Raw genomic sequence first — 50,646 nt, 5'->3', positions numbered from 1 at the left:
CCCTTCTCGTTATCGGTAAGATAATTTAGTACGATATCTCTTAGATTCATGCCCTGTTCCTCTTTGTTTGCAATTCACTGTTGGATACAGGGCATCTTCACTTTTACAGCACTTCGTGTACACTACCGTATTTTGGGTTTATGAATTTTTTATCACTGGAGTTTTGAGCGATTGAACGTGAAAAAGAGACCCGGAAAATTCCGCGGGCATGATTCTGATTTTTATTCCTCCATACTTATGACAGTTTCACCCCGCTCACGCTAAACCTTCATAACCGATCCGGGAAGATTACGGTTCACCGGTATTTGGCGGAATCTCTGGGTTGCCGGTGAGGTTTACCATAGCGAAGATCAATGTGCTCGACCGGGAAGTGGGAGTAGTTGTTGAGAATGATGAAGATTATATCTGCATTACCAATATTGCACGGTACAAGGATCCAGAAAGAACCGACTACCTGATCCAAAACTGGCTTCGGAACCGGAACACTATCGAATTCCTTGGGATATGGGAGCAACTCAATAATCCGGATTTTAATTCCATCGAATTCGATGGGATTAGAAAACAGGCAGGACTCGGGCAGTTTCATACTAACCGCCCGACAATGGATTGGAAAGACGAACGCCCGTGGAATCAAGGCAAAACCCGGACGGTTTGGCGGTACCTTTGCTCTCAAGGATATCGCGTTTGAATTCGCTTCCTGGATCCCGGTGGAGTTCAAACTCTGCCTCATCAGGGAATTCCAGCGGCTCAAGGACGAGGAACACGAAACAGCCGGGCTGGGATGTCCGGCGTAACCCTGCAAAGATCAACTACCCTATTCAGACGTACGTAAATCAAATACTATATCAGGATGTCCTCCTTATTTTCAATCTGTTTTTATGAGGCTAAGATCATGAAACCACTCTCCGTTACCATCGCCTTTGTCATCATCGCCTGCCTTCTTCTCTCGGCAGGCTGCACGAACGCACCAGCGAATTCGGCCATCACTCCGACGACGGCCAACACGGCCCACCCAGTGACGGTCTCGATCGCCAATACCCCGGTCCAGTACAAGGACGTGAATGGCGTCCGGCTGGCGTACCGGGAATGGGGATCCGGCGAACCCATCCTCCTCATCGAGGGATTCGGCGGCACGATCGGGAACTATACATCCACGCAGGATGCGTGGAACGAAACGTTCCTTACGATCCTGTCCTCGAAATACCATGTCTATGCCTACGATTCCCGGGGAATGGGGTACAGCAGCATGAACAATGTCACTCCCACGATCCCCATCTATGCCGATGATGCCGCCGGGATGATCAAAGCACTCGGGTACGACAGCATGCATGTGTACGGGGAGTCCATGGGCTCGTCCACCGCACAGCAGCTGGTCATCACTCATCCGGAGCTCGTACGGAAACTGATCCTCGATTCAAACTCGTACAGCGCAAACATCCCCGAATGCCAGACACTGCACTCGACCCTGGTACAAGTCGTCAACGACACGAGCCTGCCCGCGGGCCTCCGTGCTGAGGCACATGCGAACCTTGTATTCAACGGGACCTGGAACGGGCTCTCCGGCATCAACAAGAGCGTAATGTTTGTCGTCGGCACTGCTGATGTGATCACGCCCCAGGCGGTCACCGTCAAGATGGCCGGGCAGATCAACGGCTCCTGGGTCGTACGGTGGGTGGGGCTCCCCCATGTAGGGAACAAGGAAGCACCGGTCCAGTACGGCGAGACCGCGGTGTACTTCCTCAGCTCGAACGAGTCGCCGCTCGGACCCTCATAATTTTTCACCCACTTTTATCGGCAGACAAATTCCGGATCTGCGGGCCGGATCCTGCCCGCATCCACTGGACCGGGGATTCAGGCGAATCGTCGTCACGCCGGGTCAGGCGGTTCTTTGAGCGTGTTGCTATTACCGGATTTCCGGATTCTTCCGGCACTCCTGCTTCTGTGTTCGTGCCCACGGGAGATACCAGTAGCCGGAAAATAAAATCCATCATTGGATTCCGGTAATCCGGACCATGGCCGTTGAGAGTTTTTTGGATTTGGAAACCGGCCCGACCCGGTGGTAAGGAAGATTTTCACAAGTTCTGCGACGAAAGACCCCCTGCCAAAACAGGGGTTTTTTTCATTTTCCCGCACCATAACCCGTTTGGAAAAAGAACTGCCAGCCAAACGCGTCTATGAGCGTTTTTTAAATCTCCGACGGAGAAAAATCAATCGGAGCCCGAATCGCCCGCTAAAATCTCCTCATTCTGCCATTTTCCGGGAATTACGCACATCCGGGCGGGGCCGGGGGGCTTCCCGGCCGGGCTCTCCGTCGGAGAATGGAGTTCGCGGGAGGGTATCGTTCCCGGGGATTTCGCAGGGATGGCCTCCGACGTGAAATCCCCTTCTCCGACGTAAATGATCATCCGGACCCCCTGTTTGTGAAAAACCGCCAGGTGGATCGTACGAAACAGGGGGTCGGCGGATCCGAATCCGGGCGCGTATAGGGTTCCGTTCCGGAAAAATGGGGAATCGGGGGGGCGTATCGGGGCCGGATTGGGAAGGGTGTGAACTCGGGAAAAAAGGGGGTCCGGAAGGGGGGTTTACCGTGTGAGTGGCGGGAATCCCGGTGTCGGGTTTTTTGTAACCGTACCGGGATTTTTTTTTAAAATTTCTGAAATGTTTTTGGAAATTTTTTTATTATGGAGAAAAACGATGGGAGTTTGACAATTTTTTTACTGATTGAGTAGGGAATCCCGATACAACTCTGATGGGTATGCTCACCCACCGGGGGCGATCAGCCCCCAAAGAGCGTCCTACAAAACACACACCTTACAATCCTGGCACCCGCACGGAATATTATCAATCTTCCACTTCAGCGCCCACATCTTGATGCCCCGGATCACATCCACCAGCTCCAGCCCGCTCTTCGTCAGCGTGTACTCGCTCTTGACCGGAAACGAAGTAGCATCCACCCGCCGGGTAAGAATCCCCTCCTCCTCAAGCTCCTTCAAACGCTCCGACAAAATCTTCTGGGTAATATCACTCAGAGAATCCTTGAGCTCCGAGAACCGGCGCGTGTGGCCCGGGCCCTTGTAGAGTTCGAGGATGATTAAAAGCGTCCACTTCTTGGTCAGATATTTCACGGTCAGGTTGACCGTGCAGGCTTCGTCCATGGTATAGTTTCTGAAACTCTCTTCTATTTAACCTTGGTATACTAAAGAAACCTTGTAGCAAATAGATACACAATGGAGTTGGAAGATGTTCTGTTACCAGTGCGAGGAAACCGCAAAAGGAACCGGGTGTACCGTAAAAGGAGTCTGCGGCAAGGAAGCCGTAACCGCCGGGCTGATGGATGTGCTGATCTGGCTCTGCAAGGGAATTGCCGAGCGGAATATTGCCGCAGCAGGAAGCGGGAAGGAGAACAACGAGGCCGGGATGTTCATCACCGAAGCCCTGTTTGCCACGCTGACCAACACGAACTTCGATGACGCCCGGCTCCGGGCACTCATCGCGAAGGCCGTTGCCATCCGGGACGCCCTGCCCTCAGCGGGCGCCGCAGAGCCGGAGGCCTGCACCTGGAAATTCAGAAATGATGCAGAGCTTGCAGCAAAGGCCGGGCAGATCGCAGCAGAGGCAGCTGCAAACGATGATGTCCATTCCCTCCGGGCCCTCCTTCTCTTCGGGCTCAAGGGCGTTGCAGCCTATTACCATCACGCGGCCGTGCTCGGGTTCACCGACAAAACAATCACGGACTTCATGCAGAAGGGGCTCGCCTCAACGCTGCACGATCTCTCCGCAGGCGAGATGACCGCGCTCGTGCTCGAATGCGGCGGGGTGGGGGTCAGCACGCTTGCGCTGCTCGACACCGCGAACACAAAAGTCTACGGCAACCCGGAGATCACGAGCGTGAAGACCTCGGTAGGCACACGCCCGGGCATCCTCATCACCGGCCATGATTTGAACGATCTCCAGCAGCTGCTGGAGCAGTCGAAGGACCGCGGCGTGGACATCTATACGCATGGCGAGATGCTGCCCGCAAATGCTTACCCGGCGCTCAAAAAATATTCGCACCTCTACGGTAACTACGGCGGCTCGTGGTGGCACCAGAAAGAGGAGTTCGAACAGTTCAACGGCCCCGTGCTCGTGACCACGAACTGTATCGTGCCCCCGAAGGATTCCTATAAGGGCCGTATCTACACCACCGGCCCCGCCGGGTTTTCGGGCGTTACGCACATCGTTGCCGGGAAGGACGGGAAGAAAGATTTCTCAGCGGTTATCGCCCATGCAAAAATGAGCCGGGCCCCGCAGGACCTCCACGCGCCGGGCCGAAACCTCACCACCGGCTGCGCCCACGAAGCAGTTCTCAAGATCGCCGGCACGGTCATCGAGGCCGTGAAGAAAGGCGATATCAAACGGTTCGTGGTCATGGCCGGGTGTGATGGCCGGCAGAGCGAGCGGTCGTATTACACGGACTTTGCCAAGGCACTCCCGATGAACACGGTCATCCTCACCGCGGGTTGCGCCAAGTACCGGTACAATGGCCTCGACCTTGGCACAATCGGCGGTATCCCCCGCGTCATCGATGCCGGCCAGTGCAATGACTGCTACTCGCTTGTCGTGATCGCCCAGGCACTTGCAAAAGCGTTCGGGGTCGGGATCAACGAGCTGCCGGTCTCCTACAACATTGCGTGGTACGAGCAGAAGGCAGCACTCGTCCTCCTCGCGCTCTTAAATCTCGGGGTTAAGGACATCACGCTCGGGCCAAAACTCCCGGCCTTCGTCTCGCCGGGCGTGCTCGATGTGCTGGTCAACAATTTCCAGGTAAAGAAGAACAGCACGGTTGAAGCCGACCTTGCCCGCATGGTTCCCTCAGCATAAGCGGGACCCCACAGGGGGATACCCATAATATCCCCATGCACGTACTCATCAGAAGGGAATTCTTATGGCAGACCTCACAGAAAAATCAACTGCAGAGAAAAAACGCGAGGACCTTGTGGCAAAAGTCCTCGCGGTCAGCGATCTTGTCCAGTACCAGGACGGGACCGTGGCAAGCCGGATGATCGTCTTCAAGACGGCCGGCACCATCACCCTCTTTGCATTCGATGCCGGGGAAGGGCTCTCGGAGCATTCCGCACCCTATGACGCAATCCTGACGGTTACGGACGGCGAGGCCGATGTTACGATCGAAGGCGCCCCGTTCACGGTCAGGACCGGGGAGATGATCATCCTCCCAGCCAATAAACCGCACGCAGTGCAGGCCCGGCAGCGGTTCAAGATGACCTTAACCATGATCCGGGAGTGAGACCCGTGGCCGAATTCCAGCTGGAACAGAGTGAAAAGCCGGATAAGAAACGCGATGAGCTCAAGGGAAAGGTCCTCACTCTTAAGGATCTCGTGGAGTACGCGGATGGTACAGTTGCAAGCCGGATGGTCATCAACCGCAAAAGCGGCAGCATCACCATCTTCTCGTTCGACGAGAATGAAGGGCTCTCGGAGCACACGGCGCCGTTCGATGCCATTGTTACGATCCTTGACGGGGAATGCGAGGTCTGGGTGGCCGGTAAAACGGAGCGGATGAAGACCGGCGAGACGATCATCTTCCCGGCAAACGTTCCCCACGCCCTCTCGGCGATAACAAAATTCAAGATGAGCCTTGTGATGATCAGGGAATAGGGGTTCTCGCAGGTGCGATCCAGGCAGCTCGCAGGATCGTTAAAACGCCGGGTATTCCAGGACAAAAAAACACCCGCGGGGCCGGCATTACACCGGAAAAGCTTACCAAAAAAGAATTATTTTTTTCCCGGTTTTGCGTTCTTTGCAAGATCCTCTTTTGCCTTGCGGAGGATTTCATCAAAGGATTTCTCGAGCTGCGACTGCACATCCTTCATGGTCTTTTCAATGTACTGTTTGCCCTCTTCCGTTGTCACGAGATCGTGGACAACCTTGATCGCATCGTCAACAGATGTCTTGACGGAGGTTGTCGCATCCGCAAGCCTCTTGTCCATGACCGCTTCGGCTGCCGGTACAACCACCGGTTCTTTCTCCTCAACCCAGACCCCTTTCTCGAAATGCCCTTTTGTTTCAGCCATGACTATCACTCGTTACTGTTCATTGACATTGTTTTCCTCATAATTAAAATAACGGCATGGATTATCAATCGGATACCAGGCCCAATTGAAGGCGTGGCCGATATCAGATCCGGTGAAATAAATGAGGGAAATGATCTCGTATTCATGGCAACACCCCGGTCGGGCACGGGACCGGGCCGGTATTACCACCAGCATTTTTTGCTGGCAGGACAAATCAGGATTATCCACAGAGCGGGGCAGCCATGAGCGACAAGGACGGGACCTATTGTTCGATCTGCGGGGGAATTCCCCCGGACCAGATCAAGATCAAGAAGATTGCCGTTGAGGGCAAGGACACCGGCATTGACCGGCTGGACTGGATTATGCAGGACGTTGCATCCCTGCACCTGACGAGTGACGAGGCGGTAACAGACGAGCTGGTCAAACGGGTCCAGCAGTTCAATTACATTCCTTCAAAAAAGATGCCCGAATACCGGGAGGCCCTGCTCCGGGAGTATCGTATGCTCGACACGCCTCAGAAGCACGGCTGGAAAAACTGAATTTCTCTTTTCAAATGTCCGGTCTACCGGTTCCTTGAGGCAAAGAGGATACTGGCAATCACAAGGGCAAGACCGATGATGATGATGAACGGGAGCAGGGGGTCGCTTGTCCACGGGGTATTTGACGTAGTATTGCTGCCCGAAGCCGTTGTCATGACGGCCGGGGGCAGTACGGTGAGGAGTGCGGATTCTGAACAGTTCACAAATGCATTCGGCCGCCAGACCGTGACCCGGTAGGAACCGGGTAACAGTTTCGGGTTATCTAAAATCCAGGCCCACCGGTTCACGGTCAGGCCGGGCTCGACAGTTATCGTGGTCTCGGCAACGAGAGATCCGCTGGTACTGTCGCGGATCTCCGCCTGGAGCATGTCGCGGGGGTTGATGTTGGTCGAGCCGGCCAGAACAATCCTATCCCCCGTGATCACGCCGGACAACTGGGATTTAGCCGGATCAGCAATGTGATCGAAAGAGATCGATGGATCTTCAACAAAGAAGTAATACGGTATGAATATATCGTCGGAATTCGGGTTTGCCGCAGTGGAAGAAAAAGCACTGATGAGGGGAACTAAACTTGCCTTGAGGTTCTCCCGTGCGCCGATATCGGCAAACGTCTTTCCCCGGTTCTGGAGGATGATATCGTCGTTATCCTCAATCCGGTACTCGATATCCAGTCGACGGTCCGGGCCGGGGTCCTGGATCACGAACGCATACTGGCCGCGGGAATACTGGCGCGTATCAACTGAGTTGATGGTAGTGGTGTAATTTCCCTTGATGTCGGGGATGAGAACCTGCCGGTCAATGTAACTCTTGCCCACGACCCAGAGCGCAACCGTCCCGTTCGTGGCGCCGATACCGTTTAAGGACAGGGTATCCCCTTTGGTGATGATCTGCGGGGTGCTCGACGAGAAGGTCACCGATGCCGTGCAGGGAATTACCATGAGAAGGAGAAGGCCGACTAAAAATATGGGGATTACAGTTCTCGCGTCCACAGTTACCATCCGGATTATTGTTAATGATGGGTATGCGGCGGTCTCTTAAACGTTTTCCGGCTCGGACCGGCTGGACGTGAGGGGGATTTTACAATTATACTTTTTTTGTGGCAGGACAGGATTCATAGAAAAAATTTCCCCGGGAAAATACGGTCCTGCCTGCCCGGTGCCATTCGTAACCGCAGAGGACTCATCCCTGCCATAAAGATCCCATATGTCGGCGGCAGGGATTCAGGGGTCGCGGGGAATGGTGAAGACTTTATTGATCCAAAAAAAATATTTGAAAAAAATGCAGTGACAAGGTATAATTAGAATCTCAAACAATATCGGGCAACCAGACAATGGTCACGCTATATCGCATTCTCTATGTTGATGATGAGCCCGGCCTGCTTGAGATTGGTAAAATCTTTCTTGAGCAGAGCGGTCAGTTCAGCATCGATATCATTACCTCAGCTTCAGATGCACTTACGTTACTTACCTCAGGCAACTACGATGCCATTATCTCTGATTACCAGATGCCAGGTATGGATGGTATTGAATTTTTAAAGAAGGTACGAGCAGCGGGAAATACCATACCGTTCATCCTTTTTACGGGAAGAGGACGCGAAGAGATTGTAATAGAAGCCATTAACAACGGAGCTGACTTTTATCTCCAGAAAGGCGGTGACCCGTGCTCGCAATTTGCCGAACTTGAGCATAAGATCCATCAGGCTGTCCATCAGCGGAGAGCAGAGGACGAGCTCCAGGCAGCGTACGAGCAGATCACCGCAAGCGAGGAGGAGCTTCGGGCGCAGTATGATGAGATGGTCATCCTGCAGAGACTGACCGATGAATCTCAGCAGATGCTCCAGCAGGTGCTCAACACCGTCCCGGTCCGGGTCTTCTGGAAGGATTTGGAGTTGCGGTACCTTGGCTGCAACAGGTCATTCGCCCTTGACGCCGGTTTCCCGAGTCCTGCGGATCTGATTGGGAAGACCGATTTCGACATGGGGTGGAAGGAGCAGGCAGATCTCTACCGGGCAGACGACCGCGCCGTGATCGAAACGGGCATCCCGAAAATTGGGTACGAGGAGCCCCAGACCGCCCCGGATGGCAACCGGATCTGGCTCCGGACAAGTAAAATACCCTTGCAGGCCCCTCTGGGAAATATTATCGGAATTCTGGGAACCTATGAGGATATCACGATTACCAAGGAGGCGGAGGAACGACTCCGGCTCTTCAAGATCTCAGTTGATCGGGCCTATGACGAAATTTTCTGGCTTGACTTTGATGCAAATATCACCTATGTCAATGACTCGGCCTGCCGGGTAACCGGATACACCCGGGAAGAACTGCTTGGTATGAAGATCTATTCGCTGGACCCGGATTTATGTCCGGATGTCTGGAACCAGATCATTGTTGATCTCCGGCGGCAGGGGACCCTCTTTTTTACCACGCGCCACCGGAAGAAGGACGGAAACATCCTCAATGTCGAGATCATGGCCAGTTACGCAAAAGAGGGAACACAGGAGTTCAGCTTTGCCTTTGTCCGGGATATTACAAAACGAAATCAGGACCCGTAGATCGTTGTTAAAATGATACGGATGCGGTATCCTTCATAAAAAAACCGGAATCCGGACATAATCTTCCGGGTGAATCACTGCCACATCCGATACAACAATATGATCCAGGGAAGATACTTCCCAACAGGAACTTAAGAGCCGGAGGAGTGAGAACGGATGGCGGAACCGGAAACAAAAAAAGCAGAGATACGAATTTCGGGTATGCACTGTGCCACCTGTGCGGTATCCATCGAGGAATCGCTTATGCAGATTCCGGATGTGGTAAAAGCGCAGGTGAATTTCGGCACCGATACCGCTCACGTTGAATTCAACCCGGGAAACGTTTCTCTTGGCACGCTTGAAAAGGCCGTGAACGATGCCGGGTACACAGTAGTTAACCGGGAAGTGACCCTCAAAGTCGGCGGCATGATGTGCGCCACCTGTGTCGAGACAATAGAGACCGTGCTGCGGGCACTCCCCGGGGTTGTCGCCGCCTCCGTCAACCTTGGCACGGAAAATGCCTATGTCACCTACAATCCAACGGTCTCGGACATTTCGGATTTCAAAGCGGCCATTGAAGATGCCGGCTACCAGTTCCTCGGCATTGCCGGGGAAGTGAGCGAGGAGGCCGAGCACGCGGCAAGGGCTTCTGATCTGCATGAAAAATTCCTCCGGTTCGTCATCGGGTTTGCCGTCAGCATTCCCTTGATGATCGCAATGTACGTGCCGCTTTCGCTCTCCATGCAGGGCCTCGCATACCTGGAGTTCATCATTGCAACGCCGGTCTTTGCGTACGTTGCCTACCCCATCTTCCGCGCTGCATATACCGCTCTTCGCAATCGCTCACTGTCGATGGATGTCATGTACGCTATGGGCACCGGCGTTGCGTACGGTGCGAGCGTGCTCGGGACGTTCGGGCTCGTCCTCACCCACGAGTTCCTGTTCTATGACACGGCGATCATGCTCGCCGCATTCCTGATGCTGGGCAGGTTTTTAGAAACGCGGGCCAAGGGCCGGACCTCGGACGCTATCAGGAAACTTGCAGGGCTCCGGGTAAAGAGCGCAACGGTACTCCGCAACGGAACCGAGACCGAAGTTGCGCTTGAAGAAGTGATTGTCGGGGACAAGGTCATCGTGAAGCCCGGCGCCAAGGTCCCGGTGGACGGGCTCGTCATCGCGGGCGAGAGTTATGTCGATGAATCGATGATAACCGGTGAGCCCGTGCCCGCACTCAGGGGCACGGGAAGCCGGGTTGTGGGAGGAACCCTGAATTCCAACAGCGTGCTCACGGTCGAGGCAACAAAAGTCGGCAGGGATACCATGCTCGCCCAGATCATACAGATGGTCGAGGATGCCCAGGGCTCAAAACCGCCGGTCCAGCGGATCGCGGATATTGCGGTTTCGTATTTTATCCCGGTCGTGCTCCTGATAGCTGCGGGAGCATTCATTCTCTGGTTCTTCGTGTTACACGCAACCCTCATCTTTGCCCTATCAGCCCTCATCTCGGTCCTGGTCGTTGCCTGCCCCTGTGCCCTCGGTCTTGCAACGCCGACTGCGGTCACCGTGGGCGTGGGAAGAGGCGCAGAACTCGGGATCCTGATCCGGAACGGCGAGGCGCTCGAAATCGCGGAAGGGGTAACCACCATCATCTTCGACAAGACCGGGACACTCACCCGGGGAAAACCGGAAGTTACGGATATCCTCCCGTCCGGTATTCCCGAAGACACCCTCCTTTCCATTGCAGCGGCTGTCGAGAAAGATTCCGAGCACCCCCTGGCAAAAGCGATAGTACAAAAAGCGCACTCCCGCACAATCAAAATCGAACCGGTTAGCAGCCTGGACACCATCCCCGGGAAAGGTGTTGCCGCAACATATCTGGATGAGCGGGTTCTTGCCGGGAACCGGGCCCTGCTCGCGGATAACGGGATTCTTATTCCGGAAAACCTTGACCGGCAGATCACAGAACTTGAGGAGAAAGGAAAGACCACGATCCTCGTTGCCACAGGGAAGCAGGTTGCTGGGGTCATTGCAGTTGCCGATACCCTGAAGGATACCAGCCGGGAGGCGGTGAGACGGCTCAAGGAGATGGGCCTTGAGATCATCATGATCACGGGCGACAACCAGCGCACGGCTGATGCAGTGGCATCCGACCTCGGGATCAGCCGCGTGATTGCCGGGGTGCTTCCGCAGGACAAGGAGAAGGAGGTGTCCTCTCTCCAGCAGCAGGGAAAAGTTGTTGCCTTTGTCGGGGACGGGATCAACGATGCCCCTGCGCTTGCAAAAGCGGATGTCGGTATTGCGATCGGCAGCGGTACTGACGTTGCCATAGAGAGCGGGGATATCGTGCTCATCCGTGATGACCTGCTCAATGCCGTAGCAGCGCTCCAGCTTGCAAAAAAAGTGATGGGCCGGATCAAGGCCAACATCTTCTGGGCCTTTGCCTACAACGCGGCCCTCATCCCGGTGGCTGCCGGGGTGCTTTACCCGTCCTTTGGCATCAGTTTCCGGCCGGAACTCGCCGGGCTTGCCATGGCGGCAAGTTCCGTTACGGTGGTTTCGCTATCCCTGCTCCTGAGAAAGTATATACCCGATGCAAAAAAAGTCAGATAACTGAGGTGTTGTATGGCAATCGACCCGATCTGCAAGATGACCGTTGACGAGAAGACGGCAAAGTTAGTGAGCGAGTACAAGGGGAAGAAATACTATTTCTGTGCCCCGGGCTGCAAGAAGAAGTTCGATGCAGACCCGCAGAAGTATGCCTGACTTAAAAAACCGCAGTTATCCGCGCGTTATTGGATATCTGCGCAGATTCAGCTTATTTTCCCCCTTTTCCGGATAATGTTCATATAGATTCAGGCAGCAACCTTTTTTACGGATTATCCGTCCTGCATACAGGACAGAGGCGGGAACATGGGTTTTTTCATCATCAGTCCGGAAATCTACTCCTGGGTTATCCTCCCGCTCCTCATCTTCCTTGCCCGTATCGGCGATGTGAGTATGGAGACCATCCGGGTCATCTACATCTCAAAAGGGATCAAGTACCTCGCCCCGTTCATCGCGTTCTTCGAGATCGTGATCTGGCTGCTTGCAATGGAAGTCGTGATGAGCGATCTCTCCAACATCGCCAACTTCTTTGCCTATGCGTTCGGGTTTGCCATGGGAACGTATATCGGGCTCGTTATCGAAGAGAAACTCTCGATCGGCATGGTCATCCTGCGGATCATTACAACGAATGATTCCACGGATGAGATTATGGCCTTCATGCAGGCGGAAAACTACGGGGTCACGAGCCTGGACGCCACCGGTTCGCGGGGCAATGTGAAGATGATCCTCACGCTCGTCAACCGTGCCGATGTCCCGGCAATCACGGCCCACCTCCAGACAACGAACCCGCAGGCGTTCTTCTCCATTGAGGATATCCGGTATGTCAGCCAGGGCGTATTCCGGCCAAAAAAACAAAATGCCGTCTCCAGCTGGTTCCATTCGGTCACCCATGGCAAAAAAGCAAGGTAATTCTTCCGGTACCCGGTGGTTCCGATCATTAAGGATGCTTTAAGTGGATTTGCCGCCAAGGGAGGATATATCAGTTTTACATAGCACAATCCACGATCCTGGAGACCCCTGATGAGAACAGAAATGCCGCTATCAAAACCCATACGCAGATTTCTCCATCATACCGAAGAAACCCTCGACACCGAGATCTCTCTTCTCCGCCAGCCCGAAGCCGAACCGGGGGGAACGCTTGTCGACATTTACACGTATGATGTCGAACGCAATGTCATCATCTTCCCGGCACAATACGTAGGTCTCCTCAAGGATTTTATTATTGCAAAACACTGCACGAACCTGCTGATCAAAGGCGCGGCGGCAAAAAAAGCAAAGTACCTGGTCTGTTCCTACACGGAAGACTCGGTCTACCGGGGCATGCGCCAGGTCTACATCGATGCCCTCAAGGATGAAGCCAAGAAAGAGAACAAACTCCCGGTAAAAAAACTCATCCAGATGCTCTTCCTCCTCTACTCCCACTTCAATGAAGATATCAACGATGTTCCCTGGAACGCGATCATCAACGCCAGTGTCTACAACCGGATGCCGAAGATACGGAAAACCCAGCTCTACCATGTCATGAAAGAGAGCAAGAACGACATGGACGAGATGATGGAGCAGGAAACTATCGTGCCCCGCCGGTATTTTGTTTTGAACAAAGCCATGTTTTATGCCCGCGACATGTTCCTTGCAAAAACCCTGCCGGCTGACGAGCTGATGCCGGTCCTCAATATCCCGCAGATGAAGAAGTTCAACCATCTCGAAGTCAAGGAGATGCTCACTACACGGTGGACCCACACGGCCTGGTACCAGTCCAAGGTGTTTGGCGATAACATGCTGGAGATCCTGGACACGCCTTTAGGGCCGGTCAAATGGAACGATCCCCCTACCCTTGACTATTATTACGATCTCTACAAGGTAGGGGTCCTCTTGACCAACAACCTTCTCTCCTACATGACGATGAAAGACTGGTTTGTCTGGGAACCGCCCAAACACCTGCTCGAAGCCCACGAGCATAAAGATGAGTGGGAGAAATCAGCGCTGAAGAAAATTTTCGGGGACCTGATCTCAGACTCGTGGGGTGATTGATAATGCAGGATATTCTGAAAACCGCGGAGGTGGACGCATGCCGTCAAAGGAAGTAATCGAGCTGCTCAGGAAAGGAAACGCCTATGCAAAGAGAACGAAGTTCAAGGAAGCGATTGCATACTTTGAAAAAGCCCTCTCGCTCGATCCCCGCAATGCCGAGAGCTGGTGCCTGAGGGGATCGGTGTTTATTGAAACCGGCAGGTACCAGGAAGGTCTTGCCGATTGCGAGAAAGCCATTGCATTTGACCAGAACTACGAAGCAGCCTGGTCAAAAAAAGCGCTCGGGCTCTTCCATCTCGAACGGTTTGAGGATGCCCTCCATGCCAGCACCCGGGCCTCGACCCTGAACGGCAACGATGCAACGGCCTGGTACATCAAGGGAGTCTGTTTGGACGAACTGGGCCGGAGCGATGAGGCGCAGGTTGCCTACGGGAAATCCCTTGAGCTCGAGATCATCCTCGATATGGAAGCCGAGCAGAAGCGGATGCGAAGATAATTTTTTTTAGATCCCGTTCTTTTTTCCAGGTACCTTTTTCATTGTACGGCAAGCCGGCAGGAGTGGGAAGTGCCCCATTACAAAAGCATTATAAAAGGGAAAACCAATGAACGTTCAACAGGAGGTAAGTTCTATGATTTCCAAAACCATGGAAGATGCATTAAACAAACAGGTCAACCGTGAATATTACTCGGCATACCTGTACCTGGCAATGTCTGCCTATTTTGAGACGGTCAACATGAAAGGATTTGCAAAATGGATGCGGGTCCAGTCAAATGAAGAGCAGGCGCATGCCATGAAATTTTTCGATTACATCATTGCCCGCGGGGGAAAGGTCACCCTGGGCGACATTGAGGCCGCAAAGAACAAGTGGACCTCGGCCGGTAAAGTCTTTGAGGAGGTCTATGCCCATGAGCAGAAAGTCACCGGGATGATTCACAACCTCGTTGAGCTCGCAGGCAAAGAGAAGGACCATGCAACGTTCGAGATGCTGCAGTGGTTTGTCAAGGAGCAGGTTGAAGAGGAGGCAAATGCGAGCGATATTCTTGCCCAGATCAAACTGGTCGGGGATGTCCCGGGTCATCTTTTCTATCTCGACCACCATCTCGGCAAGCGGGCATAATCCCCCGGACAACTCTTTTATTCTCCCTTTTTCCCCGTTTTTCCTCAAATTCCCGTTTCCTGGTCTTTGCGTTGTATAACCCCTTCTGGGAGCGTGATGTCCTTGATTCCCCGGCAGTAAACGGCCGCCCCGGGGGATCCGCCCGGCCCCGGGGGTGGGTGGTATCCCTGTTCCGGTGTCAGGCAGGGCCGGTTTCAAGACCGGGAACCTGGCCGCACCACCGTCATAGTTTTCGTAAAAAAATCCCCGCTTCAGGGCTCCGCCATCCCCCGGCCCGGACCATTGCACCACGGGATCCCGATCGCAATACCATAAGTTTATCTTTTTTTTTATCGACAACACTAACGGATATATGTATGAGCAAAACGGTTCTGTCTGACTTTTTTGCATCACCAGTGTGGCCCCTGCGGGCTGCACTCCCGGATATCGGACAAATGTGTAAGAAAGATAGGGTGATTTAGATGAAGATCGGAATTGTCGGAGGTACGGGAGACATTGGCGAAGGTATCGCGTTGCGCCTTGCACCCATGTATGACGTGATTGTCGGTTCCCGGGATGAAGCCCGGGCACAGGCGATCTGCGAGTGCAGCATCGGCACGCTGAAAACCCGGGGTGCAACCTTCCATTCGTTCAAGGGCGCAACCAACCAGGATGCAGTTTCCTGTGCGGATGTGGTGATCCTGGCGATACCATTCAAAAACGCGATCGCAACGCTCGAAGGTCTTGACTGTTTCGAGGACAAGATTGTCATCAGCCCGGTCAACCCCATGGAGAAGCGGGATCACTTCACGTTCGTTCCCCCGGTGGAAGGGTCAGCGGCGCTGATGATCCGCTCCCTTCTCCCAAAGGAAGCCCGGCTCTGCTCGGCCTTCAATACCATTGCAGCCAACAAGTGGAAAGCCCTTGACGAGGAACTCTCCTACTCCGTCCCGGTCTGTGGCGATGATGAATCCGCAAAGCGGGAGGTTATGAAGATCGTCAACTCGGTCTCGAAACTCCAGGCATTCGATGCCGGGCCGCTTGCGGTATCCAGCATGGTGGAAGCGTTAACCCCGCTCCTCCTCAATATCGCCCGCTACAACAAGATGCACGATGTCGGCATCCGGTTCATGTAAGGGAAGAGTTCCTTACAGAATCCTTTTTTTTAAGAGTTCCCGGCATTTTTGCAGAATGCGTTCATGTGACCAGCGATCCTGCCTGAGTAAAAACCATGTGCTGACGGGGCAGTGCGAAACCTCACATGAAGGGATACGACAGGTCCCGCCATGCCGGATTCAGGAAGCCGTCCGGGGAAATGGATGAACGAACGGGTACATGGTGTCAGACCTTAACGGTTTTTAGTGGTGCCTAAGTGTTCCCTGTCAGAACAAGACCGGGCAGGATGGTGACCGATGGGTTCTACTACTCCGGGCGAGTACACTCATTTCAGAGGAGAGATGATGATGAAAAGTCCGGTCTATTTTGCATCCCTGCGAGCATTTTCCGATCACGAGTGTACGACTGCAAAAGTGCAGCGGTTGTTTGACGTTGCCGGTTTCTCCGATCTGATAGCACCGCACGACAAGACTGCGATCAAGCTCCATTTCGGCGAGAGGGGAAGCGACGGGTTCATCAGCCCGGTCTTTGTCCGGCAGGTAGTGGAGAAAGTTAAGGAGTGCAAAGCCCTGCCATTTTTGACGGACACCAACACGCTCTACAAGGGAGGCCGGTCGAATGCGGTCGAGCACATCGGCACTGCCATCCTCCACGGGTTTGACTACGCGGTGGCCGGCGCACCGGTGATAATTGCAGATGGCCTCACCGGGAAAAATATCCGGAAGGTTACGATTGGGAAAAAACATTTCAGCGAAGTCTCGATTGCCGGCGATATTGCAGCTGCTGACAGCCTGATTGTCCTGAGTCATTTCAAGGGCCATATCGTATCCGGCTTTGGCGGGGCTATCAAGAATCTCGCAATGGGATGCGCCGCGCCTGAAGGGAAGCGTGCCCAGCACAATGCCCGGCCCTTTACCCTCCCGGAAAAATGCACGGGGTGTGCTTCCTGCATGAAAGTCTGCCCGAACAATGCGATCCATGTCAAAGCGAAAAAATCCGTCATTGACCTTGAGCTCTGCATCGGCTGCTTCGAGTGCATGCATGTCTGCCCCGAGAATGCCATCGACATCGACTGGGAGACCGAGATCCCGCAGTTCGTGGAGCGGATGGTTGAGTACGCGTCCGGGGTCGTGCAGGGCAAGGAGAAGAAGGTCGGGTACATGAACTTCCTGATCCGGATCACGCCGGACTGCGACTGTTACCCGTTCAGTGACGCACCGATCGTACCGGATATCGGCATTCTTGCATCAAAGGACCCGGTTGCCATTGATGCTGCAAGTTTCGATCTGGTGAACCAGCAGCAGGGACACACGGACTCGCTCCTTGCATCCCACCATCACCCGGGCGGGGACAAGTTCAAGGGGGTGCATGCCCAGACCGACGGATACCAGCAGGTGCAGTACGCAGAGGAGATCGGGATGGGAACGCGATCCTATGAACTCATCAGAATCTGATCTTTTTTTTTAAACCGGTTCTACCAAAAAAACATTGGTCTTATTTCGGGTAACTCCTCATTTTGTGCCCCCGGTTCCTGTTGGGGGAAGGGATGCAGCGCTATAGTCTGAATGAAGGACAGGTACCCTGTCGTTATCCGGCACAGGGACCCCCGGTCGGGGGGGGATTAAGCATCCGGAAGCGTCCGGGTTTTCTGCATCATTAGTCCGGATCAGAAAAAATCCATTCTCATGTTTTCAATCAATTTCGTATTTTTTACCAGTATTTTTTGGAAAAATTGGGTGGAAAGTTACTTCCACCATCATTTTGAAGCGAAACAGTTATAATGGGGTGGAAAGCAAGCGCTTATTAGTGAACGAGTTTTAAATAAGTTATGTTTGAGGAATATGTGCTCAGACGGTCCCTTCGTATCATCGAAGACAACTACTAATTTCCAAGGAGTGTTGTTATGAATCTTAGACAACCCAATGCCAATGAAGCAACCAGCACGGCGAACCGTTCGCGAAGCGTTGCACCATGTTCTGGTATCTGTACCCGGTGTATAGATGGATGTAAGGGCAGTTGCGAGATCTGGTTATCATCGTTCCGCGGCAGGGAGGTTTTGTATCCCGGCCCGTTTGGCGAGATCACCGCAGGTGCTGACAAGAACTACCCCATCGATTACTCGCACCTGAATATCCAGGGCTATGCAGTAGGCGCACGGGGTCTTCCCGAAGGTACCGAGATCGGTCCGGACTCAGCGGTTTTCTCCTCCGTTAATACCGAGACTGAATACGGCTGGAGCAAGAAGGTCCAGATGAAGGTCCCGATCTTTACCGGTGCACTCGGCTCAACCGAGATCGCCCGCGCAAACTGGGAGCACTTCGCCGTTGGTGCAGCCATATCAGGCATCACCCTTGTCTGCGGTGAGAACGTCTGCGGTATCGACCCCGGTCTCAAGCTTGACGCCAAGAAGAAAGTCAAGGAATCCCCCGAGATGGACCGCCGTATCAACACGTACAAGAAATTCCACAACAAGTACGGAGAGATCCTCGTCCAGATGAATGTCGAGGACACCCGCCTTGGCGTTGCCGAGTACGTTGCAAGCAAGCACAACCTCGACACCATCGAGCTCAAGTGGGGCCAGGGCGCCAAGTGTATCGGCGGCGAGATCAAGGTCAAGACCCTTGAACGCGCCATCGAGCTCAAGAAGCGCGGCTACATCGTCCTCCCCGACCCGACGTTGAAGGAGAACCAGGCAGCTTTCAAGGCCGGTGCCATCAAGGAATTCGAGCGCCACTCCCGCCTCGGCTTTGTAACCAAGGAAGGTTTCCTCGAAGAGATCGACCGCCTCCGCGACATCGGTTTCAAGCGGGTAACCTTAAAGACCGGCGCGTACTCCATGGTCGAGCTCGCAATGGCCCTCCGCTACTGTTCGGAAGCCAAGATCGATCTCTTAACCATTGACGGTGCACCCGGCGGAACCGGCATGAGCCCGTGGGCCATGATGAACGAATGGGGTATCCCGACGTTCTACCTGCAGGCACTCACCTACGAGTTTGCCCAGAAACTTGAGAAGAAGGGCTACCGCGTACCCGACCTCGCCATGGCCGGCGGTTTCTCCGATGAGCCGGGCGTCTTCAAGGCACTTGCCATGGGCAGCCCGTACTTCAAGGCAGTCTGCATGGGTCGCGGCCTCATGATCCCCGGATTCGTTGGCAAGAACATCGAGAAGTGGATCAAGGAAGGAGATCTGCCCAAGTCCGTTGCCAAGTACGGCAGCAGCATCCCGGAGATCTTTGTCTGCTACGAAGAGCTCAAGGAGAAATACGGCAACAAGATGAAGGAGATCCCCATGGGCGCAGTCGGTATCTACACCCATGCATCGAAATTCCGCACCGGTCTCCAGCAGCTCATGGCCGGCAGCAGGAACTTCAACCTCTCCACCATCACCCGCGATGACTTGATGGCACTGACCGAGGAAGCAGCCGGTGTCTCGGGCATCGAGTACGTCATGTCCGCACGGTATGACGAGGCGATGGGCCAGTTGCTCGACTGATACTGACATACAGTCGTTAACGTCTGCGCCGGGATCTTCCCGGCAAATCTTTTTTGGATACTCTTGGCATGCGAGCCGCCAATGGGAATACCCTGCGGGCCGGATACACAGGAATCCTGCTCCCCAGGCGAGAGTTTATATAAACCCCATAGAAGTAATCTTCTTATTCCATAAGGCGGATGTGTATAAGAGAGAAAGATGCCGTTACGGATTATTGCACGTCTGGATGTAAAACCGCCATATGTCGTAAAACCTGTTCATTTTGAAGGATTGAGAAAGGTTGGCACCCCTGATGAACTGGCATTGAACTATCATAACCAGGGTGCTGACGAACTTCTCTATATCGACATTGTAGCAAGCCTGTACCAGCGCGGGATACTTCTTGACCTGATTAAGAAAACGGCGAATGGTCTCCTTGTCCCGTTCACTGCCGGTGGGGGGGTCAGGACGATTGATGATTTTACCCATTTGCTGAATAATGGTGTCGACAAGGTAATCATCAACACCTATGCACTCCAGCAGGATCCGTCGATCATCACCCGGGCTGCTGAAATATTCGGTTCGCAGGCAGTAATGGTTCATATTGTTGCAAAGAAGTGGAGTGGCTGGTGGGAATGTTATTCCGATTGCGGGAGAATCCGCAGTGGAAAAGATGCTTTTGAGTGGGCCATGGAAGTGGAGCGTCTTGGTGCCGGTGAGATCCTTGTCAGCTCGGTGGATCAGGACGGACGCCGCAGGGGATTCGATACCGATCTCATACAGGGAATTGTGTCCCGGGTGAAAATCCCGGTTATCGCGGGCAGTGGTGCAGGATCAAAGGAAGACGTAAAACATATCATTGAAGTGGCAAAACCCGATGCGGTTGCAATAAGTTCACTTCTTCATTACAACATCTCATCAATCCTTGACCTGAAACAATACCTGTCTGATGAAGGTATCGAGGTGGTTATATGACCATTCCGGTTGGACTGGTTAATTATGGCAGGTCCGGGAACCTCTACAATGTAAAAAAGGCGCTTGAACTGGCAGGTGCCCGCGTTACCGTAGTAGAAAAGGAACCGGATTTTCATGGGGTGGACAGGCTCGTCCTTCCCGGGGTCGGATGTTTCAGGGATGCCATGGAACAGATGGGGGATTTTCGGGACATTCTTACCGACCATATGCGCACCATGCCCACGCTTGGCATCTGTCTGGGAATGCAGATTCTCGCAAAAACCGGGTACGAGTACGGCGAGACCCCTGGTCTGAATCTTATTGAGGCCGAGATCAAGAGGATCGAAGTAAAGTGCAAGGTCCCTCACCTCGGCTGGGGCAGCCTGGAGATTGTAAAGGATTCACCCCTGCTTGAGGGTATCACCAGTCAGGACAATTTCTATTTCATGCACTCGTATGAAATGATCAATTTCACCGATGTCATTGCCCTGACCCGTTTCTGTGATCACAAGTTCGTTTCAATGGTTCAGAAAAATGAGATATTCGGCGTTCAGTTCCACCCGGAGAAAAGCCGCACAGCCGGTATACGCGTCCTGAAAAATTTCCTAAACCTGTGAGGGAGAAGTGATGACAGAACAATATGGCATGTACGGGCTTCCAACAGAGGTAAAATTCTGTAAAAAATGTACTCTGAATAACCAGAGGCCTTCGTCAACAATTGAATTCCGGAATAAACCAGGCGACGTAAAACGCCCCATCCAGTTTGACGAGGACGGGGTCTGTGAAGCCTGCCGGTTCGTACCGAAAAAGAAAACAATCGACTGGCAGGCCCGAAAACAGGACCTGATGGATCTTTGCGATCGTTTCCGGAAAAAAGATGGATCGTTTGATATCATAGTTCCGGGAAGTGGTGGAAAAGACAGCGTGATGGCAGCGCATATTCTGAAATACGAATACAATATGCACCCCATCCTCATAACGTGGCCCCCGCATCTCTATACCCGGGTGGGCAAGCGGAATTTTGATGCATGGCTGAATTCCGGGTTTGCGAATTATACCTACCATCCAAACCAGAAAGTCCATCGTCTGTTGACAAAGCTGGCCTTTGAAAACCTTGTCCATCCGTTTCAGCCATTTATTATCGGCCAGAAGAATTTAGCCCCGAAACTGTCGATCCTGCTCAACATCCCTCTCATTATGTACGGGGAGAATGAAGCAGAATATGGAAATCCCATTGCCGACAATATCAGCGCAAAGCGGAGTACGCAGTACTACTCAATGGAACAGGATCTCGACAATATTTACCTCGGGGGTGTCAGCGCACGCGAACTGATGAAAACGTACGATCTCTCGCTCGCTGATCTGGAAGCATACCTCCCGGCAGAGCCGGGAAAACTGGATGCTGTTGGCACTGAAGTGCATTATCTGGGATATTATCTGAAGTGGCATCCCCAGGAGACCTATTACTATTCTGTGGAGCATACCGATTTCCTTCCAAACGATTTCCGGACCGAGGGAAGCTACAGCAAATACAGTTCGATTGACGATAAAATTGACTGGCTTCACTATTATACAACCTACATCAAGTTCGGGATCGGAAGAGCAACCTACGACTCTGCGCAGGAGATACGCAACGGGGATATCACCAGGGACGAGGGAATCAGCCTGATAAAACGGTTTGATGGCGAATTTCCTGAAATGTATCTGGATGAATGCCTCGCATACATGGGGATAACTCGCGAGAGGTTCCATGAAATTATTGAAAAAGCCCGGCCACCCCATTTATGGAAAAAAGAGAATGGAACATGGGAGCTCCGGCATACAATCTGGAAATAACCCTGAATACCATTTTTCCCCGTTTTTTGATCTTCCAAAATGCGTTTTAAAAAAAATCCGGTGTTGTGATTATCACACCATGAAAGAATTCAGTGGGGATTCAGGCGATGATCTTCCCCTTGCAGTCTGCATTCGCGTGTGCAGAATCCCCCCATCGCACCCGTGATCGCTTTTTTTTAAAGTGATTCTTTGCTGACAACGGTCCAGCAGGCATTCACAGGGAGTTCATATTGCCTGGATACAAACCCTGGTCCCTGCCATGTGGGGAGGGATCAGGGCGTCCTGTCGTTCCCGCTCAGTTCCAGGGCAAAACAAATATCCGTAACAAGGTCTTCGAGTAACTGGATTTCCTGCGCATTGAAAAAATTTTTTTCAGCTGAGTAAAACCGCATGGCTCCAATGATTCTTTCATGACAGTTCATGGGAATGGAGGCGGAGGACCGGTACCCTCGTCTGGCTGCTTTTTCAATGTAGTGCGCCATGAGGGGATCCGACTCAATATCATTGCTGATAACGGAGCGGCGCTCACGGATTGCAGTCCCCGTCAGTCCCATGCCCCCGGGAATATTGTCAACGCTGATCGAGATATTGCTCAGGTACCCGTCTTCATATCCGCAGGCCGCAACCGGGTTGACACTGCGCTCTTCCGGATTGATCATGCCAATCCATGCCATTAAGAATTTTCCTTCTTCCACGGCTATCCTGCAGGCTTCATTGAGGAGTTCCGTGCGGTTCCGGATACGGAGGACGGCCCGGTTGGTACTGGACAACACCGCATTGAGCCGGCTTAAGTGGATGATCGTGTCCTGGGCCTGTTTTCTCTCAACCGACCGTTCGATCTTATGGATAAGGTCGGTGAACTGGGGGCGGGGATCCCCTCCTTTCTGGGAGTAATGGTCAGCACCGTTGTTCAGGGCTTCGATGATGATATCCTCCCGGGCTTTTCCGGAAAATATGATGAACGGGAGGAACGGGTATTCTGCCCGGACGGCTTTTAAAAACGCGATGCCATCCATCTCCGGCATCTGGAAATCGGAAACCACGGCATCGTACCGGGTTGTCCGGATCTTTTCCAGCGCCGTTGATGCAGAATCAAGAATCTCAACCTGGATGGTCCCCGATTGTTCCAGGTACAGTTTTCCTATATCCAGAAGTACAGGGTCATCGTCAACATAGAGAACGGAAATCATGATTTATCAGACCCGCCAGACAGGGAAAATTGCTTTTCTTCGATCATATCTCCCACCCGGAATTTCCGGTTGGCCCCGAGTGCCGACAGGGCAATGGTATTAACCTGCTCAACCATACGGGATATCTCACAGATTCCTGCGGATAATTCCCTCGTAGATGCTGCAGATTCCCCGGCTTCTTCGGCAGTTGCCCGGATCCGTCCGGCAATTTCATGGATTCGGCCGGTAATTTTCTCCGTTGTTGCGGCCTGCTCACCGGTAGCGGTTGCAACATCGGAGGCACTTGCTGCAACTTTTTCGATATCGGATGCAATGCGGGTAAAGGCACCCAGGGTTTCCGTAACCACAGAGGTGCCTTTGCTGACAACGGACCTTGTCTCTTCCATGGCCGATGCAGCTTTTTTTGCCTCTTCCTTGAGATTGTTAATCATCTCTTCAATCTGTTCGGCGGATCTCTTGGATTCCTGTGCCAGGGATTTTACTTCTGCTGCAACTACCGCAAACCCGCGGCCCGCGTCGCCCGCCCGGGCTGCTTCAATTGCGGCATTGAGGGCAAGAAGGTTGGTCTGGTTTGCGATATCCCTAATAAGACTGACTATTTTTGAGATATCTGCCATCTGCTGCCCGATTTTTGCAACCATGCCGGATACGTTTTCAGTGGAACCGGCAATCTCCCCCATATTTTTTTCAGCACGGGCGGCAAGCACGGATCCCTCGTGGGAACGGGCATTTGCCTGCCCCGAGATCGCCCGGACCTCGGACATGCTGGACGTGATCTCCTCGACCGATGCGCTCAGGTCGCCTGCGGCATGAAGGATCTGGTCGATACCGCCCGATACCTCCGCGGCATTGGTGCTCACGAGGCCGGAATTCCGGGAAATATCGCCGATCTCTCCCGATGCATCCTGGATGTACCGGACAGCATTACCGGCAGAGATTATCAGGGATTCCATCTCCCGGTTCACCGTACTGATATTTTTCTGGAGACTGCCGATGATTCCCTGGACCGCATCCTGCATTTTTTGTAACTGGTCATGAGTTGCTTTTGTCCTCTCATCCGGCCCGCTGATATCATACCGGAGCGTGAGATCGCCTTTCCCCATCTTTGCATACACCGCAGACAGTCCGGCAACTTCCTGTTCCATATATCGCTGGATTGCGGCAATTTCATGGAACTTGCTATCCAGATCCTGCTCGCTCTTCTTCCGGTCAAGGTACGTCTTGAGCATCTCGGCTAAGGAATTGATCAGGTTGCGTTCTTCAAGAAGGAACGGTCCCTCGGCTTCCTGCGGTTTTTCCTCAAGGTAGACTATCTCCAGGATGCCGGTTTTTCCTTTGACGGAGAATTCGGCGCTCTGTTTCCAGCATGTGTCCCGGTAATTTGGCGTTGTGACAATGACATCTTCAAACCGGATCCGTGCAGCACAGACATCGGGATACTGCCAGCCGGGGGGGATCAACCGGACAATCTTCTCAAGGATCTGTTCCCATTTCCAGGTGTCGTCCTGGATGAGTTTTGCCGTTGCATAAAAGAGTGTCTGCTCTTTCACACGCTCGCCGTAATCGTGGAGAAGTTTTGCCTGCTCGTGGAGTTTGTTATCCAGATCCTGCTCGCTCTTCTTCCGGTCAAGGTACGTTTTGAGCATCTCGGCTAAGGAATTGATCAGGTTGCGTTCCTCAAGAAGGAACGGCCCCTCGGCTTCCTGCGGTTTCTCCACCAGGTAGACAATCTCCAGGAGGCCTGTCTTCCCTTTGACAGAGAATTCGGCGCTCTGTTTCCAGCGGGTATCCCGGTAATTGGGCGTTGTGACAATGACCTCTTCATACTGTATCCGTGCGGCACAGACATCAGGATACTGCCAGCCGGGGGGGATCAGCCGGACAATTTTACCCAGGATCTGTTCCCATTTCAGGGAATCATCCTGGATGAGTTTTGCCGTTGCGTAAAAGAGCGTCTGCTCTTTCACACGCTCGCCGTAATCGTGGAGAAGTTTTGCCTGTTCCTGGTATTTTTTCTCAAGAATAACTTCACCGGTCTTCCGGTCAAGATAGGTCTTGAGCATCTCCGTTAAGGAATTGATCAGGTTGCGTTCCTCAAGAAGGAACGGACCTTCGGATTCATGTGGTTTCTCATCGAGGTACACAACTTCGATTGTCCCGCGACTGCCATCTTTGGTAATGATCTCAGCCTGCTGTTTCCATCTCACTTCGCGGTACCCCGGGGTTTTCACATCGATATTTGCAAACGTGATCCGGGCTTCGCATATCTCCGGGTACTGCCAGCCGGGGGGAACCAGACAGACAATCTGCCGGAGGATACTCGCGGGTGGCTGAGTGTCGTCCTGGATGAGTTTTGCTGTTGCGTAAAAGAGCGTCTGCTCTTTCACACGCTCGCCATAATCGTGCTGGAGTTTTGCATGGGCAGCTTTTGTTGCTTCTGCTGACCGGATATCGGATGTGAGATTTCTGAACAGCACAACAAGGTTGCCCGGTAATCCCGCGCCATCAGGGACCGGCATAGTCTGTTCTTCCAGAATACAGGGCCCGGTCCGGAACCGAAAGGAGATCGTGGAAAATCCACACCTCTTCTGAGCGAGTGCAGTTGCCGGGTCGTCACCATTGCGCGATTCCAGCGGAAGATCCTGGTACTTCCTCATGAAGAGGGCATCCCCGCCAATCCCGCTCATCCGGACAAATGCAGCATTCGCGTGAATGATTTTTAAATCTGCATTGAGTACGAGTGTTGGCTGGGATGTTTTTTCAAAGACATCCTGCATCAGATCACGAAATTGTGATGGATTTGAAACATATCCTGTATCGTGGTTCGCCATGTTCTCAATCACGCCTTGGGGGTTTGACAGGTTCGATTATGATGAGTTTTTTTATTCCGCAATGGTCCGGACATATTGTTTTTACCCGGATGCCGTATTGGATTCCTTCATTTTGGTGGAAGTACTATTCCATCACACTTGGTTAAATATATATCGGTTATTCCTTTGAACACGGTTTCCGCAGGAACGAGCGGGATTGTAAATTCCAAGGCAAAATAAAAAGCAATTCCCGGATACTGCACTCAGGCAGGAAAAGAGGTACGCCCGGTGAGATGAGAGAGAGAACTGCCTGATGACAGGGTTCTCGCTGACGCGAGGGAAAGCTCCTGTCACCAGGCCCGGCAGGACGGATGAAAAATCAGCAGCATCCTCCCGCCGATCGCCGTATGAGCACTTTCATATCATGGAGCCCGGTTTGTTCGCGTGTGAGATCGTACCCGAGCCGTTCTGCATCCACTTCGATCCAGGGCGGCATGTGATCGCAGATGATCTCCAGTTCAGAGAACGCGCCGGCCTGTACAAACGACCGGAGCACCTGTTTGCTGCTCATTTCGGGACGCTTGCCCTGGATCTCGCGGATGGAGATGTAATATTTCCCGGGAGAAATCTCGAGCGGGGCCGGGATATCGGCGCCGTCCAAAACCGGGACGTTACCCTCCTGCTCTTCCTTTGCCTCCAGCAGGACGGAACTGAGAAATTCCGGCGGGCTTCCGGCAATCTCGAAGACCGAGAATCCCGCTTTTGCAAGCCCGAAGAAGAGGGCCCCGCTGGCCGACTGTGCGACAAGGGTTTTGCAGGTTCCAAGAAATGCAACAAGTTCCCCTGTCTGGTTACGCAGGCCGGCAAGACCGCCATCCCCGTTAAGCGAGAACGGGAGCCGGCGCTCTGCAAGCCAGGTTCCCCGCACCATGCGATAGACAACAACCGTGCCGGGTTCGCTGAGCGGGACCGTCCTGCCGTCACTGCCGATGATTGCCGCAATTTCAGATACACACATGATATCCTCCCCCGTTACAGGATAAGACGCCCCACGGGATTTCCCTCCCCGATATGCGAGGTAAGGATCTCGGGCACGTCATCCGCAGTAACCGATCCGTACCAGATATTGTCGGGGTACACGACAACAACCGGTCCTTTCTCGCAGATGCCAAAGCAGCCGGTATTGGAAAGAAAGACCTCCCCGCCGATACCGCGTTCTTCAATCTCTTCCTGGAACTTCGCCATAACCTCAAGGCCCGCCCTGGCGTGGCAGAACCCTTTCTGCAGCCCGTTCGGTCGGGAGCTGGTGCAGACGAAGATGTGGTGCGCTGGTTTTTGCATATCAGATACCTTCCATGATTTCTGTCCTGTGTGTCTCTTCGTACCGGAGCTTCCGGTACGAGCCGTGTTTCTCTTCAAGGAGCGTGTTCGTGATCCGGTCGAGGAGCGCAAGCGTTCCCGTGTAGCCAAGGGTGAGGATCCGCTGGCCGCCCATCCGGTCGTTGACGGGAAAACCGGTCCTGACCACGGGGATGCCGTGCCGTTCGGTGAAGAACTTCCCGCCGGAGTGGCCGATAGCGATGTTGGCGCCGGCCTTCAGTGCCGCAGATTCGATTGCAGCAAAGTCGGTCTCTTCCTGGACAACCGGCTGTTCGTCAAGGCCCGCAAGGAGGGGTTCGAGGCAGGCAGCAAGCCGGCTCGTGCGGGTCCCGCTCGCGATGACGACCGGGGCAATACCGTTCTCGGTGCAGGCCCTGGTCAGGGCATACACCAGCTCCGGCTCGCCGTAGATGACGGCCCGGCCCTCTGCATTGTGCTTGTGGGCATCGGCCATGGCGTCGAGAAGCCAGCCGCGCTCGTTACGAAGAGCCTCCGGCCTTGAATGCCCGCTGGTTTTTTCGAGGAGCAAAAGGAACTGGTCGGCAGCCTCAACCCCCACGGGAAGCGGGAGCGTAACGAGCGGGACGTTATATTCCTGTTCGAGCCAGAGGCCGGGCGAGAGATGGTCCGGGCAGGTTGCGCCGAACTGGATCGTGAGCGGGGCACCGGGCATGGCGGCAATATCCGCAGGCTGTGTCCCGCCCGGCGGGATTTTCTGGTACCGCCCGGCAAACGGGCGGTCAAGGGTTACCGAGTAATCGGGAAGGAGCGTGCACTCAAGGCCCATGAGGGCGACAAGGCGCTGGATCTCCCGGATATCCGCGGGGCTGACATGCGGAACCATCACGTTGATGCGCCGGTGGGGTACCGTGGGCCGGGCATAGTGGGCGATGACTGCCTTTGTCGCGGCCCAGTAGCCTTCCGTGTGGCTCCCGCTGTAGCTCGGCGTGGGAACCGGGATGATGTCGGGGCATCCCGTTGCGTTTACTTTCCGGTAATCGCGGATGATCCGGTCCAGGTCTTCCCCCATGGTCTCGGCAAGACAGGTGGTGAGGACGCCGATTACGGACGGGGCATAGACCCGGCGCATGTTGTCGAGCGCTTTTTTGAGGTTTGCTTCCCCGCCGAGGATGGTCTGTTTCTCGTTGAGCGAGGACGAGGCTATGTCCACCGGCTCGTTGAAGTGGTTGACGCAGGTGAGGCGCATGTAGGTGCTGCATCCCTGCGAGCCGTGGACGAGCGCCATTGCCCCGGCAATCCCCTTGAGCGCGATGATGGCGCCAAGCGGCATGCAGTGCTGGCACTGGTTCTCGTTCACCTGCCGGACCGTACCGGCAGGTGCGGCGGGCGCCATCAGGCACCTCCCGCCGGGGCCCGGAGATATTTCCAGACCGGCGAGCAGGTGCTGATATACACCTCGCGGGCAAAGTTCACGGCACCGTCGAACCCGGCAAGGCATTCCTTCCGGTCATGGTTGTGGTCCACGAAGCCTACGCCCAGTTTGTACGCAAGCACGCGCTCCTTGACCCCGCCGGCCATGACGTCGACTTTTTTCTCCAGGAGGAACCGTTCGATCTCGGCCGGGTTGGTGTCGTCAACCACGATCGCCCCCTCGTCAAGGAGGCTCGTGATGGTTGCGTACTCCTCGGATTTCCCGGTCTGGGTGCCGGTGAGGACGATCTCCATCCCGAGCTCCCGCATCTGCCGGATCAGGGCAACGGCCTTGTAGGCCCCGCCCACGTAGATAGCTGCCCGTTTGCCGGTAAGTTTCTCACGGTAGCGTTCAAGGGCCGGGCGGATGCGGGCAGTCTCCCGCTCAATGATCCGCTCGGTCCGCTCTGTGATCACCGGGTCGTCATAGAACCGGGCAATCTTCCGCAGGCTCTCGGCCGTGTTCTCTGCGCCGAAGAAGTTCACGTCCATAAAGGGAATGGAGAACTGCTTCTCGAGCTGCTGGGCTACCCAGTGCATTGAGCCCGTGCACTGCACGAGGTTGAGGCAGGCGCCGGGCGCCTGTTTTAAGGCCGCCACGGTCGAGTCGCCGGTAAATGCAACGTTGATCCCGATACCCATCTCAGCAAGGTAGCGCCGGGCCAGCCACATCTCGCCGCTCAGGTTGTACTCGCCAAGGAAGTTGAGTTTCTGCGTCTTCTCGATGAGCTCCCCCTCCTTTGGCGTGATGAGCCGCAGGAGGGCAAGGGCCGCGGCGCGGTACCCGACAACCTTGTTGCCCGAGATAAAGCCGCTCGACTCAACCGGGATCACTTCGGTATTGTGGTGACGCGAGGCCTCTTTGCACACGGCAACGATATCGTCGCCGATCATGCCGGTTACGCAGGTCGCGTATACAAAGATCGCGGGAGGGTGATACTTCTCCACGATCTCATCGATGCAGGCGGCAAGTTTCTTCTCGCCGCCAAAGACAACGTCCCGCTCCTTCATGTTGGTCGAGAAACTGTTCCGGTACATCTCCGACCCGCTCGACAGGCTGCCCCGGATATCCCAGGTATAGGCAGCGCAGCCGATCGGGCCGTGGACCAGGTGCACGGCGTCCGTGACCGGGTTTAAGACCACCCTGGCCCCGCAGAAGACACAGGCCCGCTGGCTGACGGAGCCGGCCAGGCTGTCGTCAGCGCAGTGAATGCTCTTCCTCCCGGTTCCGGCAGTCAGGATGGAGTTCTGGCGTTCGCTGATGCATGCCCCCTCTTCACGAGGGGAAGAGATGGTTTCCATGGTTCCTCACCGTCTGGTTAATTCCCGCTATAGCACGAGTTCGAAATCCTCATCCAGGCAATCGCGGTCCCGGCGGTCCAGGAGCGCATTGCTGATCTGCTCGATCAAGCGCAGGCATCCCCGGTAGCCAACCACCGGCATGAGCGGGTGGACGGCCCGGTCCAGGATCGGGAATCCGAAGCGGACGAACGGGACATCGAGGGCCCGGGCAATGTACTTGCCATACGAGGTGCCGATCAGGAGATCGACCGGTGACTCTTTGATCCACTGCTGGAGCTCGAAGAGGTCGCCTTCCGCTTTGACCCGGCTTCCCGTTATACCGGCTTCTGCGAGCATGGCATTGATCTCGGTCTCGAAGGTTTTGCCGGGCGTGCCCGTGAGCACATACACCGGTACCATACCCATCGCGAGCAGGAACTCAGTGAGCGCGATCACATGGTCGGGGTCGCCAAAGACTGCAACGCGTTTTCCCTGGTAGTGGAAATGCGTATCAATCAGCGTGTCAACCACCTGGCCGCGTTCGAGCGTGAGGGACGCCGGGATCTCAACGCCGAACCAGTCCTTTACCGCCATGATGAAATCGTCGGTCGCTTTGATGCCGATGGGGAGCCGGAGCGGGATACCGGTGACACCGCATTTCTCCTGCAGCACTTCTGCGGCATCGTGCGAGGCGTAGGAGCCGAGGGCAAGGGTCACTTCCGAGTTGCCGGCATCGCGGATCTCGGCAACGGTTGCTCCGCCATCCGGGTACATCTGGTATTTGCTGGTCAGGGGTGTGTCGAGCACGCCCGCCGTGTCCGGGAACATGATCATCTTGACGCCGAGCAGGTCCACGATGCGGCGGATCTCCCGCATGTCGCCGGGATTGACAAAGCCGGGCAGGACATTCATCTGCGATTTCTTTACGGCTCCGTCAGACTGGGAAAGATACGAGACCATGGCTTTGCACATCCCCGAGAACCCGGTGATATGGGAGCCATGGTAGCTCGGGGTGTTGACGTGAATGACTGATTTTCCCTCCGGAATTTCTGCGGTTTTGATGATGTTTGGCAGGTCGTCCCCGATGGTCTCGGAAAGGCAGGTAGTATGGACTGCCATGATCTCGGGGTTATAGATCGCAAAGACGTTCTTGATGGAGGTCTTTAAGTTCGCAGCCCCGCCAAAGACTGAAGCGCCTTCGGTAAAGGAACTGGACGACGCAAGCACCGGGTCCCGGAAATGCCGGGTGAGGTGCATGCGGTGGTACGCGCAGCAGCCCTGCGAGCCGTGGCTGTGGGGCAGGCAGCCGTGAATGCCGAGCGCGGCATACATGGCGCCGAGCGGCTGGCAGGTTTTTGCCGGGTTGATCTTCCCGGTCGTGTGTTCAACCGGGGTTTCCGGTATGCATTCAAGCATGGGTGTTGCTCCGTGGTTCTTTGTTGGTCTCCCAGGGGGGAGTGATCAGTTTCCAGGCCGGGGTGGTCAGGGCATTGACCACGTCCCTTGCAAAGTTCAGGGCGCCGTTGTAGCCGGCATACGGACCGCTGTAGTCGTATGCATGCAGCTGTTTGGAGGCGACTCCCATCTTGTGGACAATGTACTTGTCCCGGACGCCGGAGAGGAACAGGTCGGGTTTTGCCGTCCGGATCAATACCTCGACTTCGTGGTGGTTGGCGTCGTCGATGATGACCTGCCCGTCTTTCATGTTCGGGTAGATGCCCTCGTAGTAGTTGAGTGGAACTGCTTTTTTGAGTTCATCGTACTTCTCTCTGGACATGTTCAGGTGGACATGGGCTTCCTGGTACATTTTTTCATCGGCAACGAGATGCAGCTCGGGAATATTTTTCGAGTCCGCGTCGCTTTTGATCGTGGGAATGACCTGGCGGCCTTCGTAGTCGTCCCGGTGGGCAAACTCGTAGCCGGCAATGATCATCTCCATGCCGAGATCGCGGAGCAGGTACTGGTAGTGGTGGCTCCGCGAGCCGCCAACGATCGCAAACGCGGTCTTGCCTTTGAGGATCTTGCTGTACTGCTCAAGGACCGGTACAATCCGTGCGGTCTCCCGCTCGATGACAACTTCGGTCTGTCTGGCGAGCTCCTCGTCCCCAAAGCACTGTGCCATCTGGCGCAGCGACTGATTTGTTGAGTCGATCCCGATGAAGTTGACTTTCAGCCAGGGCGTGCCGTATTTCGTCTCCATCATCTCGGCAATGTAGTTGATCGAGCGGTGGCACTGGACAAGGTTGAGGTCCGCGAGGTGCAGGTTTTTGATGTCAAGGTAACTGGAATCCCCGGTCAGCACACAGTTCACCGTGTAGCCGATCTCTTTTAGGATTCGTTCCAGTTCCCACCCGTCGCCGCCGATGTTGTACTCCCCGAGCAGGTTGATGACATGACTGCCTTCTTTTCGCTCAGTGCCGGTTCCAATGACTCGTTCCATGAGATTGTTGTTGGCGATATGGTGGCCTGCCGACTGGCTGACTCCTTTGTAGCCCTCGCAGTTGTAGGAGAGCACCTGGATTCCGTGACGCTCCTCTGCGGCTTTGGCTACTGCTCCTATGTCATCTCCGATGAGCCCCACCGGGCAGGTGGCGCAGATGTTGATTGCCCGCGGGTGGAATGCGGCTACAACCTCGTCAATCATCTTTGCCAGTTTCTTCTCCCCGCCAAAGACGATGTCGGGCTCTTGCATGTCGGTGATGAAGCAGAGCTGCGAGTAGATCTTGTCTTTGGGGGTTGTGTCATCGGCCCGTGCCTTGTTGCGCCGGGTTCCCCAGCTGTAGTACCCGCAGCCCACCGGGCCGTGGGTGATGGTGATCATGTCCTTGATTGGACCTACGACCACCCCTTTGCACCCGGCATACGCACAGCCGCGCTGCGAAATGATGCCGGGAATCGTCCGCGTGTTCGCCTCGATCTGCGGACAACATGCAGCTGCCTCATCTTTTACAATAAGATGCTTCTTCCGGTTTTTCTTTACCAGGTCCGGGTAGGGGACGAGCATCTCCTCTATTGATCCATCGATTTCTGCCATTTTTGTCGCCTCCCCAATTTACCAGATTGCCGCATCTCCTGCTTCACCGGTGCGCACGCGGACCGCATCGGATACCGGCAGGACAAAGATGGTTCCGTCGCCAATCCCGTATTCGGTCCGGTTCGCCTTTGCAACTGCCTCGATGATCCGCGGGACATCATCATCGTGTGCCAGGATCGTGAACAGGCGCCGCGGGAAGAACCGTGATCCGTCTAAGAAACTGGTGACCATCTTTTCGGTATCCTCAGCTTCGCTGAATTCATCCATTCCCATGGACAGGAGTTTTTCCTTGCACTCTTCGATGGTTTGTGGATCCGTTACCAGGTTTCCCCGGCCGAGCACTTTTACCGCGGTAAACCCGGCCACTCCTGACGCGATGAGAGCTTTTTTCGTCTCGCCGGTCTTCTTCATCCGGACGATCGCCATAATTTCTTTCATCGTGCTCCTCCTCACAGGCCCGGGGTTCCCTTTGAGATGGTGTAGACCTCATCGACGGGGCTGACAAAGATCTTGCCATCCCCGAATGTGCCTTCGGTTCCGGTCTTTGCGATCGATAAGATCATCTGAATGACCTTGTCCTTGGCTTCATTGGGGATAACCATCAGGATGAGAGTCTTTGGGATCTCGTCATAGACCATCCCCCCGATCTTGATCCCTTTCTGCTTTCCCCGGCCCACGACATCGACCATGGTCGCGGCATTGAATCCCGCAGTGGAGAGTTTGGCAAGCACTTCATCTTTCTTTTCAGGCCGTACAATTGCACGTATCAGTAACATCGTTTCACATCCGCCAGTTTTTTTATTTCGTATCGAATTTTTCCGCACTTCACATTGCGTCAAGGAATCCGTGCTGCATCATGAGCTCTTCCAGGCGTTCCTGGGTCATCGGTTTGGGGATGACGAACAGCTTGTTGTTGTCGATCGCCTTTGCCAGGTTCCGGTACTCTTCTGCCTGGCCCGATGCCGGGTCGAAGTCGATGACCGTCTTCTTGTGGATCTCGGCCCGCTGGACGAGATTGTCACGCGGGACGAAGTAGATGAGCTGGGATCCGAGCTCCTCGGCAAATGCCTTCAGGAGCGGAAGTTCGTTGTCGACTTTCCTGCTGTTACAGATAATTCCGCCAAGCCTCACTTTCCCGTTATCGGCGTATTTCTTGATCCCTTTTGCAATATTGTTCGCTGCATAGAGCGCCATGAGTTCACCGGACGCTACAATGTAGATCTCCTCTGCCTTTCCTTCCCGTATGGGCATGGCGAAACCTCCGCAGACCACGTCACCAAGCACATCGTAGAAGACATAGTCGAGGTCGTCGGTGTATGCCCCGAGCGATTCGAGCAGGTTGATGGACGTGATGATCCCCCGGCCGGCGCAGCCGACACCGGGCTCGGGTCCACCGGACTCAACACACCGGGTGTTGCCAAAGCCGGGCTTTAAGATTGCATCGAGCTCGATGTCATCGCCCTCGTCCCGCAGGGTGTCGAGGACCGTCTTCTGGCAGAGCCCGTGCAGGAGAAGCCGGGTTGAATCCGCTTTCGGGTCGCACCCGACTACCATGATCTTCTTTCCCGCTTCTGCGAGTGCTGCAACCGTGTTCTGGGTTGTCGTTGATTTGCCGATACCGCCTTTTCCGTAAATTGCTACCTGTCGTTTCATTGTTGTATGCCTCTGTTATACACGCATGTCTGAGGGCCCGGTGCACATCTTCCGGGCTTTGTTTTCGCAGATCCTTTCCGGTTGTGCTGAATCACGCATTCAGCACATCACCATCCGGTACACTGTACCGGGTGTTCCGGACACCCGCCCATTGACCGGTTCGGGACTGCCGTAATGCCCGGACCGGAACAATCCGGTCATCGGGCATCCGATGTCATTCCGCCCGGAAGTAAGCTGGTGAATCCGATCCCCGATGCTTTGCCGGGTATCCTGCGTCCGAAGACCCGCGTCTTCCGGCGCATGAACACGCCAGCGGGGAAGGTGCGGCAGTGCTGCCCCTTCCCGTTTCATACCGTGCGATTGTTCGCATGTTGCCTCCTGTTGTTACACTCAATTGTTCATTTTACAAATATTTATATGTATTAGTAGGAAACTTCCTTCCACCAAAATTAGTGAAGAGACCATGAACGATCATGAAAATTTTCCTTATGTATGAACAGGACCGCTCAGACGGTGGAGTATGTTAGTACAGATCTCTACGGGAACGAACAGCGCAGGAAAAGCGCCGTGACAAAAAACCGGGGGGAAGCCGGATAACCGGTTCCCGTTCCCGGTATAACCACGTACGCAGGCAACCTGGCGCCTATGAACATTCCGGTGAGGATGAGAACATTTCCCCAGATCCCGCCGTAAACAAAGGCCGTAACCGTGTCGGCCAGAGAATCCCTGCCAGAACCATAAAAATGTCAGATCCGGAAAAGATGACGCATACTCCGGTTGCATTCATCGGCAAGACCGGGCAGGTACTGGCAGGGATCCATTGAACCATTTTTTATAATGGGGGGATGAAGGGATAGCCGGGGTGCGAGATGATACGCTCAGGTGGGCTTTCGTGCACGATGAGCGGGTTACGATCCAAGACCGGCTGGTTCAGGCCGGGTTCAGTATCGCGATTTTGGTTGTTGTGAGGTTCGGACCCCCGGAGGAAAAAAAGCCCATTACGGGCCCCGTTTCCTCTCCCGGTATCATACCCCCTCCCGGAAAACCCCGTAAATCGCCCGAATTCCGATCATATTAAAAATACGCCCAATAATCGTTCTATTTGCCAAAATACGCTTGAAATCCACCTAGTAGAATGACCCTTACATTGCATGGAATCGATGTCATTTTTGCCCGTATTTTCGTCCATCCGGCTAAAAGAACTGCCAGCAGAACGCGGATAACGGGGTCATATAGTATGAATAAAATAAAAAATGGGTGGTAGGAGTGATTCCCGGTACTCCCGATTTGTGATCGTCTCGTATTCTCTCACATACCGAATGACCCGGAACGGGGAACCTGGTCCCCCGGATCTGCACCCCGTTTTATGCCCACCGTTTCCTCTGTAATATGGCTACATATGACCTCTCGTTTTCCGACGTAAAAAGCCGAAAAAAACACGATGACTCTCCCTCTTTTTCGGGTAATATGACCTCCCGGTTTCCAAAAAGGGGCAATCGGAGCCCGCAGAGAGCCCGGATTAGTCTATCCTAAAAACCGGGTACTCTCCGGGGGATTGGACGGTCACACGGAAAGATACCCGGGCACAAAACTCCCCGGTGTACCGCCACGGGCACCAACCCGGCCGGTCGTTTGCCCGCAGGTAACTATCTTACCTGTCCTGCACCAAACCGGGTACTGAAAAGCCATGAACGAGCTGAACGGTGTGGCAACGCCCCGGGATCCCGAGGTCCGCCTGTACCGGATGATGCTGTGGGCATATCTCACCGTACTGCCCGCAACCGGAACGCCCGGTCTATGACATTGATCATTCCCCCGGGTGTCCGGCACCCGAGATGCCGGTACACGATCTCCTCGTACAGGTACGGGATCCGGTACATCGGAGCATACCGGGGGATCGAGAACTGCTGTCGTATGCCGGACAGGCATTCGACATACACGTATTCATGCCCGAGAGCAAACCCGTGGATCTCCTGCGGGAGGATCACCCGGCACGGACAGGCAGCCCCGCCGTTCCAGTACCAGCCCCCGCCAAAATTCAGATCCATGGGATTACCGGCCTCCTCCATAATGAAGATGTATTCCTTTTGCCCACAATCGATCTTCCGGTTCTCCCCGGTTATGCCAAAAACCGGATCCGCAGAACAGGATCATCCCTGGCTTTCGCAGGAGATCTCTCTTTGTGTATAAGGCGGCTTTTTCCGGAATCTCGTCACCATTACCTGTCGCCACCGGGGATGCCCACGGGACAAAGCCCGGCTGTTAAGGACATGTACCCCCTCATCGCCATGTTCCATGGGGGGCCCGGATCACAAAGATCCGCCGGGGCAGAGCTCCAATGAGCAAGCCCGGCACACCCGTGAGCTATTCCGCCCGGTGCACAGATCCCAAAAAACCCGGCGTTATGCTATCCCCAGGTACTTCCGGAGCTTTGTCTCGATCTGCGCGGAGACCGGATAATAACCGGCAAGGAAATAGATCCCCGTATCCGTATCGATTGCATCCTCCAGGTCATCTTCCGCTATCCCCTGGTTCCGGTGGTCGACAACTTCGTGGAAAAAGATACTCCCTGCGGAGGGAAGGATCCGGCATAACGAGATCCGGTCATCATCTTTCCGAAGATAGTAGTAGGACAACCCGATAAGGGAACGGGGGAATTCCTGGAGTTGTCTCATCATCTCGTTAAAATCGGGAAACAACGCATCCGGTAACCCGGACCGCGATGCCGGACCTGTCCCGCCGGCTTTTTTTACTGGGGGCATGATCATTCGTTTCCTCCTCTTTACACCCGGCTGCCCTATCCCCTCGGGATACAAGAGCCCGGGTTCTCACGGGTCTAAGTCTGCATGTCCAGATAAGGCTTTTATGAAACAGCATTGACAAAAAACAAATCGCACACGCTCTTTTGAAGGCAGATTGTTATCTACTATGAGGGCAGAAATTCTTACCACTCATTATGATACCGTGGCTCAATGCCAATTTCCGGCATTTCAAACCAACAGCGGCAATAGCTATCAATGCCACGCGTCACATGAACAAGATCGAACGGAAGAAATTATTTTCACCGGATATCGAACCGATGAGAACTGCGGAAGGCAGGTGGTTCGAAGCTATCGTGTACGAGATGTTCCTTGACATCTCCAAAAAATCCGATACCATAAAATATCTCGCCAGGAAAGGTGCCGATGCCCCGGACCAGCGCGAGAACGTCCGGATCGGGCAGAACGGATTATTCTACTCGAAGTATGGCGACATCACCATACGCGGCAACGGGCAGGACCTCGCCGAGTTCGACATGCTGCTCGTGGACAGGGACAACCATGTGACCTTTGCCGAAGTGGTCACATCACCCTCTGACTTAAAAGAGTTCGAAGTTGAGATCGCGTACAAGAAAAAACTGCTCGGGTACCTCTACAACCAGAAGATTACCCCGTTTTTGCTGGTCTCGTCCTTTGACCTCTCGAATTACACGGTAGTCAAACGGCTTGCAAAAGACAAGACCAACGCCATCATCCACACGAGTTCCTGCGAACAGATCAAATCGCTTGTCAAGCATTACCGCCCGCGGATCATCTACAACCTGCCCGAGAACCATCCCAAGCTCATAAAAGCAACCGATATCCCGATGAAACACCCGTTCGACTACAAGCGGTACCACGATGACGTGAAAAACCAGATTTTCACGGAGATCAACCGGCGTCCGGGAAGGATCAATCCGGAGATTGCGGACAAGACCGGCCAGCTGGTAAAAAAAGTCCTGTACGGGGGCCTGTTCCCACCGGCAATCAAGGCGGTCTGCGACACCTACGGCATGACCGTAAAGGGAAGGATCATCACGCCGGAAGAATTTCCGAAGTATTACTCAAAAGCAATTGTCGCAACAGATATGCCGGGGTATGAACTGATCATCTACCTGCGCTCAAAGCAGAAGAAGGAATACCACAAGATGATCCAGATGAAGGACGGCCATTTCAAGTTCGAACGGCCAACGCCGCCCAAAGTCGGGTTTTTCCTCTGGCTGGAATCCATCCAGCCAACCCTCGGTTCACGGATCACGCTCCAGATCCTTGATGCGTTTTCGATAAAAGAGCGCCAGCGGGAATAAACCAGGAATCAGTTCTACGGGTTCTTTGTGGGAGGATCTGTTCTGGAGGGATCCGGTTTTTTTTACAGTGCTCTCCTGACGCGGGGGTCTGATTCCCCACGTTTCTTCTGGGAAACTGCATCCTGTGCGGAGAATTCCCGGCAGCGTTTCTGGTGTAAGAATTGCATTCTCCCCCTCCGGGGAACTATCCTCCCGGTGGATGTAAGGGGTACTGGAAGCGCAGGAACAACACTCCGGAGGAGGAGACAGAAAGGATAAAAACCGGCGTAACACGATGACCGGACCAGCTGCAGCCTGGTGAAAAAAACAAAAAAATGAATGGGGGGATTGAGAGGATTACTGCTCTGATTCCCCGGTGCGGATCCGGATCGATCTCTCGACCGGAATAACGAAGATCCTGCCGTCGCCAATCTTTCCCGTTCTCGCAGATTCCGAGATGGTGGTGATGAGCGATTCGGTTTCTCCATCCGTGACAATGATCTCGATCTGGATCTTGGGCAGGAGGTCGACCGTCATTAAGCCGCCGCGGTATTCGAGAGCTATCCCCTTCTGTTCGCCACGACCTTTGACCTCGGTAATGGTCATGCCTTTGAAACCTTTGTCCTCAAGGGCCTTTTTCACAAACTCCAGTCGTTCCGGTTTGATGATTGCCTTTATCATTTTCATGATTCATACCTCCACTTAGCACCGCTCCCCGTGCTGCGCGATATCAAGACCAACATACTCTTCCTCTTCTGAGACCCGCAGGCCGATAGTCTTGTCGATCACGACTGCAAGGATGTAGGTCACGACAAACGCGTAGATGACTGCTGCGAAAGCACCGGCTGCGTTTGCAATGAACTGGTGTACGTTTCCTTCAAGGAGGCCCGATGCACCGTTGACTGCCGCAACTGCAAAGATACCGGTTGCAAGCGCACCCCAGAGACCGCCCATGCCGTGGATTGCCCACGCATCGAGGCTCTCATCCATGCCTTTCCTGATGCGCCAGAGCATGACTCCGTAGCAGAAGATACCGCCAATCGCACCGATCAGGATTGCCGCCATCGGCGTCACATACCCGGCTCCCGGCGTGATCGCAACGAGGCCTGCAACAGCCCCGCTGACAAAGCCAAGGGAACTGGGTTTGCCGTTGATCCAGCTGACAAGCATCCATGCAAGGGCACCTGCCGCTGCAGCCACGTTGGTGGTGACGAAGGCGCTTGCCGCAAGGCCGTTAGCCCCGATTGCGCTCCCCGCATTGAACCCGAACCAGCCGAACCAGAGGAGGGCTGCCCCGAGAATGGTTAACGGGATGTTGTTGGGTTCCATGACATACTTGCCAAAGCCGACACGTTTTCCTATAACAAGTGCCAGGGCGAGTGCCGCAAACCCGGAACTGATATGGACGACCGTGCCGCCGGCAAAATCAAGCGCACCGAACTGTGCTGCCCAGCCACCGCCCCAGACCCAGTGGGCAAGGGGATCGTAGACGATCGTTGTCCAGAGGAGGGCAAACACGAGGTATGCACTGAACTTGACACGCTCGGCAATGCCGGATGTCACGATTGCCATCGTCACGGTTGCAAAGACCAGCTGGAATACCATGTAGAGTAATCCGGGAATTGCCGTGCTGTACGGCCCGGGGTCCATGCCGACATTGTTGAGGCCAAGGTATTGCAGGTTGCCGATGAATGCGTTGACCGGACTTGCCGGATCATTCCCAAACGCCAGCGAATACCCGATCACTACCCACTGGATGCTTACCAGTGCAAAGGCAACGAACGACAGGGTGATCATGGAGATCAGATTTTTCCTGCGTACGAGCCCACCATAGAAGAATCCTACCGCCGGCGTCATAATCATGACAAGCGCCGTTGAGGCAAGAATCCATGCCGTTGCTCCAGAATCTATTGCCACTTCAATTCACCTGTAAATAATCTCTCATTACTGTTTCTGCACTTAATCATTTCCAGACCCGGATTGGGAACTGGACTGAGCCGGAATACCAGCGTCGGAGGGGAAGTCCGGGGAACTGGTTGCGCTCTCATACGTTTTCTCAGTAATTCCTGCGTATCCGGTTTTTCGGGCTTGTAGAGGTGTACAATTGCCAGAAGGAAGTTGCATTCCTACTCTTATAAATATTCCGGCGCATGCGTAATTATCATCAACGGGCCGGAAACCAAAATACGGCACAAATGAAGATACTGCCTGCAAAAAAGGAAGGATTCAGGAGATTAGAAAAAATTACCGGCTGGTCCTGCGGTTCACACCCGCGCCAATGAAATCCTCCGCCACCATCCGGCAGAGCCGGTTGCTCTCTGCCAGGTACCTTGGAGTATCCCGTGCAATTACCGACTGCTGGTGCTTTGTAAGATCTTTTGACCACTCCCGGATAATGGATTCGGTCATCTCCAGGTGGAACTGGAGGCCGAGTGCATTCCGGCACGAGAAGGCCTGGTTGCGGACATTTATTCCGGTTGCGAGCAGCCGGCTCCTGATGGGAAGTGCAAATGTTTCCCCGTGAAGCTGGAAAACGTGGAACTGTTCCGGAAATAAAGAGACGATGCCGGTTGCACCGGCTGCCCGGTCCAGCGGGTGCCACCCGGTCTCGTGCACGAACGGGTACACCGGCGCCCCGCGGGCAGACGCTATCAGCTGGGCCCCAAGACAGATGCCAAGCACGCTCTGCCCGGTTTTTTCTGACCTCCTTATGAGCTCTTTTTCCTGCACAAGCCAGGGATAGTCCTCTTCATCATTGACACTCATCGGTCCCCCCATAAAGACAAGGTGGGTGGCAGACAGGGTGCGGGGAACTTCATTGGTATCGTAGAGCCGGATATAATCGAACGGTATCCCCTGTTCGCGGAAGATCGTCTCGAGATATCCTGACGGCTCGTTTCTGACATGCTGGAAGATGGCAATCTCCGGGTCCATGGCGTGTTTCCTCTTTTTCTAAGTTTTCTAAGATAGTATCCTGCTGCAGCAGATAAAAACGGGAATGGGTTCTCCCCGCTAGGCCCGTTCACCATGCTGGCAGATATCGAGACCCACGTACTCTTCGTCTTCAGTAACGCGGAGCCCGATCGTGCGATCGAGCACGGTACCTATGATCCAGGTTGCGGCAAAGGAATAGGCAAGCGCAGCAAATGCCCCGAGAGCATTTGCAACGAACTGGGAGGAGTTCCCCTCCATCCACCCGGCAAATCCCCCGATGGCTGCTGCGGCAAAGACACCGGTTGCAAGCGTTCCCCACAGCCCGCCCATGCCGTGGATCGCCCATGCATCCAGGCTCTCATCCAGGCTCTTCTGGATGCGGACAAGCATCATGTAATAACACAGTACCCCGGCAACGGCCCCGATGAGCACGGCAACAAGGGGCGTGACAAACCCGGCGCAGGGCGTGATCGCCACCATCCCGGCAATGGCCCCGCTCACCATGGAGAGCGAGCTGGGCTTGCCCCGGTACCAGCTCGCAAACATCCATGCAAGCGTACCGGCAGCTGCCGCAGAATTCGTGTTGACAAAGGCAACAATAGCGCTGCTGTTGAGCGCAAGGGCGCTTCCCGCATTGAACCCGAACCAGCCGAACCAGAGGAGCGCTGCGCCCAGGAGGGCAATCGGGATATTATGCGGCTCAAGCGCATGCTCCCCGAACCCGGCACGCTTCCCGATAACAAGCGCAAGGGCAAGGGCGGCAAACCCGGAACAGATCTCGACAACCGTTCCCCCGGCAAAATCGATGAGGCCCATCTGCTGGGCCCAGCCGCCACCCCAGGCCCAGTGGGCGATCGGGCAGTACACTACCGTCAGCCAGATAAGGCTGAAGATGATAAACGAGGAGAGTTTGATCCGCTCTGCAACAGCCGATGTGACAATCGTAATTGTCACTGCAGCAAAGAAGAGCTGGAACATCATGAACACGAGGGGCGGAAACGAGGCCGAGCCCGCCTCGGCGCTCACGCCGGTCAAGCCCAGGTAATTCAGGTTCCCGATAACCCCTCCCACGTCCGGCCCGAACACCAGCGTGTACCCGATAAGGATCCACTGGATGCTCGCGAGCGCCAGGCACACAAAGGAGAGCGCAATCATCGAGATAAAATTCTTCTTCCGTACAAGTCCGCCATAGAAAAGGCCCACACCCGGGGTCATCAGCATGACGAGCACTGCCGAGACCAGCAGCCAGCAGGTAACTCCTGTATCCAATGCCATTGTAATCACCGTAGTATTGTTGTATCCGAAGGATCGGTCTGCAGTTCATCATGCGGGCAGCGGGATCGGCACCGTCGGGCGTATACTATCCGTCAGTACTACTCATGCCACTTCCACGAGCCGCTGATATATTACAGAACGACCGGTCGACCGTTACGGGATTACAAGTCCAGACATCGACGATTGTTCGATTGATTGATAAAAAATTTTAAATTAGTAGGTAGCCAGGTACCGTTCCAGTTCCCACGGGTGGACCGCGAGCCGGAAGGCATCGGTTTCCATCTCGGCAATACGGGTGAGGTTGGTCACCACGTGTTCGCCAAGGGTGTTGCAGATGACTTCATCCTTGAGGAGCGCTGCGTTTGCCTCAGCAAGGCTTGCCGGCAGCATCTCGACCTTTAACCTCTTGCGGTCTTTTGCATTGAGGTGGTAGATGTTGGTGTTGGTCGACTCCGGTGGCAGGATCTTGTTCTTGATTCCGTCCATACCCGCTGCAAGCATGCAGGCAAAGGTGAGGTACGGGTTGCACATCGGGTCAGGGCTGCGGAACTCGGCACGGGTGCTGTTGCCACGGGCAGCAGGAACGCGGACAAGGGCTGAGCGGTTGGCTGCACTCCAGGCAAGGTAGCAGGGGGCTTCATAGCCGGGAACGAGACGCTTGTAGGAGTTGATGGTCGGGTTTGCTACACGCGTGATTGCCTTTGCGTGCTTGAGGAGACCCCCGATATAGTAAAGGCAGGTGTCGGAAAGCCCGAGTTCGGCGTTGGCGTCGAAGAAGGCATTCTTGCCGTTCTTGGAGAGCGACCCGTGGGTGTGCATACCGCTGCCGTTGATACCGGCAATCGGCTTGGCCATGAAGGAGGCGTGGAGACCATACTGCAGGGCAATGGACTTGGTTGCAAACTTGAACGTGATGACACGGTCTGCGGTGGTGAGTGCATCGCCATACTTGAAGTCGATCTCGTGCTGGCTGTCTGCAACTTCGTGGTGCGAGGCTTCAATTTCAAAGCCCATGTCGGAGAGCGCAAGGACAACATCCCTCCGGACATCTTCTGCTGAGTCCGTTGGCGCGAGATCAAAGTAAGCCCCGTGGTCTTCGAACTCGGTGGTAGGTACGCCGTCGTACATCTTGAACAGGAAAAACTCAAGTTCAGGTCCGGTATTGAAGGTGTAGCCTGACTTTGCGGCTTCAGCCATGGTCTTGCGCAGGATGTAGCGGGGATCGCCTTCGAACGGCTTGTTGCCGTACGTCTGGACATCGCAGATGAACCGGGCAACCTTGCCTTCCTGGGGTCTCCACGGGAGGACGGCATACGTAGCCGGATCCGGCTTTAAGATCATGTCGGATTCTTCAATCCGGGCAAATCCTTCAACGGATGACCCGTCGAACCAGATCCCTTCCGTGAGCGCTTTCTCGGCCTGAACGGTGGGGATGGAGACATTTTTCGGCATCCCCTGGATATCCGTGAACTGAAGACGAATGAATTTGACCCCATCCGCCTCAATTTTCTTGAGCATCTTCGTTACGTCTGCTGACATAATGGAAGAAAAGTTCCACCCAATCATATTTATATTTATTTTACTTACGCTATTGAGCGAATGCTCCTATTCAATTTCAGAAACGGTTACTAATATGGATCATTCTCCATTGTGATAATATGTGTGGTATTATAGGTGTAATTGACCGGCGCCGCCAGCTCATGGATGGCTCCAAGATACGAGAGGCCTTGGCATCCATGGACGAACGGGGGAGCGGAGAAGGTGCAGGATATGTTGCCTACGGGATCTACCCGGATTACAAGGAATACTACGCCATCCATGTATTCTTCGACAATATCCGTGAACACAAGGTGCATCTGGACAACCTGCTTGAGAAATGGGGAACGATTGTTCACGATGAACAGATAAAAACGTACGAGCAGCCCGGTCTTCGCAAGGTCCACACACCCTGGCGTTATTTCTTCCGGCCGGACCGGAGTATGATGCCCAAAAGTCTCACACCGGACGAAGATATCATCACCCACATTGTCATGAAAGTGAACAGCGAGAGGAACGGGGCACTTATCTTTTCTTCCGGAAAAAATCTCGGAGTCTTCAAGGCTGCCGGCTGGCCGGAGGATGTTGCGAACTTTTACCGCATCGATGACTACAAGGGCTACCTCTGGCTTGCCCACAACCGGTACCCGACCAACACGGCCGGCTGGTGGGGCGGGGCCCACCCGTTCAACCTCCTCAACTGGAGCGTTGTCCACAACGGCGAGATCACCTCCTACGGCACCAACCAGCGGTACATCGAGAGTTACGGGTACAAGTGCACGATGCATACCGACACGGAAGTTGTTGCTTACCTTGTCGACCTGCTGGTCAGGAAACACGGGCTTTCGGAAGAGATGGCAGTCCGGGCCCTCGCACCCCCGTTCTGGAAAGAGATCGACCGCATGCTGCCAAAGGAGCAGGAGCTCAACCGGGCCATCCGGCTCACGTACGGGCCGGCGCTCATGAACGGGCCGTTTGCGATCTGCGTTGCAAATGAGAACTCGCTGGTCGGGTTCACGGACCGCATCAAGCTCCGCCCGCTCGTCTCCGGAGAGAGCGGCGACCGCCTCTTCATCTCAAGCGAGGAAGCAGCCATACGGAGAATTGATCCGGATGTCGGCAATATCACCATGCCCAAGGCCGGCGAGCCGGTTATCGGGAGGCTGTACTCATGAGCATCGGGAGCACCCCGCTGAAATTCCGGGTCACCATTGACACGGACCGGTGCATGGACTGCGGGCGCTGTATCGAGAACTGTTCGTACGGTGTGTACCGCAGGGAAGGCGACAGGATCCGTATCAACTCCCGGAACTGCGTTGCCTGCCACCGCTGCCTCGCGTTCTGCCCGAGGGATGCCATCGAGATCGAAGAGAAACCGGGCGATTACCGGAGCCACCCGGTCTGGACCCGCGAGATACGGGAAGCGGTTTTCAACCAGGCAAAGACCGGCAAGATCATCTCCGGGGGTATGGGGAATGCCCTTCCCTGGCCGATCATCTTCGACCGGCTCGTACTCGATGCCTGCCAGGTGACCAACCCGAGCATCGACCCCCTGCGGGAGCCCATGGAGCTCCGCACCTACATTGGCAAGAAACCGTCATCGCTCTCGATTAAGGAGCACCCCGGCAGGGATGTCGAACTGCTCACAAAACTTTCCCCCAACCTCCAGATAGAGACCCCGATCATGATCGGGCACATGAGTTACGGGGCGATCAGCCTGCCGGCCCAGCAGGCCATGGCCCGGGCGGTCCACCGGATCGGCACGTTCATGGGCACGGGAGAAGGAGGGCTGCACCAGTCGCTCTACCCGTACCAGAAAAATATGATTGTCCAGGTAGCCTCGGGAAGGTTCGGTGTCGATATCGACTATCTCGAACGCGGGGCCGCAATCGAGATCAAGATCGGCCAGGGCGCAAAGCCGGGTATCGGCGGCCACCTGCCGGGTGAGAAAGTCTGCGCCGATGTTGCCTGCACCCGCATGATCCCGGAGGGCAGCGATGCGATCAGCCCGGCGCCCCACCACGATATCTACAGCATCGAGGATCTCAAGCAGTTGGTGCACGGCCTCAAGGAAGCAACGGAATGGAAGAAGCCGGTCTTTGTTAAGATCGCAGCCGTCCACAACTCCGCAGCCATTGCCGCGGGGATAGCCCGATCAGGAGCAGACGCAGTCGTTATCGATGGCTTCCGGGGAGGAACCGGTTCAGCGCCCGTGGTCTTCCGCGACCATGTCGGCATCCCTATAGAAGCGGCCATAGCAAGCGTTGATGCCAAACTCCGCCAGCAGGGAATACGGAACGAAGTGTCCGTGATTGCAAGCGGCGGCATCCGGCAGAGTGCGGACGTGGCGAAGATCATCTGTCTCGGCGCCGATGCCGTCTACATCGGGACGTCAGCGCTCGTTGCCATGGGCTGCCGTGTCTGCGGAACCTGCAACCGGGGCACGTGCGCTTGGGGTATTGCTACCCAGAAACCCGAACTGACAAAGAGGCTCGATCCCGAGACGAACGCGGTGCAGGTCGAGAACCTTATCCACGGCTGGACCCTCGAACTCAACGAACTCATGGGCGCAGCCGGCATCAACAGCATCGAGAGCCTCCGGGGCAACCGCGACCGGCTCAGAGGCTATATGCTGGATGAAGGTATCCTGAATGTCCTGGATGTGAAGACCGTGGGGGCTTAATCATGAAGACGCTCACGATCGATGCAAAAGACATTCATTATACGCCGCTGAACCAGCAGATCCGGAAAGCCGTTGCCGAGGGGGTTAAGGAGATCACCCTCAACAATATTCTCGGCCAGAGGTTCATCGGGGATGGCCTGAAAGGCGACGATGTCACGATCATTGTCAATGGCGTGCCGGGCGGCGACCTTGCGATGTTCATGAGCGGACCTGCCATCATTGTCCACGGCAACGCAGACCATGCGCCCGGCAACACCATGGACAAGGGCAGGGTGATCATCCATGGCAGTGCCGGCGATGCCGTGGCCCACAGCATGCGGGGCGGCAGGGTGTATGTCCGGGACAACATCGGGTACCGTGGCGGCATCCACATGAAGAAGTACCTGGAGAAACGCCCCATCCTTGTTGTCGGAGGCAGCGCCCGGGCATTCCTGGGCGAATCCATGGCAGGCGGACTTGTGATTGTACTGGGACTCGGGGATACAAAGCCCATTGCAGAACAGGGTGTTGGAAGCGGGATCCATGGCGGCGAGATCTTTGTCCGGGGCCCGGTTGATCCGCTCTGTCTCGGGAACGGGACGAAACAGGCACCGGTCACGGAAGAAGAGCGGGCAATGATCCGTCCGATCATCGAGGATTTCGCAAAAACCTTCGGGATCGATGCAGGTCCTCTGCTGACCGCTGACTATACGCGGATAGCCGCGGTCAGCGCCCGGCCTTTTGCGAGCAAGTATACCCTGGAGTGAGAGCGATGGCACAAAAAAATTATCTGGATTTGAAAGCCGGGGTCTGGGATACCGGCAGATGCTCGGGCTGCGGCGCCTGCGTGGCGGTCTGCCCGGCCGACGCCATCTCGTTTGAAGAAGGAGAGATGGTGGCAAGCCCGAAGAGCAACGGGTACTGCAAGCAGGCAACGGACGGGGTCCCCTGCGGGGCGTGTTACACGGTTTGTCCCCGGACAACCGAACAGCCAAAAGAGGAACTCGGCGATTACCTTGAGATGGCTGTTGCAAAAGCAGCCATCGAGGTACCCCACCGGCAGAGTGGCGGTGCGGTCACTGCAATCCTTGCCCATGCACTCGACACGGGTCTCATCGATGCCGTGGTAACGGTGACAGAAGATCGCTGGACCCTCCGGCCCTCTTCGGTTGTCATCACGAAATCTGATGTCCTCATCCAGCAGGCCGGCAGCCGGTACAGCTGGTGGGTGCCGCTGCTCTCTGCGCTCAAGACCGCAGTGGTTGAGCAGAAATGCAAGAAGATCGCAGTGATCGGCGTTCCCTGTGTTGTCCAGGCCGTTGCGCGGATCGAGGTGAGCGAAAACGATCTCCTCAAACCCTATGCCCATGCAATCCGTCTCGTTATCGGCCTTTTCTGTACAGAGACATTCGATTACACAGCCCTTGTCCAGGGAAATCTCAAAACCCGGCACAAGATAGAACCGCACGATATCCGGAAACTGGATGTCAAGGGCAAACTCGAGATCCAGAAACAGGATGGCAGCACCCAGGTTGTCCCGCTTGCTGAACTGGAGTCCTGCATCCGGAACGGCTGCCATTACTGCACCGATCTGACTGCAATATTCTCCGACATCTCGGCCGGGGCGATCGGCAGTCCCGCCGGTTCAACCACGCTCATCATCAGGACGTCTACAGGGAAAGGCTTTGTTGAGAGTGCGGTGCAGAACAAAAAACTCGTTCTTTCCGGAGAGCCCGACATCAAGGCAATCACAAAACTTGCCGCAGCAAAGATCAAGAAAAATACAAAATAATCTTTTTTTGAGGATTTCCCGGTTCCCTTCACCGCATTCGGAGCGTGACTCCCCTGCCCCCAGGACGCCATTCTGCGTTTTTTTAAGCCGCTCCGTATCCGGTCAGATCCAAATAAAGAGACTTCGACCCGGGTTTCAGGAACTGATAACCGCGTTGATGATATCGGGGGTTACGCAGATGGCGTGATGTGCAAAATCCGATCTGATGTCAACACGTCCGAAAAAAGCCCAACAATCCGGTGTACTTAAAAACGGTACCCGTTCTGACGGCGCTTGCAATCCACGGGCCGATCATTGCACCCGTCCGGATAATTCGCCGCGGGTTTCAATCCCCCGGGCAGGCTGGACCTGAGTGCCCCAGTGAAAAACGGAATTAAACTATAGTAGATGAATCAATTAAACCAGACAGGTAACAGAAATGGTGCGTTCGTTTACATTCTCAAGGAGTTCGTGGCAGAAATGGATTCTGCTGCTTGTCCTGTCAGGTATGGCAGTGATGTGGATAATGCCGGTCTCAGCCTCCCCTGCCACCGACTGGTTCGATAAAGGAAATTCTTCGTATTACGCCGGCCGGTTTGACGAGGCGCTTTTGGCATTCAACAAATCCCTTGAACTCAACCCGGATTCGGCAGTTGCGTGGACCGGCAAAGGAAATGCCCTCAACTGGCTCGGACACTATGACGAGGCCCTTTTTGCATTCAACAAATCCCTTGGACTCAACCCGGATTCGGCCGCTGCATGGAGCGGCAAAGGCTCTGCACTTGCCGGGCTTGATCGATATGATGACGCGCTTTTGGCATTCAATAAATCTCTTGAAATCAACCCGGGTGCAGCCAGAATATGGAAATTCAAAGGGAATCTGCTGAACATGCTGGACCGCAATAACGAGGCAGTTGCTGCATTCAACAAGGCTCTCGAACTCAACCCGGATTATATCGATGCACTGAACGACAAAGGCATTACCCTTTACAAGCTGGGCCGGGGCAGTGAAGCGCTGGCAGCATATAACAAATCCCTTGAACTCAGCCCGGGTTTTATCAATGCCCTGGAAAACAAAGCGCTGTTACTCGATGCCATGGGACAATATGATGAGGCACTTGTTTTCTCTGATCGAGCCCTTGGGGCAAACCAGAATTCTTCCTATGCATGGAACAGCAAAGGAAATGCACTGGCCAATTTGACCCGGTATAACGAAGCGCTGGCAGCCTATGATCACGCGACCGGCGGGCCTGTCGATTCGGAAGTGTACTACAACCGCGGTCGCTCGCTGACGGCCCTTGGCAGGTATGCCGATGCCGTTTCCTCCTTTGATACTGCGCTTGGTGCAAAACCCA

48 protein-coding genes and 1 pseudogene (1 of these 49 only partly in view) are annotated in these 50,646 nt (G+C 54.7%); 26 read left to right on the top strand and 23 right to left on the bottom strand.

The features are described from left to right. Positions 1-328 precede the first annotated feature (328 nt). The 3 genes and pseudogenes from WC598_RS01905 to WC598_RS01895 form a co-directional block, all read left to right on the top strand. Positions 329-490 (top strand): annotated as a pseudogene (locus tag WC598_RS01905) (KilA-N domain-containing protein); the annotation flags it as partial. 58 nt (positions 491-548) lie between these two features. Further along, positions 549-794 carry a KilA-N domain-containing protein gene (locus tag WC598_RS01900; protein ID WP_372959769.1) on the top strand — a complete coding sequence of 82 codons (246 nt, stop codon included), beginning with the start codon at positions 549-551 and terminating at the stop codon, positions 792-794. Positions 795-892: 98 nt separating this feature from the next. Next, positions 893-1,774: an alpha/beta fold hydrolase gene (locus tag WC598_RS01895; protein WP_372959768.1), complete on the top strand. Its 882-nt coding sequence runs from the start codon at positions 893-895 to the stop codon at positions 1,772-1,774. Positions 1,775-1,778: 4 nt separating this feature from the next. Here WC598_RS01895 and WC598_RS01890 read toward each other — a convergent pair whose 3' ends face one another. Next, positions 1,779-1,991, bottom strand: coding sequence for a hypothetical protein (locus tag WC598_RS01890; RefSeq protein ID WP_372959767.1), 213 nt, complete (start codon positions 1,989-1,991; stop codon positions 1,779-1,781). Between the two features lie 804 nt (positions 1,992-2,795). Beyond that, on the bottom strand, positions 2,796-3,155 hold the full coding sequence (locus WC598_RS01885) for a winged helix-turn-helix transcriptional regulator (protein ID WP_372959766.1): 360 nt from the start codon (positions 3,153-3,155) through the stop codon (positions 2,796-2,798). Positions 3,156-3,240: 85 nt separating this feature from the next. Here WC598_RS01885 and hcp point away from each other — a divergent pair, with 85 nt between their 5' ends. The 3 genes from hcp (at position 3,241) to WC598_RS01870 (ending at position 5,655) form a co-directional block, all read left to right on the top strand. After that, positions 3,241-4,860 carry a hydroxylamine reductase gene (gene hcp, locus WC598_RS01880; protein ID WP_372959765.1) on the top strand — a complete coding sequence of 540 codons (1,620 nt, stop codon included), beginning with the start codon at positions 3,241-3,243 and terminating at the stop codon, positions 4,858-4,860. A 64-nt stretch (positions 4,861-4,924) separates the two neighbouring features. Beyond that, positions 4,925-5,284: a cupin domain-containing protein gene (locus WC598_RS01875; protein WP_372959764.1), complete on the top strand. Its 360-nt coding sequence runs from the start codon at positions 4,925-4,927 to the stop codon at positions 5,282-5,284. Positions 5,285-5,289: 5 nt separating this feature from the next. Then, a complete protein-coding gene (locus WC598_RS01870) occupies positions 5,290-5,655 on the top strand; it encodes a cupin domain-containing protein (RefSeq protein WP_372959763.1) in 366 nt (121 codons plus the stop codon). Between the two features lie 116 nt (positions 5,656-5,771). Here WC598_RS01870 and WC598_RS01865 read toward each other — a convergent pair whose 3' ends face one another. After that, positions 5,772-6,071 (bottom strand): hypothetical protein, encoded by a 300-nt coding sequence (locus WC598_RS01865; RefSeq protein WP_372959762.1) that lies wholly within the window; start codon positions 6,069-6,071, stop codon positions 5,772-5,774. Positions 6,072-6,313: 242 nt separating this feature from the next. Between WC598_RS01865 and WC598_RS01860 the strand changes: the two genes are divergently transcribed. Next, entirely contained in the window at positions 6,314-6,610 is a 297-nt protein-coding gene (locus WC598_RS01860; protein WP_372959761.1) for an NAC family transcription factor, read from the top strand. Positions 6,611-6,633: 23 nt separating this feature from the next. On the opposite strand, the gene WC598_RS01855 is transcribed toward WC598_RS01860, so the two are convergent. Further along, complete coding sequence (locus tag WC598_RS01855) at positions 6,634-7,599, bottom strand: hypothetical protein (RefSeq protein WP_372959760.1); 966 nt, start codon at positions 7,597-7,599, stop codon at positions 6,634-6,636. Between the two features lie 341 nt (positions 7,600-7,940). Between WC598_RS01855 and WC598_RS01850 the strand changes: the two genes are divergently transcribed. The 13 genes from WC598_RS01850 (at position 7,941) to WC598_RS01790 (ending at position 22,250) form a co-directional block, all read left to right on the top strand. After that, positions 7,941-9,161, top strand: a complete 1,221-nt coding sequence (locus WC598_RS01850; RefSeq protein ID WP_372959759.1) for a PAS domain S-box protein — start codon at positions 7,941-7,943, stop codon at positions 9,159-9,161. Between the two features lie 156 nt (positions 9,162-9,317). After that, complete coding sequence (locus tag WC598_RS01845) at positions 9,318-11,750, top strand: heavy metal translocating P-type ATPase (RefSeq protein ID WP_372959758.1); 2,433 nt, start codon at positions 9,318-9,320, stop codon at positions 11,748-11,750. Between the two features lie 12 nt (positions 11,751-11,762). Beyond that, the gene (locus tag WC598_RS01840) at positions 11,763-11,903 is read left to right on the top strand and encodes a YHS domain-containing protein (RefSeq protein WP_372959757.1); all 141 of its coding nucleotides are present in this window, start codon (positions 11,763-11,765) and stop codon (positions 11,901-11,903) included. Positions 11,904-12,050: 147 nt separating this feature from the next. Further along, positions 12,051-12,653, top strand: coding sequence for a DUF2179 domain-containing protein (locus tag WC598_RS01835; protein WP_372959756.1), 603 nt, complete (start codon positions 12,051-12,053; stop codon positions 12,651-12,653). 111 nt (positions 12,654-12,764) lie between these two features. After that, a complete protein-coding gene (locus WC598_RS01830; protein ID WP_372959755.1) occupies positions 12,765-13,775 on the top strand; it encodes a hypothetical protein in 1,011 nt (336 codons plus the stop codon). A 37-nt stretch (positions 13,776-13,812) separates the two neighbouring features. Beyond that, positions 13,813-14,271, top strand: coding sequence for a tetratricopeptide repeat protein (locus WC598_RS01825; RefSeq protein WP_372959754.1), 459 nt, complete (start codon positions 13,813-13,815; stop codon positions 14,269-14,271). Between the two features lie 148 nt (positions 14,272-14,419). Continuing rightward, a complete protein-coding gene (locus tag WC598_RS01820; RefSeq protein WP_372959753.1) occupies positions 14,420-14,893 on the top strand; it encodes a ferritin in 474 nt (157 codons plus the stop codon). Positions 14,894-15,354: 461 nt separating this feature from the next. Further along, positions 15,355-16,008, top strand: coding sequence for an NADPH-dependent F420 reductase (gene npdG / locus WC598_RS01815; RefSeq protein ID WP_372959752.1), 654 nt, complete (start codon positions 15,355-15,357; stop codon positions 16,006-16,008). 276 nt (positions 16,009-16,284) lie between these two features. Further along, positions 16,285-17,442, top strand: a complete 1,158-nt coding sequence (locus WC598_RS01810) for a DUF362 domain-containing protein (protein WP_372959751.1) — start codon at positions 16,285-16,287, stop codon at positions 17,440-17,442. A 449-nt stretch (positions 17,443-17,891) separates the two neighbouring features. Beyond that, the gene (locus tag WC598_RS01805; protein ID WP_372959750.1) at positions 17,892-19,481 is read left to right on the top strand and encodes an FMN-binding glutamate synthase family protein; all 1,590 of its coding nucleotides are present in this window, start codon (positions 17,892-17,894) and stop codon (positions 19,479-19,481) included. A gap of 198 nt (positions 19,482-19,679) precedes the next feature. Beyond that, complete coding sequence (gene hisF / locus WC598_RS01800) at positions 19,680-20,435, top strand: imidazole glycerol phosphate synthase subunit HisF (protein WP_372959749.1); 756 nt, start codon at positions 19,680-19,682, stop codon at positions 20,433-20,435. Next, positions 20,432-21,031, top strand: a complete 600-nt coding sequence (hisH, locus tag WC598_RS01795) for an imidazole glycerol phosphate synthase subunit HisH (protein WP_372959748.1) — start codon at positions 20,432-20,434, stop codon at positions 21,029-21,031. Before hisF ends, hisH begins: the two co-directional genes overlap by 4 nt. Before the next feature lie 10 nt (positions 21,032-21,041). Further along, the gene (locus tag WC598_RS01790) at positions 21,042-22,250 is read left to right on the top strand and encodes an N-acetyl sugar amidotransferase (protein WP_372959747.1); all 1,209 of its coding nucleotides are present in this window, start codon (positions 21,042-21,044) and stop codon (positions 22,248-22,250) included. A 272-nt stretch (positions 22,251-22,522) separates the two neighbouring features. Here the strand turns inward: WC598_RS01790 and WC598_RS01785 are convergent, their stop codons facing one another. The 14 genes from WC598_RS01785 to WC598_RS01720 all read right to left on the bottom strand — a co-directional run bounded on the left by WC598_RS01785 (position 22,523) and on the right by WC598_RS01720 (position 37,797). Beyond that, positions 22,523-23,440, bottom strand: coding sequence for a GAF domain-containing protein (locus tag WC598_RS01785; RefSeq protein WP_372959746.1), 918 nt, complete (start codon positions 23,438-23,440; stop codon positions 22,523-22,525). After that, on the bottom strand, positions 23,437-26,217 hold the full coding sequence (locus WC598_RS01780; RefSeq protein WP_372959745.1) for a methyl-accepting chemotaxis protein: 2,781 nt from the start codon (positions 26,215-26,217) through the stop codon (positions 23,437-23,439). Before WC598_RS01780 ends, WC598_RS01785 begins: the two co-directional genes overlap by 4 nt. Before the next feature lie 412 nt (positions 26,218-26,629). Beyond that, entirely contained in the window at positions 26,630-27,268 is a 639-nt protein-coding gene (locus tag WC598_RS01775; RefSeq protein ID WP_372959744.1) for a Fe-only nitrogenase accessory AnfO family protein, read from the bottom strand. 14 nt (positions 27,269-27,282) lie between these two features. After that, positions 27,283-27,591, bottom strand: coding sequence for an NAD(P)H-dependent oxidoreductase subunit E (locus WC598_RS01770; protein ID WP_372959743.1), 309 nt, complete (start codon positions 27,589-27,591; stop codon positions 27,283-27,285). A 1-nt stretch (position 27,592) separates the two neighbouring features. After that, positions 27,593-28,984, bottom strand: a complete 1,392-nt coding sequence (locus WC598_RS01765; protein WP_372959742.1) for a nitrogenase component 1 — start codon at positions 28,982-28,984, stop codon at positions 27,593-27,595. Beyond that, positions 28,984-30,363 (bottom strand): nitrogenase iron-molybdenum cofactor biosynthesis protein NifE, encoded by a 1,380-nt coding sequence (nifE, locus tag WC598_RS01760; RefSeq protein WP_372959741.1) that lies wholly within the window; start codon positions 30,361-30,363, stop codon positions 28,984-28,986. The genes WC598_RS01765 and nifE overlap by 1 nt, the downstream gene beginning before the upstream one ends. Positions 30,364-30,390: 27 nt before the next feature. Then, the gene (gene nifK / locus WC598_RS01755) at positions 30,391-31,758 is read right to left on the bottom strand and encodes a nitrogenase molybdenum-iron protein subunit beta (RefSeq protein WP_372959740.1); all 1,368 of its coding nucleotides are present in this window, start codon (positions 31,756-31,758) and stop codon (positions 30,391-30,393) included. Beyond that, a complete protein-coding gene (gene nifD, locus WC598_RS01750; protein ID WP_372959739.1) occupies positions 31,751-33,376 on the bottom strand; it encodes a nitrogenase molybdenum-iron protein alpha chain in 1,626 nt (541 codons plus the stop codon). Before nifD ends, nifK begins: the two co-directional genes overlap by 8 nt. Positions 33,377-33,394: 18 nt before the next feature. Then, on the bottom strand, positions 33,395-33,814 hold the full coding sequence (locus WC598_RS01745) for a P-II family nitrogen regulator (RefSeq protein ID WP_372959738.1): 420 nt from the start codon (positions 33,812-33,814) through the stop codon (positions 33,395-33,397). 11 nt (positions 33,815-33,825) lie between these two features. Further along, positions 33,826-34,152: a P-II family nitrogen regulator gene (locus WC598_RS01740; protein WP_372959737.1), complete on the bottom strand. Its 327-nt coding sequence runs from the start codon at positions 34,150-34,152 to the stop codon at positions 33,826-33,828. A gap of 49 nt (positions 34,153-34,201) precedes the next feature. Further along, positions 34,202-35,029, bottom strand: a complete 828-nt coding sequence (gene nifH, locus WC598_RS01735) for a nitrogenase iron protein (protein WP_372959736.1) — start codon at positions 35,027-35,029, stop codon at positions 34,202-34,204. Between the two features lie 99 nt (positions 35,030-35,128). Next, a complete protein-coding gene (locus WC598_RS01730) occupies positions 35,129-35,380 on the bottom strand; it encodes a hypothetical protein (RefSeq protein WP_372959735.1) in 252 nt (83 codons plus the stop codon). A gap of 1,412 nt (positions 35,381-36,792) precedes the next feature. Next, the gene (locus tag WC598_RS01725) at positions 36,793-37,077 is read right to left on the bottom strand and encodes a hypothetical protein (RefSeq protein ID WP_372959734.1); all 285 of its coding nucleotides are present in this window, start codon (positions 37,075-37,077) and stop codon (positions 36,793-36,795) included. Positions 37,078-37,431: 354 nt separating this feature from the next. Continuing rightward, positions 37,432-37,797 carry a hypothetical protein gene (locus tag WC598_RS01720; protein ID WP_372959733.1) on the bottom strand — a complete coding sequence of 122 codons (366 nt, stop codon included), beginning with the start codon at positions 37,795-37,797 and terminating at the stop codon, positions 37,432-37,434. Positions 37,798-37,985: 188 nt separating this feature from the next. On the opposite strand from WC598_RS01720, the gene WC598_RS01715 reads away from it, so the two are divergent. Then, on the top strand, positions 37,986-39,134 hold the full coding sequence (locus tag WC598_RS01715) for a hypothetical protein (protein ID WP_372959732.1): 1,149 nt from the start codon (positions 37,986-37,988) through the stop codon (positions 39,132-39,134). 336 nt (positions 39,135-39,470) lie between these two features. Here the strand turns inward: WC598_RS01715 and WC598_RS01710 are convergent, their stop codons facing one another. From WC598_RS01710 to WC598_RS01690, 5 genes are all read right to left on the bottom strand, one after another. After that, positions 39,471-39,800, bottom strand: coding sequence for a P-II family nitrogen regulator (locus WC598_RS01710; RefSeq protein ID WP_372959731.1), 330 nt, complete (start codon positions 39,798-39,800; stop codon positions 39,471-39,473). A 15-nt stretch (positions 39,801-39,815) separates the two neighbouring features. Beyond that, positions 39,816-41,030 (bottom strand): ammonium transporter, encoded by a 1,215-nt coding sequence (locus WC598_RS01705; RefSeq protein WP_372959730.1) that lies wholly within the window; start codon positions 41,028-41,030, stop codon positions 39,816-39,818. A gap of 327 nt (positions 41,031-41,357) precedes the next feature. Continuing rightward, a complete protein-coding gene (locus WC598_RS01700; protein WP_372959729.1) occupies positions 41,358-42,047 on the bottom strand; it encodes a type 1 glutamine amidotransferase in 690 nt (229 codons plus the stop codon). Positions 42,048-42,125: 78 nt separating this feature from the next. Beyond that, positions 42,126-43,322 (bottom strand): ammonium transporter, encoded by a 1,197-nt coding sequence (locus WC598_RS01695; RefSeq protein WP_372959728.1) that lies wholly within the window; start codon positions 43,320-43,322, stop codon positions 42,126-42,128. A gap of 213 nt (positions 43,323-43,535) precedes the next feature. Continuing rightward, positions 43,536-44,861: a glutamine synthetase family protein gene (locus WC598_RS01690; protein WP_372959727.1), complete on the bottom strand. Its 1,326-nt coding sequence runs from the start codon at positions 44,859-44,861 to the stop codon at positions 43,536-43,538. A 119-nt stretch (positions 44,862-44,980) separates the two neighbouring features. On the opposite strand from WC598_RS01690, the gene WC598_RS01685 reads away from it, so the two are divergent. The 5 genes from WC598_RS01685 to WC598_RS01665 form a co-directional block, all read left to right on the top strand. Beyond that, complete coding sequence (locus WC598_RS01685) at positions 44,981-46,033, top strand: glutamine amidotransferase family protein (protein ID WP_372959726.1); 1,053 nt, start codon at positions 44,981-44,983, stop codon at positions 46,031-46,033. Next, a complete protein-coding gene (locus tag WC598_RS01680; protein WP_372959725.1) occupies positions 46,030-47,541 on the top strand; it encodes a glutamate synthase-related protein in 1,512 nt (503 codons plus the stop codon). The genes WC598_RS01685 and WC598_RS01680 overlap by 4 nt, the downstream gene beginning before the upstream one ends. A 2-nt stretch (positions 47,542-47,543) precedes the next feature. Then, positions 47,544-48,287: a hypothetical protein gene (locus tag WC598_RS01675; protein ID WP_372959724.1), complete on the top strand. Its 744-nt coding sequence runs from the start codon at positions 47,544-47,546 to the stop codon at positions 48,285-48,287. Between the two features lie 5 nt (positions 48,288-48,292). Beyond that, positions 48,293-49,312, top strand: coding sequence for a Coenzyme F420 hydrogenase/dehydrogenase, beta subunit C-terminal domain (locus tag WC598_RS01670; RefSeq protein WP_372959723.1), 1,020 nt, complete (start codon positions 48,293-48,295; stop codon positions 49,310-49,312). 418 nt (positions 49,313-49,730) lie between these two features. Further along, on the top strand, positions 49,731-50,646 hold the 5' portion of the coding sequence (locus tag WC598_RS01665; RefSeq protein ID WP_372959722.1) for a tetratricopeptide repeat protein. It continues 227 nt past the right edge of the window; only the first 916 of its 1,143 coding nucleotides appear in the window; its start codon is at positions 49,731-49,733; its stop codon lies beyond the right edge, outside the window.

The sequence above is a fragment of the Methanoregula sp. genome (assembly GCF_041645475.1).
In the GTDB taxonomy this organism is placed as follows: domain Archaea; phylum Halobacteriota; class Methanomicrobia; order Methanomicrobiales; family Methanospirillaceae; genus Methanoregula.
Note: the sequence above shows the minus strand (reverse complement) of the source record. Positions and strands in the feature narration are given on the sequence as shown.

Bases quoted from the DNA above. Each gene is read 5' to 3' on its own strand.
- WC598_RS01745 (WP_372959738.1), bottom strand. From the start codon at position 33,814: ATGAAAGAAATTATGGCGATCGTCCGGATGAAGAAGACCGGCGAGACG.
- WC598_RS01845 (WP_372959758.1), top strand. From the start codon at position 9,318: ATGGCGGAACCGGAAACAAAAAAAGCAGAGATACGAATTTCGGGTATG.
- WC598_RS01770 (WP_372959743.1), bottom strand. From the start codon at position 27,591: ATGCAAAAACCAGCGCACCACATCTTCGTCTGCACCAGCTCCCGACCG.
- WC598_RS01865 (WP_372959762.1), bottom strand. From the start codon at position 6,071: ATGGCTGAAACAAAAGGGCATTTCGAGAAAGGGGTCTGGGTTGAGGAG.
- WC598_RS01710 (WP_372959731.1), bottom strand. From the start codon at position 39,800: ATGAAAATGATAAAGGCAATCATCAAACCGGAACGACTGGAGTTTGTG.
- WC598_RS01885 (WP_372959766.1), bottom strand. From the start codon at position 3,155: ATGGACGAAGCCTGCACGGTCAACCTGACCGTGAAATATCTGACCAAG.
- WC598_RS01690 (WP_372959727.1), bottom strand. From the start codon at position 44,861: ATGTCAGCAGACGTAACGAAGATGCTCAAGAAAATTGAGGCGGATGGG.
- hisH (WP_372959748.1), top strand. From the start codon at position 20,432: ATGACCATTCCGGTTGGACTGGTTAATTATGGCAGGTCCGGGAACCTC.
- WC598_RS01775 (WP_372959744.1), bottom strand. From the start codon at position 27,268: ATGTGTGTATCTGAAATTGCGGCAATCATCGGCAGTGACGGCAGGACG.
- WC598_RS01825 (WP_372959754.1), top strand. From the start codon at position 13,813: ATGCCGTCAAAGGAAGTAATCGAGCTGCTCAGGAAAGGAAACGCCTAT.
- WC598_RS01820 (WP_372959753.1), top strand. From the start codon at position 14,420: ATGGAAGATGCATTAAACAAACAGGTCAACCGTGAATATTACTCGGCA.
- WC598_RS01895 (WP_372959768.1), top strand. From the start codon at position 893: ATGAAACCACTCTCCGTTACCATCGCCTTTGTCATCATCGCCTGCCTT.
- WC598_RS01850 (WP_372959759.1), top strand. From the start codon at position 7,941: ATGGTCACGCTATATCGCATTCTCTATGTTGATGATGAGCCCGGCCTG.
- WC598_RS01890 (WP_372959767.1), bottom strand. From the start codon at position 1,991: ATGATGGATTTTATTTTCCGGCTACTGGTATCTCCCGTGGGCACGAAC.
- WC598_RS01695 (WP_372959728.1), bottom strand. From the start codon at position 43,322: ATGGCATTGGATACAGGAGTTACCTGCTGGCTGCTGGTCTCGGCAGTG.
- nifE (WP_372959741.1), bottom strand. From the start codon at position 30,363: ATGGAAACCATCTCTTCCCCTCGTGAAGAGGGGGCATGCATCAGCGAA.
- WC598_RS01805 (WP_372959750.1), top strand. From the start codon at position 17,892: ATGAATCTTAGACAACCCAATGCCAATGAAGCAACCAGCACGGCGAAC.
- WC598_RS01700 (WP_372959729.1), bottom strand. From the start codon at position 42,047: ATGGACCCGGAGATTGCCATCTTCCAGCATGTCAGAAACGAGCCGTCA.
- WC598_RS01875 (WP_372959764.1), top strand. From the start codon at position 4,925: ATGGCAGACCTCACAGAAAAATCAACTGCAGAGAAAAAACGCGAGGAC.
- nifD (WP_372959739.1), bottom strand. From the start codon at position 33,376: ATGGCAGAAATCGATGGATCAATAGAGGAGATGCTCGTCCCCTACCCG.
- WC598_RS01730 (WP_372959735.1), bottom strand. From the start codon at position 35,380: ATGAAACGGGAAGGGGCAGCACTGCCGCACCTTCCCCGCTGGCGTGTT.
- WC598_RS01810 (WP_372959751.1), top strand. From the start codon at position 16,285: ATGGGTTCTACTACTCCGGGCGAGTACACTCATTTCAGAGGAGAGATG.
- WC598_RS01680 (WP_372959725.1), top strand. From the start codon at position 46,030: ATGAGCATCGGGAGCACCCCGCTGAAATTCCGGGTCACCATTGACACG.
- WC598_RS01740 (WP_372959737.1), bottom strand. From the start codon at position 34,152: ATGTTACTGATACGTGCAATTGTACGGCCTGAAAAGAAAGATGAAGTG.
- hisF (WP_372959749.1), top strand. From the start codon at position 19,680: ATGCCGTTACGGATTATTGCACGTCTGGATGTAAAACCGCCATATGTC.
- WC598_RS01785 (WP_372959746.1), bottom strand. From the start codon at position 23,440: ATGATTTCCGTTCTCTATGTTGACGATGACCCTGTACTTCTGGATATA.
- WC598_RS01860 (WP_372959761.1), top strand. From the start codon at position 6,314: ATGAGCGACAAGGACGGGACCTATTGTTCGATCTGCGGGGGAATTCCC.
- nifH (WP_372959736.1), bottom strand. From the start codon at position 35,029: ATGAAACGACAGGTAGCAATTTACGGAAAAGGCGGTATCGGCAAATCA.
- WC598_RS01840 (WP_372959757.1), top strand. From the start codon at position 11,763: ATGGCAATCGACCCGATCTGCAAGATGACCGTTGACGAGAAGACGGCA.
- nifK (WP_372959740.1), bottom strand. From the start codon at position 31,758: ATGCTTGAATGCATACCGGAAACCCCGGTTGAACACACGACCGGGAAG.
- WC598_RS01790 (WP_372959747.1), top strand. From the start codon at position 21,042: ATGACAGAACAATATGGCATGTACGGGCTTCCAACAGAGGTAAAATTC.
- hcp (WP_372959765.1), top strand. From the start codon at position 3,241: ATGTTCTGTTACCAGTGCGAGGAAACCGCAAAAGGAACCGGGTGTACC.
- WC598_RS01725 (WP_372959734.1), bottom strand. From the start codon at position 37,077: ATGGATCTGAATTTTGGCGGGGGCTGGTACTGGAACGGCGGGGCTGCC.
- WC598_RS01835 (WP_372959756.1), top strand. From the start codon at position 12,051: ATGGGTTTTTTCATCATCAGTCCGGAAATCTACTCCTGGGTTATCCTC.
- WC598_RS01830 (WP_372959755.1), top strand. From the start codon at position 12,765: ATGAGAACAGAAATGCCGCTATCAAAACCCATACGCAGATTTCTCCAT.
- WC598_RS01675 (WP_372959724.1), top strand. From the start codon at position 47,544: ATGAAGACGCTCACGATCGATGCAAAAGACATTCATTATACGCCGCTG.
- WC598_RS01685 (WP_372959726.1), top strand. From the start codon at position 44,981: ATGTGTGGTATTATAGGTGTAATTGACCGGCGCCGCCAGCTCATGGAT.
- npdG (WP_372959752.1), top strand. From the start codon at position 15,355: ATGAAGATCGGAATTGTCGGAGGTACGGGAGACATTGGCGAAGGTATC.
- WC598_RS01900 (WP_372959769.1), top strand. From the start codon at position 549: ATGGGATTAGAAAACAGGCAGGACTCGGGCAGTTTCATACTAACCGCC.
- WC598_RS01720 (WP_372959733.1), bottom strand. From the start codon at position 37,797: ATGATCATGCCCCCAGTAAAAAAAGCCGGCGGGACAGGTCCGGCATCG.
- WC598_RS01780 (WP_372959745.1), bottom strand. From the start codon at position 26,217: ATGCAGGATGTCTTTGAAAAAACATCCCAGCCAACACTCGTACTCAAT.
- WC598_RS01715 (WP_372959732.1), top strand. From the start codon at position 37,986: ATGATACCGTGGCTCAATGCCAATTTCCGGCATTTCAAACCAACAGCG.
- WC598_RS01765 (WP_372959742.1), bottom strand. From the start codon at position 28,984: ATGGCGCCCGCCGCACCTGCCGGTACGGTCCGGCAGGTGAACGAGAAC.
- WC598_RS01670 (WP_372959723.1), top strand. From the start codon at position 48,293: ATGGCACAAAAAAATTATCTGGATTTGAAAGCCGGGGTCTGGGATACC.